A 55,376-nucleotide genomic window follows, 5' to 3' on the forward strand; every position below is an offset into this window, starting at 1 on the left:
AATCTGTGTGCCGTCCATAAAACTCACTTTAACCTTTCAACTACTTTATTGTCGCTCTTGCGGACTGTCTCATTGGTTTTCTTAGGACGACGCTTTGGCCAAACCCTTGCATCATACCCCCACCTCCCGTATCAGCCCCCGGTGGCGTCGGGGTGACTCGGCCCGCATAAGCACAAACCAAGAAATGCCGTGCGCTGCCCTCGGATCGCTTCGGGGCAGATATCCGGCAAAGGAGAAGCGATATGAAACTGCATGAACTCCGGGACAATCCCGGTGCAGCGAAGAAACGTATGCGTGTAGGCCGTGGTCCCGGTTCGGGCAAAGGCAAAACCGCAGGGCGTGGTATCAAAGGTCAAAAGTCGCGTTCGGGTGTGGCCATCAATGGCTACGAAGGCGGGCAAATGCCGCTCTACCAACGTCTGCCAAAGCGTGGCTTCAGCAAGCCTAACCGCAAGAAATTCGCAGTCGTTAACCTGGGCCTGATCCAGAAATTCATCGACGAAGGCAAGCTGACCGGTGACATCACCGAAGACAGCATGGTTGCCTCGGGTCTCGTCCGCCGCAAGCTGGATGGTGTGCGTGTTCTGGCCAAAGGCGAACTGACCGCCAAGGCGAACATCACAGTGACCGGTGCGTCGGCTGCCGCCAAGCAAGCTGTTGAAGCAGCTGGTGGGTCGCTCACGACAACGGCAGCGGCTGCGACCGAATAAGAGGTTGTGAGCGGGGTGCGCCCCGCCTACATCTACACCCAAGTTCCAAGCGCCGCCGTCGGGACACCGAAGGGCGGCGTTTTTCGTGACAAGCTGTGGGAGGCAACATGGCGTCGCAAATCGAACAAATGGCTGCAAATACATCCTGGGCCGCCCTCGGGCAGGCCAAGGAGTTGCGCCAGCGTATCTTTTTCACCATCGGCCTGTTGGTCGTCTACCGGTTGGGAACGTATATCCCGGTCCCCGGTATCGACGCCGCAGCGTTGCAGCAGTTCATGGACGAGGCTGCCAGCGGCATCGCGGGCGTGCTGGGCATGTTCACCGGTGGCGCTCTGAGCCGGATGGGGCTCTTTGCTCTGGGCATCATGCCCTACATCTCGGCTTCGATCATCGTGCAGCTTTTGGGCGCGATGTGGGAACCCTTGAAACAGCTCAAGAAAGAGGGCGAACAGGGGCGCAAGAAGCTGAACCAATATACGCGCTACGGCACGGTTTTGCTGGCGACGTTCCAGGCCTATGGCTTGGCTGTGAGCCTTGAGAGTGGTGGTCTTGCCTCTGACCCCGGTCTGTTTTTCCGCGCGGCCTGTGTTGTTAGCCTTGTGGGCGGCACGATGTTCCTGATGTGGCTGGGTGAGCAGATCACCAGCCGTGGCATCGGCAACGGTATCTCGCTGATCATCTTTGTCGGCATCATCGCTGAAATCCCATCGCAGCTGGCAGGATTCTTTGCCCAAGGTCGTACGGGTGCGATTAGCCCAGCCGTGATAATCGGTGTGTTGCTGATGGTGGTCGTCGTGCTGGCGTTTGTCGTGTTCATGGAACGCGCGCTGAGGAAGATTCACATCCAGTACCCGCGTCGTCAGCAGGGTATGAAGGTCTATGAGGGCGGCTCCAGCCACCTGCCGATCAAGGTGAACCCAGCGGGCGTGATCCCTGCGATCTTTGCCTCGGCTCTGCTCTTGCTGCCGACTACTCTGTCGACCTTCAGCGGCGGCGATGCAGGTCCGGTGATGTCGACCATTCTGGCGTATTTTGGCCCCGGTCAGCCTCTATACCTGCTGTTCTTTGGCGGCATGATCGTCTTCTTCACGTACTTCTACACCAAGGAAGTGTCGTTCAAGGTGGATGAGGTTGCCGACAACCTGAAGAACCAGAACGGCTTTATTCCAGGCATCCGTCCGGGCGCGCGGACGGCGGAGTATCTGGATTACGTGGTCACCCGCATTCTGGTCTTGGGTTCCGGGTATCTGGCGCTGGTGGCGCTGTTGCCCGAGATCATTCGGACCCAGTTGGCCATCCCGTTCTACTTTGGTGGGACTGCCGTTCTGATCGTCGTGTCTGTAGGCATGGACACGATCCAACAAATTCAGTCTCATCTTCTGGCGCACCAGTATGAGGGGCTGCTTGAAAAATCACAGCTGCGCAAGAAACGCAGCGGGAAACGGGGACCGTCGCGTCGATGAATATTATTCTGCTTGGGCCTCCGGGCGCGGGGAAGGGCACACAGGCTGGTAAGCTTGTTGACGCCCGCAACATGGTGCAGCTGTCGACCGGTGACATGCTGCGCGCAGCCAAAACCTCTGGCACCGACATGGGCAAGAAGGTTGCGGCCATCATGGACGCAGGCGAACTGGTTACCGATGAGATCGTGATCGGCCTGATCGAGGAAAAGCTGGACGGTGAGGCCGGTGGTGGCTTTATCTTTGACGGTTTCCCAAGGACGCTGGCGCAGGCAGATGCGTTGGGTGAGTTGCTGGAGCGTAAAGGCGCGACGTTGGACGCGGTGATTGAACTGCAAGTAAACGACGATGTGCTGGTTGAGCGGATCGTCGGGCGCGCGCGGGATGCGGTCGCCGCTGGTGGCACCGCCCGTGCAGACGACAATGAGGAAAGCCTCAAGGTCCGTCTGATGGAATACTACAAGAAGACCTCGCCGCTGATTGGCTATTACTACGCCAAGGGTGATCTGAAAGCTGTGGATGGCCTGGCGTCAATGGATGACGTGGCCAGCAGCATTGCGGCGGTGTTGGACGCTTAGTGCCTCCGAGCCATTCGAATCTTAAAAGACGATCGGTTGCACCGGGCGCCTTTTTGCCTTTCGCTATGTACCAAAGCGCGGGACACGGCCGAAGGCCCCCGCGCTATCGGCGGGCCGCACCGTTTTGCCAAAGGCAAACGCAAGCGTTTGACGGCCCGGCGATTGGTTGGCCAAGGTTTGCAACATGGATGCTGAGCTACCATGGCGGGCATAAATCAAGTTGAACACCCGTTGGATCGCCGAACCGCGGCCCGCCGATGGCGTGGCTGCGTCGAGGTGACTTAAACCTCCGGTGTGACGCGCCACAGCACGTGGAAAACTGCCACCACGACACAGGCGTTGACACACCCCGTGAATCACCCTATCTGCGCTCATCTCTGAGATTTGGACGCCCTATTTGCGTCCTCTGACCACCTTCATCGAGGCCCGCGCCAATGCCGGGCCTTATTCTGTGAAAAAAGAGCCTGGTGTTACGGGCTCGCAGCCGAAAGGACATCGCCCTTGGCACGTATTGCCGGCGTTAACCTGCCTACCGCGAAACGCGTGCCGATCGCCCTGACATATGTCACTGGGATCGGCCCGGCCTCTGCAAAAGCAATTTGCGAAGCCGTCAACATCGACGAAACCCGCCGTATCAACGAGCTGTCGGACGCCGAAGTCCTCGCCATCCGCGAGCACATCGACGCGAACTACACCGTTGAAGGTGACCTGCGCCGTGAAGTGCAGATGAACATCAAACGCCTGATGGATCTGGGCTGCTACCGTGGCCTGCGCCACCGCCGCAACCTGCCCGTCCGCGGTCAGCGCACGCACACCAACGCGCGCACCCGCAAAGGCCCAGCGAAACCCATCGCTGGCAAGAAGAAGTAAGGGAGGCCCTGTATCATGGCACGTGATAAGCGCGCTCCTAAGCGCAAAGTATCCAAGAACATCGCATCGGGCGTCGCCCATGTGAATTCGTCGTTCAACAACACCAAAATCCTGATCTCTGACGTGCAGGGCAACGCGATCTCGTGGTCGTCTGCCGGTACGATGGGCTTCAAAGGCTCGCGTAAATCGACGCCTTATGCCGCTCAGATGGCTGCAGAAGACGCAGGCAAGAAAGCACAGGATCACGGTGTGAAGACGCTGGAAGTCGAAGTGCAGGGCCCAGGCTCTGGCCGTGAAAGCGCACTGCGTGCGTTTGCCGCCATCGGTTTCACCATTACGTCCATCCGTGACGTGACGCCGATCGCACATAACGGCTGCCGCCCACCAAAGCGCCGCCGCGTCTAATAGAATTCCCGGGCTTTGTGATTGCAAGGTCCGGGTCGTTTCCGCCGGTTCGTCGGCGGGGACCCTCGGGACGTCCCGCACCATGGATCCGGTCGGGACAAGAATGGAGGCACCATGATCCATAAGAACTGGGCCGAGCTGATCAAACCAACACAGTTGGAGATCAAGCCGGGTACTGACCCAATGCGCAAAGCCACCGTCGTGGCAGAACCTCTTGAGCGTGGCTTTGGCCTGACGCTGGGCAACGCCCTGCGCCGTGTGCTGATGTCGTCGCTGCAAGGTGCTGCGATCACGTCCGTGCAAATCGACAACGTTCTGCACGAGTTCAGCAGCGTTGACGGTGTGCGCGAAGACGTCACCGACATCATCCTGAACCTCAAGGGCGTTGCGATCCGCAGCGAAGCCGAAGGCGCAAAGCGTCTGTCGATCCAGGCCAAAGGTCCGGGTGCTGTGACTGCCGCCGACATCAGCGAAAGCGCTGGCATCGAGGTTTTGAACAAAGATCACGTCATCTGCCAACTTGACGAAGGCGCTGACGTCTACATGGAACTGACCGTCAACACGGGCAAAGGGTACGTCGCAGCCGACAAAAACCGCCCAGAAGACGCGCCAATCGGTCTGATACCGATCGACGCGATCTATTCGCCGGTCAAGAAAGTCAGCTATGACGTTCAGCCGACCCGCGAAGGTCAGGTGCTGGACTATGACAAGCTGACCATGAAAATCGAAACAGACGGCTCGGTCACGCCGGACGACGCGGTCGCATTCGCGGCGCGTATTCTGCAGGACCAACTGTCGATCTTCGTGAACTTCGACGAGCCTGAATCGGCATCCGCCGCACAGGAAGACGATGGTCTCGAGTTCAACCCACTTCTGCTGAAGAAAGTGGACGAACTGGAACTGTCCGTGCGTTCGGCCAACTGCCTGAAGAACGACAACATCGTTTACATCGGCGATCTGATTCAAAAGACCGAAGCAGAGATGCTGCGCACGCCGAACTTTGGCCGCAAGTCGCTGAACGAGATCAAAGAAGTGCTGTCAGGCATGGGTCTGCACCTTGGCATGGATGTCGAGGATTGGCCGCCAGACAACATCGAAGATCTGGCCAAGAAGTTCGAAGATAACTTCTAAACGTGGCGGTGCGTGGGAACACGCGCCCTACGGATCGAAAAACGGTAGGGTGCGTGATGTCACGCACCTCACCACCCCCGGGCATTCTGCCCCACTAACGCGAGAGGGGTCCTACGCAGGCCGCTCCGAGACAAAGCAAAACGAAGAAGGATTTACACCATGCGTCACGCTCGCGGATACCGCCGCCTGAACCGCACACACGAACACCGTAAGGCCCTGTTTGCGAACATGGCTGGCTCGCTGATCGAACACGAACAAATCAAAACCACCCTGCCGAAAGCAAAAGAGCTGAAGCGCATTGCCGACAAGCTGGTCACTCTGGCCAAGCGTGGCGATGACCACGCCAAGCGTCAGGCGGCGTCGCGTCTGAAGCAACGCATGCACGTTGAAAAGCTGTTCGACGTGTTGGGCCCACGCTACGCCGAACGTAACGGTGGGTATGTCCGCGTCATGAAGGCGGGCTTCCGCTATGGCGACATGGCCCCTATGGCGATCATCGAATTCGTCGACCGCGACGTCGATGCCAAAGGTGCGGCAGATAAAGCACGTTTGGCAGACGAGGACACTGACGCTTAAGTCAGTTGTTCAAAATTGTTGAGAGAAAGCGCCCGCATGGTCTATCTGTGCAGGGCGCTTTTTATTTCCGGTTTGTCGCTGTCACGAGTGCGAAAGCATACAATCTAGAGTTGACTAACGGTCGGGAGCCACCAAAGTAGTTGTATGTCTGCAAAGTCGTATCTTGATGATGTTCTGGGGGAAATATCGCATCTTGCGCCAGCGGGGTACTACGTTGGGTTGCATATCCGATTTACGTCACCCTTGTTGACGCTGCAGACTTATCCATCGGATTGGATCAAGCATTACACAGAGAATGGGTATGCTCTGCGTGATCCCATCGTTGCCTGGGGTTTTGGCAACGAAGGCATCAGCCGATGGAGTGATATAACTCTTCCCGACACGTTTGGTATTCTCGCAGAGGCCGCGTCTTACGGCCTGCGATACGGTGTGGTGGTTCCGGTGGGCGAATTGAAATCGCGTACAATCGGTGCGGCAGCACGCTCGGATCGGGAGTTCACGGATGTCGAGATCGAATTGATCTCGCACCATATCCGGCGGCTTCATGATCTGACCGAGCCGCCAGAACGCCTGACGGATCCGCAAATCGCAGCTCTGCGGTTCATCGCGGAAGGCGAACGCTACGCTGCGGCTGCTGCTAAACTGGAGATCTCGGAAAGTGCGTTGAAGGCGCGTCTCACGGCTGCGCGTGAGAAGCTGTCAGCGCGCACGACAGCCGAGGCCATTCAAAGGGCAAAGGACTACGGGCTCTTATAGAAAGCAGACGTTGCTTGCACCGGTCAGGTCACCACTGAAAGCTGGGGGCTTCCATGCAAACGACCACTCTATCCTTCGCGAACATACACAACCACGGCGAGTTGTTTGCGAATCTACTCCGTGCGCGGAAACAATCGTTCATCGTGCAAAACAAATGGGATCTGCCCGAAGCGCTGGGCATGGAGTATGATCAATATGATAATCCGGCCAGCCGCTGGGTTGCGGTCCATGAATTTGGTGATGTGTTGGCGGGCATCCGTCTGACGCCGACAACGGCGCGGTGCGGCATCTATTCCTACATGATCCGGGATGCGCAGAAAGGGTTGCTGGACACCATTCCGCAAGACCTTCTTTTTGACGAGGCGCCCGTGGCCGAAAACATCTGGGAATCGAGCCGGGTGTTCGTGTCACACCACACGCCGCAACGTATCCGTCGTCGGGTCCATGCCGCGTTGATCATGGAGATGACACGCGCGGCTCGCGACTTGGGCGCTGTGCAGGTTCTGGGCTTGATCCCGGCCAACTGGCCGCGCTGGACCCGCCGGTGCGGGCTGGACGGTGTCGCTGCCGGGCCTGTGATGAATCTGGACGGTACAGACAATCAATGTGTCTTGCTGAACCTCAGCGAGAAGTTGCACTAAGAGAACCGCGCGTCCCGGGCTTGCCCCGGGAACTCGCCCCGCTGGCTGCGCATCTTAATATCGAGGCCCCGGGTTGAACCCGGGGCGTTGGTTCTTTTCGATCTGGCCGTGGGGGCGTAAACCACCCCCATGGCCGATCTCTTTGACTCAGACCAACCAACGCATGCGCCAACGGCGCCCTTAGCCGAACGGTTGCGGCCCAAGACGCTGGACGAGGTTATCGGCCAACAACAGGTTCTTGGCTCGGAGGCACCGCTTGGCGTGATGCTGGCGGCGGGGTCGTTGGGATCGCTGATCCTGTGGGGGCCGCCGGGGGTGGGCAAGACGACCATCGCGCGGCTTTTGGCGGACGCAACTGACCGCCATTTCGTCCAGATCAGCGCGATTTTTAGCGGCGTTCCGGAACTTCGCAAGGTCTTTGACACGGCCAAGATGCATTGGAAAGCGGGTCGCGGGACGCTGTTATTTGTTGATGAAATCCATCGCTTCAACAAAGCCCAACAGGACAGCTTCCTGCCGCATATGGAGGATGGGACGATCCTTCTGGTCGGGGCCACGACTGAAAACCCATCCTTTGAATTGAACGCGGCTGTGTTGAGCCGCGCGCAGGTTCTGGTGTTGGAGCGGTTGTCGCTCACTGACCTTGAGCTTTTGGCGCAAAGGGCGGAACAAGCGCTCGGCGCGGCGCTGCCCCTGAAGGGTCCGGCGCGCGAAGCGCTCTTGGAAATGGCAGACGGCGACGGCCGGGCGCTTTTGAACCTGATCGAACAAGTCGTGGCGTGGGACATTGATCGTCCGCTGGATACCGAGGGGCTGTCGACACGGCTGATGCGGCGCGCGGCGGTGTACGACAAGTCGGGAGACGAGCATTACAACCTGATCTCGGCTCTGCATAAATCCGTGCGCGGGTCTGACCCAGATGCGGCGCTCTACTGGTTCGCACGGATGCTGAACGGAGGGGAGGATCCTCGGTATCTGGCACGGCGGATGGTGCGGATGGCGGTCGAGGATATCGGTCTGGCCGATCCGCAGGCGCAGGCGGTGTGTTTGCAAGCCTGGGAAACCTATGAGCGGCTTGGTAGTCCGGAAGGTGAACTCGCGCTGTCGCAGGCGGTGATCTATCTTGCGCTCGCGCCGAAATCGAATGCGAATTACGTGGCCTACAAGGCCGCTGTCCGCGCCGCCAAAACCAGCGGGTCCGCGCCGCCGCCAAAACATATCCTGAATGCACCCACCGGCCTGATGAAAGATCAGGGATATGGGGCAGGCTATGCCTATGACCATGATGCGGAGGACGGGTTCTCTGGTCAGAACTATTTCCCCGAGGACATGGAACGACCGACTTTTTACGACCCGCCTGAACGGGGCTTTGAACGTGAATTGCGCAAACGCGTCGATTATTTCGAGAAGCTGCGCGCCAAGAGGTCACAGGATCGGAGCGGTTGACTTTGCGTCGTCGCTTGTCGATGGGGTGTAGATGTTTGGCGCATTCATTCAGGTCGCCCTTGGCGGGGCTTTAGGCGCGGTTTTGCGCTATGGCTGTGGTCTGTTGATGATCAGGTCAGGCGGAGGAACCCTCGCCGGGCTTCCGCTGCCAATCGTCACTGTGAATGTCTTGGGCTCGTTCCTGATGGGGGCTTTTGTGGTCTGGTCCGCGCATCGCGGGCTGTCGCATCTGTCGCCTTTGGTGATGACCGGGGTACTTGGCGGCTTTACGACGTTCTCGGCGTTCTCTCTGGAAACGGTGACGTTGATTGAACGCGGTCAGTTGGCGACCGCGGCTGTGTATGTGCTTTTGTCCGTTGGGCTTTCGATTGCGGCGCTGATGATGGGCGTGGCGGTGACACGTGGGGTGTTGGCATGAGCCGGGTACAGACGATTGAGGTCGCGTCAGGCGACGGCGGGCAACGGCTTGACCGGTTTTTGCGCCGGCTCTTTCCGCATTTGCGTCAGGGGCGCATCGAAAAGATGTGCCGCAAGGGCGAGTTGCGTGTGGATGGCGGTCGGGTGAAGGCATCGACCCGCGTTGAAGCGGGGCAGATGATCCGGGTGCCGCCGATCCCTGATCCGGCGCTTGAGGGAAAGCCAGACGCGCCAGAAATCACTGACGCCGACGCCAAGATGATCCGGAGCTGCGTGATCTACCGCGACGATCACATCATCGCGTTGAACAAACCGCCGGGCCTGCCGGTGCAAGGCGGTAGCAAGCTTACGCGGCATGTCGATGGTCTGGGACCTGCGCTGCGGTTTGGTCTGGATGAGGACCCTCGGCTGGTGCATCGGCTCGACAAGGACACTTCTGGTGTTCTGATCATGGCGCGCACGCGCGCTGTGGCCGCAGCGCTGACAGATGCGTTTCGCCATCGCGCGACGCGCAAAATATACTGGGCCGCTGTCGCTGGCGTGCCCAGCCCACGCATGGGCACGATCAAGTTCGGTCTCGTGAAGGCCCCCGGCCATGGCCGCAAGGGCGAAGGCGAAAAGATGCACGCTGTGCATCCCGATGACGTGGCCAGCACGCCGGATGCCAAGCGCGCCACCACCGATTTTGCAGTGATCGAGGCGCTGGGCCGACGGGCCTCTTGGGCGGCGCTTGTGCCGGTGACAGGCCGAACGCACCAATTGCGCGCGCACATGGCTGAGATCGGTCACCCGATAGTGGGCGATGGTAAATATGGCGGGTCCGGTCAGGAAAACCTCGGCGACGGTTGGGGCGCGCAATTGGGCGGTGACATCAGCAAGAAGCTGCACCTTCATGCGCGGTCTCTGACGCTGGAACACCCGGTATCCAAGGCGACGCTGCACCTTACGGCGCCGTTGCCTGAACACATGGCGCGTACCTGGGCGTCGTTTGGGTGGGACGCCGCCGAAGCGCCCGTTGATCCGTTCGAGATCGAGTGATGCTGAAGCTGGCCCTGTTTGATGTCGACGGCACACTTGTCGACAGTCAGGCTCATATCGTTGAGTCCATGGCCCAAGCGTTTGTGTCAGTGGGATTGCCCGCGCCGACACGGTCCGAAACGCTTGGTATAGTGGGGTTGTCGCTGCCGCAGGCGATGGCCGTTCTGGCCCCAGAAGGTCCCGTTGAGCATCTGGTTGACGCCTACAAGGCGGCCTACCAAAGCCTGCGCGGCAGCCACGGAGAGGCTGCTGCCTCGCCCCTGTATGATGGGATCAAGGGGGCATTGGACGCGATTTACGAGATGGATAACACATTGCTGGGACTTGCCACAGGCAAGAGCCGTCGCGGTTTGGATCATCTGGTCGAGACGCATGACCTAGCGTGGTATTTCGTGACACGGCAGGATGCCGATGGGCATCCGTCAAAGCCCCACCCGTCTATGGCAATGACGGCGATGGCCGAATCCGGCGCGGAGCAAGGTGTGATGATTGGTGACACCACGTATGACCTTGAAATGGGCCGTGCGGCAGGCTTGAAGACCATCGGTGTGACGTGGGGCTATCACCCGTCGGACTTGCTAGCGCCGTTGGCGGATGTGGTCGTCGGAGCGCCACAAGAACTACCTGCCGCGGTTGCGGCAATCTGGGATTATGTCTGATGAGCGAATGGAAACAGAAACGATTCTGGAAGGCTGCTGCCGCTGCCGAAGTTGAGGGGGGCTGGTCCGTGTCTTTGGATGGGCGCGCGATCAAGACACCCGCCAAAGCGCCTTTGGTCATGCCGACACAAGCGCTTGCTGACGCGGTGGCCGCGGAATGGGACGCGCAGGACGAAATCATTGATCCCGGCAGCATGCCGTTCACGCGCAGCGCGAACTCAGCGATCGATAAGGTCGTGCCACAGCGCAGCGATGTGATCGCGATGTTGGCGGATTACGGGGATTCGGATCTGTTGTGCTATCGCGCCGAAGCGCCGGCTGAACTGGTCAATCGGCAGGCCGAGGCTTGGGACCCGCTGCTCGACTGGGCGCGCGACACCTATGGTGCGCCGCTGATCATGGCTCAGGGCGTGATGCATGTGGCGCAGCCGCCTGCGTCACTTGCGGCGTTGCGGGCCCCTTTGGAAGAGGCCAACGCGTTTGAAATCGCCGCGCTGCATGATCTCATCGCGCTGTCAGGTTCGCTTGTCATTGGACTGAAAGCCACGGTTGTCGGTGATCCAGAGCCGCTTTGGCAGGCCAGTCGCGTGGATGAGCAGTTCCAGATCGACCAGTGGGGCGATGACGAGGAGGCTGCCGTAGCGTCAAGCATCAAGCAGCAATCCTTCGCGGATGCGCACCGATTCTACCATCTGGTTCAAAACTAGGCGCGACAGCCCGAAACGCGCTTTCGGACTTTGCAAAAGATGAAAAATTCGCCTTTTTTGACGCGGTTTTCCTCAACGACCTGTTGACGATTGCAGCAAGTTGTGAGCACACTTTGCTCTATTGCCAGAGGGGAGACTGGCTGGCGAGGGTCGATGCACTAAGTCATCGGACACAAAACCCGTCATCACGGCGGGGAAATCAGGAAGAGGTTAATATGAAAAAATCGGTCATTCTTGGCGCACTGACGGTCGCCGGTCTGGCGGCTGGCGCAGCGGGTGCTGCGACGCTGGATGATGTGAAAGCACGCGGAACTCTGAACTGCGGTGTGACCACCGGCGTTCCAGGTTTTGCTGAGCCTGACGCGAATGGCGTATGGCAGGGCTTTGACGTGGCGGTCTGCCGCGCAGTTGCTGCTGCTGTTCTGGGCGACGGCAACGCCGTTGAATTCGTTCCAACCACCGGTAAGACACGCTTTACCGCGCTGGCATCGGGCGAAATCGACATGCTGGCCCGTAACACCACATGGACATTCTCGCGCGACGTTGACCTGAAGTTCGAATTCACCGGCGTGAACTACTACGACGGTCAAGGCTTCATGGTTCCAAAGGACCTGGGCGTGACTTCGGCGAAGGAACTGGACGGCGCGACTGTCTGTATCCAAACCGGCACCACCACCGAACTGAACCTGGCGGACTTCTTCCGCTCGAACGGCATCTCGTATGAGCCAGTGCCAATCGAAACCGGTTCGGAAGCTGTTCAGCTGTTCACCGCTGGTTCGTGCGACGTTTACACCACTGACCGTTCGGCTCTGGCCGCACAGCGTGCAAACTTTGCCAACCCAGACGACTATGTGGTTCTGCCAGAAGTCGTTTCGAAAGAGCCACTGGGCCCACTGGTTCGCCACGGCGACCACGAGTGGGGCGACATCGTTCGCTGGACTCTGAACGCTCTGATCACTGCTGAAGAGCTGGGCGTGACTTCGGACAACATCTCCGAGATGTCGATGGAAGCGGGCAACAACCCTGAAATCAACCGTCTGCTGGGTACCGAAGGCACCCTGGGCGAGATGCTGGGTCTGGACGCCGAGTGGGCGAAGCGCGCGATCATGGTTGGCGGCAACTATGGTGAAGTGTTCGCAAACAACATCGGCGAGTCGACCAACATTGGTCTGGCACGCGGCCTGAACGCACAGTGGACCGATGGCGGCCTGATCTACTCGCCACCATTCCGCTAAGTACCTGATTGGGAAGGGCGCGGTCATCCCGCGCCCTTTTCATATCCAATAACTGCCGGGTCATTGAGGTTAGGGTGAAACCCGAAACCTGAGAGTACGAAAAGTACCGGAAGGGGACCCGACGCCAACAGAGGACGACCCATGTCGACCATCTCTGATCCAGGGGCGGGGAACGACGGCTTCCGCATCGGAATGCTGATCAATGATACCCGCTACCGATCCTATACATTTCAATTTCTTGCCCTGCTCGCGCTGATCTTTGGCATCGGCTATCTGATCTCAAACCTTTTGGCGAACCTTGCCGCCAATGGTTTGAACATCAGTTGGGCGTTTCTGGGCGAACCCGCTGGCTACGATATTAACCAGCGACCAATCGAATATACATCGCAGTCGACCCATGCTCGGGCCTCTATCGTAGGGGCGATCAATACACTGATCGTGGCGTTCCTCGCCTGTATTTCAGCGACAGTCCTAGGCATCATCGCCGGTGTTTTGCGCTTGTCGAACAACTGGATCGTCAGCAAGCTGATGAGCATTTATGTGGAAGCATTCCGCAACGTGCCTGTGCTGATCTGGATCCTGATCATCTTTCTGGCGATGTCGAATGCCTTTCCGCAGCCACGTGATTTCCGCGGCGATGATCCTGTCGCGAGCATGTGGTTCGACGCTGTGGCCTTTACAAACCGGGGCGTTTACATCCCGTCATTCGTGAATGGCGAAGGATCGGGCATCTTCTGGCTTGTTGTTCTGGCGTCGATCGTGGGCGTTTTCGCCTATCGCCGCTATGCGCGGTCGCTGCTTTACAGCACCGGTAGACTGCTTCCGACGGGCTGGCCGTCTCTGGCGATCCTGATCGCCCCGGGCTTGCTGGCTTTCTTTGCATTGGGCCAGCCGGTGTCGTTGCAATACCCGGAACTGCGTGGGTTTAACTTCCGAGATGGTATTCACCTGCGGTTGTCGCTGATCGCGCTTTGGTTCGCCTTGGCGATCTATACCGGTGCCTTCATCGCGGAGAATGTGCGGGCCGGTATTCAGGCGATCAGCAAAGGTCAAACCGAGGCCGCTGCTGCGTTGGGTATGCGTCCGGGTCGGATCATGAACCTTGTGATCCTGCCACAGGCGCTGCGGGTCATCATCCCGCCGCTGATTTCGCAGTATCTGAACATCACCAAGAACAGCTCACTCGCAATCGCGGTGGGATATATGGACATCACTGGTACACTGGGTGGCATCACGCTGAACCAGACGGGCCGGGCGATTGAGTCCATCCTGCTTCTGATGCTGTTCTATCTGATCGTGTCGTTGAGCATTTCCGCGATCATGAACGTCTACAACAACTCAGTGAAACTGAAGGAGCGGTGATATGAGCGACACACATGCACAAACCGTCGCCTTCGTTCGCGAAACACAAATCCCGCCAGCGCCGCCACCGGCGACAGAAACTGGTGTGATCAAATGGGTGCGCGAGAACCTGTTCTCGAGCTGGGTCAACTCGATCCTGACCATCCTGTCGATCTACTTCATCGTGCGCGGCGTCATCGCGGTGTATCCGTGGTTCGCAAACGGGGTCTGGGGCACGTCCGATCTGGCGACGTGTCGGCAAATTCTGGATGGCGCGACCGGGGCCTGTTTCTCGGTTCTGCAGGACCGCTGGCGTCAGATGATCTTTGGCATTGCATATCCGGATGATCAGTACTGGCGGCCTTTGCTGGCCTTTGCTCTGCTTCTGGTTTGCGTTGCGCCGGTGCTGTTCTCGAAACTGCCGCGCAAGCTCTTGATCCTCTCGGCGCTTTATCCATTCCTCGCCTACTGGCTGATCTGGGGCGGGACCATCATGATCCCGATCATGGTCATGGTCGGTTTTGTGGCAGGCTACTATGCCTTCACATGGGCCGAACGCGCCTCGGGGTTTGCGGCAGGGCTTGCATCCTTTGTGGTGACCGCCTCCGTCGTGTGGTTCATCGGCGGGTTGATTTCGGGCGCGATGCCCGGGTTCATCGCACTGCAAGAGGTTCCAAGCCGTGACATGGGGGGCTTCATGCTCAACATGATCCTCGGCACGATCTGCGTTTCCCTGTCACTGCCGCTCGGTATTGTACTCGCGCTGGGGCGTCAGTCGTCTATGCCGATCATCAAGGGCATCTGCGTGGTGTTCATTGAGTTCATTCGGGGCGTGCCGCTGATCACTCTGCTCTTCGTGGCGAACGTGGTTCTGGCCTACTTCTTCCCTCCGGGGACAAACCTCGACCTGATCCTGCGGGTGATCATCATGATCACGATGTTCTCGGCAGCCTATATTGCCGAGGTGATCCGGGGTGGCCTCGCCGCCTTGCCGAAGGGTCAGTATGAGGCGGGCGACAGCCTGGGCCTAAACTACTCGCAGTCGATGCGTCTGATCATCCTGCCGCAAGCGCTCAAGATTTCGATCCCTGGGATCGTGAACGTGGCGGTGGGTCTGTTCAAGGATACGACGCTGGTGTCGGTGATTTCGATGTTCGATCTGGTTGGCGTGTTGCGCGGCCCGATCCTGTCATCGACGGCCTGGACCGGCATTTACTGGGAGGCGTTTGGCTTTGCGGCCTTGCTCTTCTTCGTCGTCTGCTACGGCATTTCGCAATATTCGCAGTGGCTCGAACGCCAGCTGCGCACAGATCATAGGTGATCAACATGGCTGAACTTCAGACCAACATGGACGTGGATACCTCGCAGATGAAAGTCTCGGACGAGGTCGCCATCGACATCCAGAGCATGAACAAATGGTACGGAGCGTTCCACGTTCTGCGAGACATCGACCTGACCGTATATCGCGGCGAACGGATCGTGATCTGTGGTCCGTCAGGGTCCGGTAAATCGACGCTGATCCGCTGCATCAACGCGCTTGAAGAACATCAGGCAGGGTCGATCACGGTGGACGGCACGCTCTTGTCGTCGGACCTCAAGAACATCGACACGATCCGGTCAGAGGTTGGCATGTGCTTCCAGCACTTCAACCTGTTCCCGCATCTGACAATCCTTGAGAACTGTACGCTGGCTCCGATCTGGGTGCGCAAGACGCCCAAGAAAGAGGCCGAAGAAGTGGCGATGCATTTCCTTGAAAAGGTGAAGATCCCCGATCAGGCGAACAAGTATCCCGGTCAGTTGTCAGGTGGTCAGCAGCAGCGTGTGGCGATTGCCCGGTCGCTGTGCATGAAGCCGCGCATCATGCTGTTCGACGAACCTACCTCGGCGCTCGACCCCGAGATGATCAAAGAGGTGCTCGACACCATGATCGAGCTCGCGGAAGAGGGCATGACCATGCTCTGCGTGACGCACGAGATGGGCTTTGCCCGTCAGGTCGCCAACCGCGTGATCTTTATGGATGCGGGTCAGATCGTCGAGCAGAACGAGCCGGAAGAGTTCTTTATGAACCCGAAATCGGACCGGACAAAGCTGTTCCTGAGCCAGATTCTGGGTCACTGATTCCGGGACAGAATAAATTGGAGGGTCGCCTTTGGGTGGCCCTTTTTCTTTGTACACACCCTTCGCTTGACCCATCATCGGTGCTGACGGTAGCCTTCCTTCAACCATAGGGGGTGTGACATGTTTGAGGCTGCTGACCGGATTAAGCTACCGCTTCAGTTTGATGCACAGCGCATGCTGGACGAGTTGAGCCGCGATCTGGCAAAGCCGTTCATGTATTACTCTGTCGTGATGCTGACCGTACCCGGCGATCTCAGCCAGCACTCCGGGGCGTCCCGCGCCCCATCCGTAGACAACGGCGATCTCAGCGACATTCCCTATATCAAGTCGGTGATTGATGGGTTCCGGGACGTGACCACCCTGACGCTGGCCCGTCTTCTGCGGCTAGAAGGCGGGGCAGAGGTGCAGGAACACACTGACCCAACGCTTGGGTTGGATGTGCCGGACAGCGTGGTGCGCCTGACGATCCCGATCACGCCCACAGACGACGTCGATTTTCTACTGAACGGTGAAGCGGTTCCTATGCAGCCAGGCGAATGCTGGTACATGAAGCTTAACGATCGCCATCAGGTGCTGCACCACGGCACGGAAGAGCGGGTGAACCTGACGATTGACGTGGTGCCAAACGAATGGGTGCTGGATCAGTTGGGGTTGGTCGCGGCCTAGCCCAATACACACGCTTCGACCCACCAGACCGGGTTTCGCGCGCTGATCAGGGTTGCCGCCGCGCGGGCCGTGTCCGTGTCAGGAAAGAGGCCAAAGCAGGTTGCACCAGATCCTGACATGCGTGCCAAAAGGCATTCAGGAGCCAGATTAAGTTCATCAATGACGGTATCGATTTCCGGAGCCAGCTCGCGCGCCGGAGGTTCGAGGTCATTGCGTTGGGTGCCAATCCACGCGGCGCAGTCGATGACAGTGTCGAAGGCGGGAAGCGCCTCTGGCATCGGGGCGTTGGTTTTGCTGGGCAGGGCTTGAAAGACGGGCCCGGTCGGCACCTCTACACCCGGGTTGATCAGTACAGCGGGCAAGGCAGGAAGCGTGACAGGTGTCAGCACCTCGCCAATGCCGGACATGCGTGTCGTTTGTGTGGCCATGCAAACGGGGACATCCGCACCGAGTTGGGCGGTATCCGTGGGCAGTGGGCGGTCCAGCAACCGAGCGAGGGCGCGGAGTGTCGCCGCGGCATCAGAGCTGCCGCCGCCGATGCCTGCGGCGGCTGGTAGATGCTTTTCCAAAAGGATGGCGACCTCGTTGTCTGCCTCCATCATCCGGGCTGCTTTCCAGACCAGATTGCTGGCATCTGTTGGGACCCCATCGGTCATGGGGCCTGCCACGTTCAGCCGCGCGTCAGAGGTGCGGGTGAGCGAAATTCGGTCACCGATATCGGCAAACACAACCAAACTGTCGAGCAGATGATACCCATCTTCCCGCTGTCCTGTGACATGCAGGGTCAGGTTGACCTTGGCAGGGGCAAAGGCCTTAGCCGTCTTGGGCAACGGCAATGGCCGCTTCCTTTTCTTCTGCGAGAACGGCATCAAGGCCGATATCGAGCTTGCGACGGATGCGGTTGGCATCCTCCTCCTCTGGCCCGAATGACATCGCCCGGTTCCATTGGAAACGCGCCTCTGTATAGCGTCCAACGGACCAATAGACGTCTCCAAGATGGTCGTTGATGATCGGGTCCGTGGCCATCAGTTCGACGGCGGCTTCCATAGGGGCGACGGCTTCGTCCGCGCGGCCAAGCCGATAGAGGACCCAGCCGAGGCTATCCATAATGTGCCCGCTGTCAGGACGCGCGATGGCCGCCGTTTCGATCATCGCCAGCGCCTCGTCCAGTTTGAGGTTCTTTTCGACCAGCGAATAGCCAAGATAGTTCAAGACCTGTGGCTGCTCAGGCTGCAGTGTCAGAGCATGCCTGAAATCAGCCTCTGCGGCGTCCCAATTTCCTGAACGTTCATGGGTGATCCCGCGCGCGAAATAGGTGAACCACTGGCGCGGAGAGCTTTCCGTATAAAGCGCGATCCCGGCATCATAGGCGTCTGCGGCGTCACGGTAGGACTCCATCCGGCGCAGCGTGTCGCCCAAACGGATGTGGATGTTTGGATCGTCAGGAAAGGCTTCGGCCAGTTGGCTAAGGACTTCGACAGCTGCGTCGGGTCGATCGTCAGAGCTCAGCGCGCTTGCGCGGCCCAGTTCCGCCGAGACGAATTCCGGTGCGTTGCGTGGCACGCGATCATATGCGGCGGTTGCCAGATCGTGGCGGCCCAGCTTTTCCAGATACTCAGCCGACAGCAGGATCGCATCAATATGAGCAGGATCAAGCGCTTCGGCCAGACGAGTGTAAAGAAGGGAATAGCTGTCGCGAGCCTCTCCGTTCAACGCCGCACCTATTGTGTAAAACACCTCGGCTGCGCCGTCAGAGGCGGATTTCACTTGAGTAAACGGGATGGGTTCGCCCGCCCGCAACCGGCGCAGGAGGGATGACAGTGTTGCGTCAGGGGAGGTGCCGAAGACCTCTGTAATCAGCGTGATGGCATCCGCATTGCGGTCAAGTTGGCTGAGCATCTGCGCGCGGGCAATGATGCCGCGCCGCGTGTGGGTAATCGGACCTTCGGCTTCGCCAGACAAGATCGCTTCGGCCCCGCCGTATTCGCCTACCATCCCAAGTGCCAGGGCTTTGTGATACAGCGCGAACTCACGCAGACCATTGTCGTCTGCGATGGCGTCAAACGCACTGAGGCCGTCATCGGTGTATCCGTCGCCAATCAGGCTCCATGCGTGGACAAGGCTATCGACCAGAGGGCCGATGCGCGTTGCCTCAGACAAGCTGTCAGTCACGGTTGTGAAACTGCCAGCCATCAGGTCATTGGTGACGCTGACCATATGCGCGATCTGGCTGTTGGAGCCGCTTTGCAGCATGCGCTGTGCCAAATCCGATGCGGCGGGCATGTCGCCCAACGCGAGATACGCCGCCATCGCGTTTTCCATATGCGCGTGGTTGCCCGGATGCCGGTTCAGCGCCTCGGTGTAGAACCGGGCGGCGGATTTGAAGTCTCGGTCGGCTGCGGCTTGTCGCGCGGCCAGATAGGATCCGGATGTCCCGAAAAAGATCGTGTCGGCCGATGCGGATACAGACATACCCATGGCGATCACGAGGCCCAGAATAGTCTTGGTCGTCATCAAAATCTCCCCTCGCGCCTGTTTCTGCGCGTTGGCTCCCTTGGGCCGAGACTATCAGTCAAAGACACGGGCGCAATGTCACCAGTTAAAAAGGCGGCTCGCAGAACGCCCTGCAGCCGCCTTTTTCGATCACAATTTTAGCAACCTTGCGTCGTTCTGACCCAAATTGCCCGACTGACGCCAAGGTCACCCGAGCAGATGGGGAATCATCACATGTTCGGATAGTTCGGTCCGTCGCCACCCTGTGGCGTGACCCAAGTGATGTTCTGGCTTGGGTCTTTGATATCGCAGGTCTTGCAGTGGACACAGTTCTGGAAGTTGATCTGGAACCGGGTGGGTTTGCCTTCTTCCTCGACGAATTCGTAGACGCCTGCCGGGCAATACCGGGCCGAAGGGCCAGCATATTCGGCGAGGTTCTTGTTCACCGGAATATCGGGATCGGTCAGGCGCAGGTGCGCGGGTTGCGATTCCTCGTGGTTCGTCATCGAGAAGCTGACATTTGTCAGACGGTCAAACGACAGTTTTCCATCGGGTTTTGGATAGTCGATGGGTTCGTGATGATACTTGGTCTCGGTCGCCTGCGCGTCGGTTTTGCCGTGCTTGAGCGTGCCGAAGAGCGAGGTCTTGAAGATCGTCTGGAACCACATGTCAAAGCCACCAGCGATCAATCCGCCCAGCGGCCCCAGCTTGGCGTTGAGAGGCGCGACGTTGCGGACAGGCTTGAGGTCCTGACCCACCGGCCCGGTCTTCAATGCCGTGTCATAGTCGGTCAGCCGGTCGCCAGAACGGCCCGCCTCGATCGCGGCAGCGGCGGCTTCTGCCGCTTCGATGCCCGAATGCATGGCGTTGTGGTTGCCCTTGATCCGCGGCAGGTTCACCAGCCCCGCCGAGCAGCCGAGCAATGCACCACCGGGGAACGATACCTCTGGGATCGACTGGAAGCCGCCCTTGGTCACTGCGCGAGCGCCATAGGCGACGCGGCGGCCACCTTCGAGCACCTTGGCGATGCGCGAGTGATGCTTCCACCGCTGAAATTCCATGTAGGGGAACAGGTACGGGTTCTTGTAGTCCAGATTGACGATGTAGCCGACATAAACCTGGTTGTTGTCCAGGTGGTACATGAACGACCCGCCACCGTTTTTCCAACCCAGCGGCCAACCCATGGAGTGGGTGACTTCGCCTTCGTTGTGGTTCTCTGGTTTGACTTCCCAGATTTCCTTCATGCCAATGCCGAATTTCGGCACATCGCAATTGGCGTCGAGGTTGTATTTGGCGATGATTTCCTTGGACAGCGACCCGCGCACACCTTCCGACAGGAAGACGTATTTGCCGTGCAGTTCCATGCCCGGCTCGGTGTCGGGGCCGTAAGATCCGTCAGCCTCAAGCCCGAAGACGCCCGCGACGACGCCTTTGAGTTCGCCGTTATCGCCATAGACCAGCTCAGAGCAGGCCATGCCAGGGAAGATCTCGACGCCCATTGCCTCGGCTTGCTCTGCCAGCCAGCGGCACACATTGCCCATCGAGACGATGTAGTTGCCGTGGTTGTTCATCAGCGGCGGCATCAGCGCATTTGGCAGGCGGATTTGGCCGTCTTCGCCGAGGATGTAGAAATTGTCTTCCTTTACCTCGACGGTGACAGGCGCACCTTTGTCCTTCCAGTCTGGGATCAGGCGATCAAGGCCCGCAGGATCAAGCACCGCGCCCGACAGGATATGCGCACCAACCTCGGACCCCTTTTCGAGGACGACGACCTCAAGGTCTGCGTTGATCTGTTTCAGACGGATGGCGGCGGACAGGCCTGCTGGACCTGCACCGACGATCACCACGTCATATTCCATCGCTTCGCGTTCGATTTCCGACATATTCGTACCCATGATCCTGTTTGACGCAGATATCGGCGGTGTTGCCAAAAGGGTCAATCAGGACGGCGCGTTAAAAGGTCTGTTCGCGACTTTGGGTCACTCTTTTTCGATTTCCGAGAGAATTTCGGCTGATGAGTTGCCCAAAAGATACCTAGGCCCGGCCCCTTTTTGGGCGGCGCGGTCGGTGGGGTTGTAGAGTTTGCAGGCCTCAAGGCTCAGACAGCCGCAACCGATGCAGCCATCTAGCGTGCTGCGCAGTTTTTGCAGGCGCTCGATTCGCTGGTCCAATTGGGCGCGGAAGCCTTCGCTTAGACGGGTCCAATCGGATTTGGTGGGTGTGCGCCCCTCTGGCAATGAGGACAAGGCCGCGCGGATTTCGGCAATCGAGAACCCCATCTGCTGCGCGATCATCACAAAGCTCAGGCGGCGAATGTCGGCGCGTTCATAGCGGCGCTGGCCGCCTGCATTGCGGCCGGGATGCACGAGGCCTTCGTCCTCGTAATATCGGATTGCAGATACGGCGAGCCCCGTGCGCGCGGCGATGGTGCCGATGGAAAGATTTTGCATGTACTGATTTTGCGCAAGAAAGGGCTTGAGCTCAAGTTAACTTGAGGAATTACAGAGGTGGCGATCAATTCGAAAAGGAGATCGTTATGGTCGAGTTGGAACATGCGAACGTGACCGTGTCTGACGCCCACAAGACAGCCGCTTGGATGGCAGATGTCTTTGGCTGGCACATCCGTTGGGAAGGTGAGGGGATGGGCGGCGTCGGTCTGACCGTGCATTGCGGAACAGAGAACAGCTATATCGCGCTTTATCAGCCGAAAAAGGAGCCGGGAGCGGCTGTTCCGCGCTATGTGAACCGCGGCGGGCTAAACCATCTGGCTGTGACGGTCGACGATTTACAGGCCGTCCATGACCGCGTGGTCGCTGCCGGTTTCACGCCGGGTGAACACTATGATTACGAACCGGGTGAGCGTTTCTACTTTCATGATGCGGATGGCATCGAATTCGAAGTGGTCTGCTATTCTTGATCGCCGCTCCGGCGAAGAAGCGCCTTATCCGCTTGCATTCGGTCCCCTGCTTGGGTCACATCGGCTGACCTCTGAAAGGGGACCGACATGGACAAGATACCACTGACGCCGGGCGGCCATGAGCGTCTGGAAGCAGAACTGAAGAACCTGAAATCTGTCGAACGCCCTGCGATCATCGCGGCGATTGCAGAAGCGCGCGAACTGGGCGACCTCAAGGAAAACGCCGAGTATCATTCCGCACGTGAAAAGCAGGGATTCATCGAGGGTCGGATCAAAGAGCTTGAGGCCATCATGGGCCTTGCTGATGTGATCGATCCAGCGCAATTTTCGGGCACGATCAAGTTTGGTGCCACTGTCGAGATCGTCGATGAAGATACCGACGAAGAAAAGACCTATCAGATTGTGGGTGAGCCTGAAGCCGACATCGAAAACGGCCGCCTGAACATCAAATCCCCATTGGCGCGCGCGCTGATCGGCAAAGATGAAGGCGATAGTGTCGAGGTTCGCACGCCAGGTGGTGTGCGCAGTTACGAGATCCTGAGTATTTCCTTCGTCTGACGCCCAAGGCGCGATCCGGAACCGCGAAATGGCCAAGAAGCCCGATAACCAGACCAATCTAGGCGTCTATGACACGCCAAAGAATCAGGGCATGTCCGCAATCGAAGTGATCGCGATTGCGCTCTCTGCGCTGTGGTTGCTTGGGTCTGCCGTATTCTTCCTTGGGATGGGCGGGACATCGGTATTCGAGGCAGAAAACCGCGACACGCTCCAATTTGTCATGACTTTGCTGGCCGTGTTCCTTCCGGTGGCTGTCATCTGGGTTGCGGCTTCGGCGGCACGGTCGGCGCGGATCGTGCGCGAAGAAAGCCGTCGTTTGCAGGCAGCGATTGATGCGATGCGCCAGACCTATGTTGCCGACCGGCAGGCCCACGGGATCGCAAAGCAGCCCGAAGTCGAAAAGAAACTCGATGAAATCGCACAGGCCGCCAAGCAGACCGAGACCGCCGTTGCCACCTTTGCGTCGTCTCGCGAAAAGGCTGGGGCGGCCCCGGCGCGGGCTGCGGAGAGCAAGCCATCGGTCGATATGGATCAACCCGCTTTGCAGTTGGGGACCCCGCCAGAGGATCTCGAGCCGCCCGTTGACCGCGCAGATTTCATTCGGGCGTTGAATTTCCCCGAAACGGCAGAAGATCAGGAAGGGTTCACCGCGCTGCGGCGCGCGCTGAAGGATCGCAAGGCCGCAGGCCTGATCCAAGCCAGCCAAGATGTTCTGACGCTTCTGAGCCAAGACGGCATTTACATGGACGACCTGCGCCCTGATCGCGCGAAACCGGACATCTGGCGCCGTTTTGCACAAGGCGAGCGTGGGGCGGCAGTGGCTGTTCTCGGCGGTATCCGGGATCGCTCAGCGCTTGCCCTCGCAGCGGGACGGATGCGGTCGGACGCGATTTTTCGTGATGCGGTGCACCACTTCCTGCGGAAGTTTGACACGATGCTAAGCGAGTTCGAGCAGGATGCGACTGATGAGGATATCTCGGAACTCAGCAACACCCGCACCGCGCGGGCGTTCATGCTGATGGGGCGTGTCACCGGGATGTTCAGCTAACGCGCTGATCACCTGCAGGCGTCACAGGTCGCAACATGGTCGTGGCTGTCTTGAACCCCATGAGAGGTGCGAGGAAACCGGTTGAAACGGTGCCTGCGGGCGCAAAGCCACGCCTTTCGTAAAGCGCCCGAGCCCTCGGATTGGTGTCGATCACATCAAGGCGGACATCTTGATAGCCGTTCATTTCTGCCGTCCAGATGATCGCCTTGAGCAATTCGGTGCCGACACCTTGGCCGCGTGCGCTGTGTTTGACGAAAATCCCGTCCATCAAGAGCGTACCCGGCGCGACAGGACGTTCAAATTGTTCGAGAAGTATTCCGCGCCAAAGCCCGCCGATCCGCCCGTAGATTGCGTTCAGATCCTTCAGATCGCCGGTCAGGAACCCGCCTTTTTCGGTCTTGATTCCCGCCACACCCAGCAGGCTGCCATCCGGCGCGCAGGCGCTGAAGGCAAAGTTCCGGCTCAGGTTGGGGGCGATGAACCTGAGGGCCTTTTCTCGGGGACCCAGCGGCGTCATCAGTTTACCCTCGAAGGCCTGCCAGAAAAGCTCTGAGGCTTCGGCGCGGTGGGCCTCTGCAAAACCGGGTATCACTTTGATGGTCATAGGCCAAAGCCCGCGAAGGGCATGTAGGTCACGGGCGTGCCCGGTTCGATCACGGCAGCACCGTCTGGCAATTCAACGAGGCCATCGGCCCACGAGAGACCGGAGACGCGGCCTGATCCCTCGGACCCGAACACTTCTGAGCAGCCGTTTGTCAGGCGCGCGCGCAGATATTCGCGGCGACCGGGTTTCTTGTTCTTTGAAAAAGCCGCCGGGACGGTGAGCTTGATCGGCTCTGACCAGCCTGCTCCGGCGAGTGCCGACAGCGCTGGGCGCGCGAAGATGAGCGTGCAGACGAAGGCGGCGACAGGATTTCCGGGCAGGCCAAAAACGGGCGCGCCGTTCCACACAGCCAAGGCCAATGGGCGCCCCGGTTTCACGGCAATCCGCCAAAGCGCCATGGAACCAGTGCCGCGCAGCAGGGCCGACACGTGGTCCTCGTCACCAGCCGACGCGCCGCCGGATGTCAGGATGACGTCGGCCTGTGAGGCACCTTGGTTGAGTTTGTTTTCGACGTCGCCTCGGTCGTCGCGGGCGATGCCCAGATCGACGACCTCATAGCCCCATTTGCGGATCACCTCGGCAAGCATGGGGCGGTTTGCGTCTGCAATCTGGCCCGGGGCAAGCGGCGCTCCAGGGGGCTGAACCTCGTCACCAGTGGACAGGATGCCAACGCGGAGCGGGCGGTGGACAGTGACGTCTTTGATCGCCGTGCTGGACAGCAGCGCGAGGTCAGGCGCCGTCAGGCGGCGACCGGCGGGCAGGGTGATGTCGCCTGCCACCACATCCTCGCCCGCCTTGCGGGTGTTCGCGCCCGGTTTGAGCGGACCTTCGACGGTGATCTCTGTCTCCGTAGCGCGCACGTCTTCCTCAAGCACAACGGTGTCGACGCCATCTGGGAGCGGAGCACCGGTCAGGATGCGGAGGGCTTGTCCCTGTGGCAGTGTGCCGGTCCATGGGACGCCAGCGGCGGCGCGGCCAGCGGCGAGCGGGATGTGATGCAGGCCGGGTGTCAGGCCACCTGCAAAGCCGTAGCCGTCAACAGCGGAGTTGGCGTGAGGCGGGTGGGAGCCTGCGGCAATCGCATCTTTTGCGAGGATGCGTCCCCCGGCAGCGTGGGCTGGAATGGTTTCGGTTCCGGTGACTGGGGTCAGGCGGTCGCGGAGCATATCCATCGCCTCATCGACCGGCGTCCAGTGAGTGCCGGGAGGAAGAGCGAAACAGTCGTTACGCAGGCGACCTTGTCGTGCTGCCGCGGCGAGCTTTTGCTCGTGGCCAAGGCCGAAAATCCAGCCTTCTTTCGGGGCGTGGACGTCCAGCATTTGCTCCAATTCGGTCGGAGAAAGGCGAGAGACCGCGGCAGCAAGGGTGCGGACTTGGGCCGCATCCTTGATTTCGTCTGGCTGCTGGTTCGCGGCAACTTCGGCTGCGATGAGCGAGGGCCAGATTTCGATGAAAGCGATGGGCCGGTCGAGAGGTTCGAACGGCCAGACTGCAATCTGGTCCGGGAACATCGCACGCAAGGATTGAAGAATCGGCAAACCCATCAGGACCTGAGACCCAACTGCACCTGCACCGCCCATCTGCCAGCAGGTGAAAGCGCCCTTGGCGAGGGTTTCAGCCTTGCGCAGCTCGGTGACAGGCAGCGTCGGAGGTTTCTTGCGCGATAACCCGTCAATTTCGCGCTTGATCCCGTTGAACCAGAATGGGCCATCACCGGGCAAAAGCGCGTTCATCTGCGCGGCAAGGTCAAAACGGTTTTTGCCATCCTTCAGGTCACCCGCACGGTCGGTGATCCATTGCCAAAGCGCAAAGGGATCGTCAGACCCGGTGATGTGGCGCGCGAACCCCTGCGGGTAGCCGAAGGGAAAATCGAAGCCAATCATCAGACGTTCACCGGCGTCGAGCGTCTTCTGGATTTCCTCGGCCAATCTGTCGCGCGCGATCAGGCGGTTGCGGACGTATTCGGGGGCGTCCGCATGGCCGCCTGCGGCACGAGCCATCCAGATGGCATCCTTCTTTGGCGTCGGCCCCGTGTCGCCGCCACCAGTCCAGTCGACCATGAGGACGGCGTCGAAGGTCAAAGGCCCACCTCGGCCAAAATGAAATCCGCAATCGACGACGTGTCATTCAGGTTGAATTTCTGACGGTCGGTCTCAATGTCCGTGTCGCTGGCCACCGCCTTGATCGTATCATCGCCGGGGGCGATCAGCGGGTTCTTTGTCTCGGCGCGCCATGCCTCGACCTTGGGATGGCGGTCGCGTTTCCACCCTTCGATCAAAACAAGGTCCACAGGCGCGAGCTTGGCGAGCAAGTCCGACAGTGGTGGCTCCTCTTCCTCGCGCAACTCGGTCATCAGCGCCCAGCGTTTGGACGAGGCCAAGAGAACCTGATGCGCGCCTGCGTCGCGGTGGCGGAAGCTGTCCTTGCCGGGCTGGTCGACATCGAATTGATGGTGTGCGTGTTTGAGGGTTGAGACGGTGAACCCGCGACCCGTGATCTCGGCCACCAGCCGCTCCATCAATCCGGTTTTGCCTGCGTTTTTCCAGCCAGTGATACCGTAGACCTTCATCGCAAAAGCTCCTGCGCGCGGATCAGGTCGTCCGGCGTGTTGACGTTGAAAAAGGGATCGAAAGGGGAGGCCGGGAATTCGGCCATGGCGGTGCCATGGCGGTCGGTCCATGCGACAACCTTGCGGGTACCATCGGCGAGCGCCTGTCGCAGATCGTCGGCGAGGTTGGTGGGCCAGAGGCCAAATGTGGGATGCCGGGCCATGCCGCGCTCGGGATCGGGAGTGGCTGCAAGAGCGATGGCGCTGTCTGGCGTTAGAGATGCCTTCAGCCGCGCGACCAGATCGGTCGGAAAGAATGGAGTGTCTGCGGCGACGGTCACGATGTGATCAGCCCCCTGCGCCGCGCCCCAGACCATGCCAGCCAGAACGCCTGCCAAGGGTCCAGCAAAGTCGGTTGTTTCGTCAGCGATGACAGGCAGCCCGTAATTTGCGAAACGGTTTGCATCGCCATTGGCGTTCAGAGCCATGGTTCTGACCTGTGGTCCCAAGCGATCAATGACGTGCTGCAAAAGCGGTTTATCCCCAAGATCAAGCAGCCCTTTGTCACCGCCGCCCATGCGCCGTGACAGGCCACCAGCAAGTATAACGCCGACAGGTGCAGTCATGAGGCCACCGTTGCGGGTTTGCTGAGCGCGATGGCTGACAACAGACACAGCGTTGCGATCATGGCCGTGAGCCAGCCAAATGCCGCTGCGAGGATCAAAATCATCAAGGCGGCCTGCAAGGCGCAGAGGCTGCGGAAACGCAAAACCGCGGCCCGCAAATGAGGTGTGCCGCCTTCGACACCGCGCGCCATGATCCGCCAAGACAAAGCTTGGTCGCCTGCATCCAGATTGCCGATCTCGCTCACGCGTTGCCACGCGACAATCGCGGCAATGAACAGCGCAAGCAGCCCAAGGAAGGCGAGCACCAGCAACAGCACAATGGCGTGGATCGAGGTCATGTGTCCGCGTCCCAGATCAACCGCTCTGCGCCAGACAGGCATTCAAACCGTTTTCCCCGTAACCGGCCAATGACCGTGAGGCCAACATCGCGGGCAATCTCGACACCCCAAGCGGTGAAGCCGGAGCGTGACACCAAAACCGGGATGCCCATGATTGCGCATTTGATGACCATTTCCGAAGTCAGTCGGCCGGTCGTATAGAGGATCTTGTCTGCGCCGTTTACGCCTTCGGCGCGCATCCATCCGGCGACCTTATCGACGGCGTTGTGGCGTCCGACATCCTCCATGTACACCAAGGGCTGGTCGCGGCCACAGAGGACCGTACCGTGGATCGCCCCTGCCGACAGATAAAGGCTCGGCGTGCGGTTGATGCGTTCGGCTAAGGTGTAGAGCCATGAAGTGTGGACCACAGCCTGCGGTAGCGTCAGCCCTTCTAGCCCCGCCATCATGTCTCCGAACACCGTACCAACCGCGCAGCCAGAAGTGCGGGTTTTCCGCTTGAGCTTGTCTTCGTGGTTCGTCTCGACCTCGGTGCGGACGACCACGGTTGCGACTTCTTCGTCATAGTCGACGGCAGTGACCTGATCGTCTGGCGACAGCATGCCCTGATTGCGCAGGAAGCCAAGCGCCAGATACTGCGGATAGTCCCCTATCGTCATGGCGGTCACGATTTCCTGCCGGTTCAGGTATATTGTCAGGGGGCGTTCTTCGACGACTGAAACTTCGCTCGTTTCCCCAAGATGATTGGTAGAGGACACGGTGCGTGCCAGACCCGTTTTGTCAGGGTCCGGTGCGATCACGTAGCCGTCGATGTCGGACCGTGTGGCCATGGTCAGTCATCCTCCCTCCGCCAAGCACTCTGCGGAATTGTACCGATGGCGTTGCCAAGACGCAGGGCCAAAGATACCGCGTTGGCAGGAACTTAGGGATAAGCCATGGCACGTGCCAGCGAGAAAAAGCTGATGAAGCGCGGGATTTTGGACAGCCTGCCATTTCTGGTGGTGCTGATTCCGTTTGCGATGCTGTTTGGCGTGGTCGGGACCGAAGCCGGGCTGAACATCGCGCAGGTGATGGGGTTTTCGGTGGTGGTGATCGCCGGGGCGGCACAGTTCACGGCGCTTCAATTGCTGCAGGAAGGTGCACCCGTTGCCATCGTTTTGCTCACGGCTTTGGCGGTCAACCTGCGTATGGCGATGTATTCGGCGGCTTTGACGCCCCATTTGGGGCAGGCCCCGTTCTGGCAGCGCGGGCTGGTGGCGTATCTGATCGTCGATCAGAATTTTGCCATCGCGGCCACCGCCTATGAGCGGGAAACGCAGTGGTCGCTGGCCGACCGGATGGCCTATTTCATCGGTGTGTCTATACCAGTGGTGCCTGCATGGTACGCATTCACGTTGCTTGGTGTGTTGGTCGGAGCGACCTTGCCAGAATGGCTGGCGTTGGACTTCGCGCTTCCAGTTGCGTTCCTGTCGATTGTCGCGCCCGCGCTGAGGACTCTCGCGCATGTGGCGGCAGCGGCAGTGTCAGTCGTATTGGCGCTGTGCTTTGCGTTTCTTCCCTATTCCATCGGGCTCTTGATTGCCGGTCTGGGCGCGATGATGGCGGGCGCGCAGGTCGAAAAGATAATGGAGCGCGGCAATGGATAACGCGACGATCTGGATCGTGATCCTAGGGCTGGGCCTTGGCAGCTACCTGATCCGGCTGTCTTTTATTGGGCTGATCGGAGATCGACCGATGCCCGAATGGCTGCTGAGGCATCTGCGCTATGCGGCGGTCGGCATTCTGCCGGGGATCGCGGCCCCGCTTGTGGTTTTTCCGGCAGAAACTGGCGGCGCGATCGATCCGGTGCGGCTATGCGCCGGGATCGCGACGATCACGGTCGGCTACCTGAGCAAGAGCACGCTGTGGGCCATCGTTGCCGGTGCCGGGACGTTTGCAACACTGGCGATTGCGGGCCTCTAGAGCGCGAGACCCTTGATGCAGGTGTGTTTGTCTGGATCGTCGTCTTCACGCAGTTCCTGCTCGATTACACCGGGAACCCGAGCCATTTGTTTATGCAAGGCGCCTGGGAACCAGGTCGGGCGGACAAAGCCGCGGAATTCCGGCAGGTCGGCCAGCACAGACGAGATTGAGCGCGTGCAATACGCGTCGGGCTGAGGGCCCATGCCTTGGACACGACGCAGAGCGGTTTCGGCAGATTGAGGCGAGACCTCGACATATTGCAGCGCGGCCCAGAAGGTTGCACGCGCGTGGCAATCAAAGAAGCCCTTGAGCACACGTGGGTTTGCCCCGAAGAGCACGTCATGCCTCTCGGGGATTTTCGAATGCGAAAAGTCGCCTGCGGGGTCGAAGATAACTCGGTGAGATGCGTTGATCACCAGTGCCGAATGCGCGCCGTTGTTTGAGCCTGTGTTGAACATGCTCATGAGCTGTACGTATTTCGGGCCGGGATGTTGATAGAGGACCGCTTGGATCGCGGAACTTGGCGCGTATTTCACCGGCTGAGAGCTGCAAGCCGCGAGGGCCGCAGCAGGCGCGCCAAACAGGACGGCGCGCCGCGAGATCGATTTTAGCCGTTGATCAGGTACAAAAGAACCAGAGCTACCAAACAAATTCCTGTCCCCCACGAGACGGCGCGGATGAATGCGTCGAAGGTCTTTTCCTGAACTTCAATGTTCATTTTGCCGTGTTCATGCTTTTCTTCAGCCATGTCTTTCCCCTGATCTTGAATTGGGTTCTGTTTGGCCTGTTCCTAGAATATCCGCGCGCCCCTGTCATTGGGTCAGTGGGCCGCAGTACGTCACGCCTCTTTACCCAGATCCTCGGCCAGACGAAACCCGATGCGGCGGGCTTCGGCCTGTTCGGTCACCTTTGGCAGCGCGCGCAACATCACATTCAGTTGAGTGACGTGCTGCACAAGCTGGGTTTTCGCCCCGGTCGGGTCGCTGCCGTAAAACGTCACGACGTCAGGGTCGAAATACCCCATGCCTTCGATTCGCATCACACCCATGTCCCCGCCAGCAAACCCCATGGCGACCTCATGGTTGCTATCCAGCTGCTTTTCAAAGTTCTGGATGTAGAGGATCAGCCGCTCATAGGCCCATTCCGCCGGGCTTTTCTGGGCAACCGGCTTTGCGCGTGCCTTTTCCGGAAGGTTCTGGGGATCGACCTTGGGCGCCGAAGGATCAGTGTGCGCCTCTTTCAGGCGCGGCAGGGCTGCGGCTTCGAGGGCTTCTGCGGATGTGTCGATCAACTTGCTCATGGACAAACATTGGCGCGTCCGGTGTGAAAGGAAAAGTCACAACTTGACGAAGCTAGGGGGGAATGTTGTGCCTATCTTGTCATGACCGGCGAATCCGATCTTGGACGCTTGATTGCGTCGATGCAGCCTGTTCTTCGGGACGGCGTTTACGTCTTTGCGCATGTCGAGACGCTCGCAGAGGCGGTCCAATTAGACCCAATGATGACCTTTCGCGAGGATGAGGCTTTGACCGTCATCGCACGGCGCGAGACCGTGGAAGGCGCTGGTTTGCGCTACGAGTTCCCGTCGCGCAGCATCACCCTGAATGTGCATTCCTCGCTGGAGGCTGTTGGATTTCTTGCTGCCATCACCGCACGGCTGGCACAGTTGAAGATGGGCGTGAACCCAGTGTCAGCCTTTTACCACGACCATCTCTTTGTGCCTGAACATCGCGCCGAGGACGCCTTGGCGGCCCTTATCGAAATGTCCGGAAGTCAGGTCTGATAGAGGAACGCGCCACTATCGGTCAGGCTTCGCTGAGCCTCGCCGGTGTGGAACAGGTGCTGGCAATGGGCAAAGGACTCAACAAGCGCGAGGCCATATTCACCTGCGCTGATCTCGCGCTTGAAAATCGGCTGAAAACACTCACCCGCCGTGGCCGGGGTCTTCAGGTGTTTGCGTAATCTGTTCAGAACGCCATGGTGATTGTCGATAAGCTGCCGCATCCGGGTCGGAAGGCCCACAAACGGGAGCTTGTGACCGCCCAAAACCAGCTGGTCTTCCTGGGCCATCGGCAAGAAACGGTTGCAGGCCTCTAGCCATTCACCCACGGGGTCCGCTTCTGGCTCGGTCGGGTAAACGCCAATATTGGGACTGATCGACGGCAGAATCTGATCACCCGCAAGGACGAGGTTGTCATCCATCGACCAGAAGGTCGCGTGTTCCGGGGCGTGGCCGTTGCCGACATGGACGGCCCAACGGCGTCCCCCAAAGCTCAGCGTGTCGCCTTGGCGAATGCGGTGATAGCCCAATGGCATCGGATCGCAGATATCGGCAAAGTTGAAGGGCCTTTCTTGAAGGCGGCCTTCAAGCACATCGGCGGCCATGCCGGCGCGTTTGTAGAAGGTGACGCTTTCGTCCGTGTAGGTGTCCTGCACATCAAGCGTGAGCATCCGCGCGGTCAAGTAAGCGGTGCGCGTTGCCCAAAGCTCGGCCCCGTCGCGCATCAGGCGACCGGCCATGCCGACATGGTCCGGATGGTGGTGGGTCAGGATCACGCGGGTGATGCGCTTGCCACCAAGTGGCCCCTCCATTACCGATTTCAGCGCTGCGATCCCGGCCTTGGTGCGCATGCCGGTGTCGATCAGCGTCCATCCGTCGCCGTCGTCCAGCGCATAGATATTCACATGATCCAGCTTCATCGGAAGCGGGAGGCGAAACCAGAGAACGCCCGGAGCGACCTCAATCGCGTCGCCCTCGGCAGGGGCATCTGGGAATGGGTAGCGTAGTTTGGCGGCTTGAGCGTGGCGATCTTCGGTCATGCGCCCTGCCTAGAGGAACCAAAGAGGGGCTGCACCACCAATTCGCATGGTAGGTTTGTGAAACGATAGTATCCGCCATCTCCCGCCAAGATGACGGAGCGGTTGATCTGTTCCTCTGTGATCCCGGCGCATTTCAACCGAACGAATTCCTTCGCAAAGTCGAAGTCTTCCGTCGGCAGCGGTCGGGCGCTGATATAGGACATGACCTCGACGTCGTGGCGGTCTGGTTTGCCGTCGTCCTGCGAGACCCAGTGGACCGCAACAAGCGCGGTGTATGTGTCTATGTTGGCTCTGACCTGCAGATAGGGCGGTGAGCCATTCCGCCAGAGGCTATCTGGTGGCAGGCTCTTGGACGCACATCCCATCAAGGAGGCGGCAAGCACAAGGCCTGCCGCGCCCCGGTGTCGCCCGATCACGCGGCGAGTTCGTCGGCGCTGAGTTCGTAGATGCCAGCGGCACCCACGCGGGCGTGCGCACACAGGCCCACATGCTCTGGCAGCAGACGCTCGATGTAGAAGCGGGCCAGTTTGGCGCGCGTGGCGTCGCCCGTCATCGCGGCCTTGAGGTGGTAATGCGCGCCCAGAACTCGGGCAAATGCCCGGAGATAAGGGACCGCACCGGCAAAGCGATCATTCAGATCGCCTTGTGCGACCAACCATTCGGTTGTTTCACAAACCGTTTCGCAGGCTGACCATACGGCTTCGGCCAGATCAGGGAATTGACCCTTGGCCTTTTCAGCGTGGTTTTCGATCTCTTCAAAGATCGCGTTTGCGGCCTCGCCGCCATCCATCATCTTACGCGCGACAAGGTCCATGGCCTGAATGCCGTTGGTGCCTTCATAGATCGAAGTGATGCGCACGTCGCGGCTGAATTGGGCGGCGCCGGTTTCTTCGACAAAGCCCATGCCGCCGTGGATTTGCAAGCCTTCGGCGGAGACCGCGATGCCGACATCCGAACCAAAGGCCTTAGCAATCGGGGTCAGCAGAGCGGCGCGCGCCCGATGGGTTGCGTCGCCCGTGGCGGTTGTCAGGTCGATGGCCGATGCACAGGCGGCAGCGATGGCGCGTGCGGCAAAGATATCGGCCTTCATCGACGTCAGCATACGGCGAACATCGGCATGGTCGATGATGGTGCCTTTGCCGCCCTCAAGCTTGGTCGCTCCCTGTTTGCGGTCCATCGCATAAGCAACGGCGTGTTGATACGCGGCCTCGGCGATGCCCACACCCTGAATGCCGACGCCCAGACGCGCGTTGTTCATCATGGTGAACATGGCAGCCATGCCGTTATGTTCTTCGCCCACGAGCCACCCGGTCGCGCCGGAATACTCCATGACGCAGGTTGGCGAGGCGTGGATGCCCAGTTTGTGTTCCAGGCTGACGACGCGCAGATCATTGGCGACGCCAGGATTGCCGTTTTCATCCGGGATGTATTTCGGCACCATGAACAGGCTGATGCCTTTGGGTCCCGGCACCCCATCGGGCAGACGCGCAAGGACAAGGTGGCAGACATTGCCGCCGAAATCGTGATCTCCATAGGTGATGTAGATTTTCTGACCGCTGATGCTGTAGGTGCCGTCGCCATTTGGCTCCGCCTTGGTGCGCAAAGCACCAACATCGGTACCGGCCTGAGGCTCGGTCAGGTTCATGGTGCCAGTCCATTCGCCGGAAGTCAGTTTTGGCAGGTACAGGTCCTTGATCGCGTCAGAGGCGTGATGTTCCAGCGCCTCAATCTGGCCTTGGCTCAGCAGCGGGCAGAGTTGCAGCGAGATGCACGCGCCGGTCATCATGTCGTTGACTGCAGTACACAGCGCCATCGGAAGCCCCATGCCGCCATATTCGGGATCGGCAGAGATGCCGACCCAGCCGCCTTCCGCCAAGGCGCGGAAGCCTTCGGCAAAGCCGGGCGCGGTGCGGACCACACCGTTTTCGAGCCGTGCGGGGTTCAGGTCGCCAACGCGTTGCAGCGGCGCGAGGATGTCGTCGGACAGTTTCCCCGCTTCGGCCAGGATCGCATCGCTGACGTCCTTTTGGGCATCGGCGAACCGTTCCGTCGCGGCGATGTCTGCCATCGGGACGATGTGATCAAAGATGAATTCGTAATCGGACACAGGTGACCGGTAAGGCATTGGATCCTCGCAAAGCACGGGGTTGTATCAGGGATTTCACTTGGTTGGCTTGCACGCTATAGCGAGCCTTTGACCGCACCAACTGAAACGCCACGTCATGACCGACGCGACATCCCAGCGCTACAACACGGCCCGACTGGAGGCAGATGCAGACGGTATATCGCGCGCGGCAGAGATCCTGCTTGCGGGTGAAACGGTCGCTTTTCCAACCGAAACTGTCTATGGGTTGGGGGCGGACGCGACGCAGCCACAGGCCGTCGCGCGAATTTTTGAGGCCAAGAATCGGCCCAGCTTTAATCCCCTGATCGTGCATGTCCCTGATCTGGAGGCTGCAAGCCGATGGGTTGATTTGCCGGATTGGGCGGAGGCGCTGGCAACGGCTTTCTGGCCCGGTGCGTTGACGCTGGCTCTGCCCAAGAAGACGGCGTTGCCTGATATTGTCACCGCCGGTCACGATACGCTGGCTATCCGCATCCCCGCGACACAGGTGGCGCAACAGCTCTTGCGAGCGGTTGGACGGCCAGTTGCTGCGCCGTCCGCAAACCCCTCTGGTCGCGTAAGCCCGACCACAGCCGATCATGTGCTGGACGGGCTGGAGGGTCGCATTGCCGCCGTCCTTGACGATGGCCGCTGCGCGGTTGGCGTGGAAAGCACGATCATCGGTGGACCTGAGCCAACATTGCTTCGGCCCGGTGGAGTTGCCGTGGAAGCCATTGAGCAAGTGCTTGGCAGGTCGATTGCGCGGCAGGCCCGCACGGATGATGCCGCGCCATTGGTGCCGGGGCAGCTGACGTCGCACTATGCGCCGGATGCACCGGTCAGGTTGAACGCGACCAAGGCGCGCCCCGGCGAGATCCTTTTGGGCTTCGGGGCGATTGCGGGAGAAAGAACGCTTTCGGCTTCGGGCGATTTGGTAGAGGCCGCCGCTACGCTTTTTGCTCTGCTGCGTGAGTTAGACGGGGTTGGAAAACCCATCGCCGTCGCGCCGATCCCGTTGGACGGTTTGGGCGCTGCGATTAATGATCGGCTTCAACGGGCGGCTGCACCGCGCGGTTAGGTCCAATACTGCTTAGGCAGTGCCGCCCAAGGCCGACAGCATTAGCGGATCAATCCCAAGTGATTTGATGGCCGCAATCCATTTTCCTTCGGTCGCGTCTTCGCCAAAAATCAGCCCGTCCGAGGCATCACAGGTCAGCCATCCGTTCTGGACGATCTCTGATTCAAGCTGACCGGGCCCCCAGCCTGCATATCCCAGAGCCAAGACAGATGTGCTCGGGCCGCGTCCGTGGGCGATGTCTTCGAGAATATCCAGCGTTGCCGTCATCCCGATGGTGCCTGTCACGTTCAGTGTGGATTCGTTTGAGACGTAATCGTTCGAATGCAGGACAAAGCCGCGCCCATTTTCGACGGGTCCGCCGAACAGGACTCTGATCTCTTTGTTTTGGGGCGGGGCTTGGATATCGAGTTGGGACAACAAATCTTTAAACGCGATATCCTGCGCTGGTTTGTTGACGATCAAACCCATCGCGCCGTCGGAATTATGGGCGCACATATAGACAACTGACCGTTCAAAGCGTGGATCACCCATGCCCGGCATCGCTATGAGCATCTGCCCTGTCAGATTTGTCTGGGTTCCGTCCGCCATAGCTATACCATGGCGTGCTGCTGGTGCGCGCACAACAGCCTTAATGTCACGCGCGGGCAGGAATTCGCCTTTTGATTGTGTGTCAGTTCTTCGCTGGATTGTGACTTTGCATTCGCAGCGCAGTGGTTAAGTAGCTGAGCAAGATGATGCACAAGCTTTGGACCTTTTTGCGCCGTTCGGCGGCCGTGGCATCCACCTGTCTGGTGGCAAGCACTGGTGCTGCCATGTCGCTGGATGAGGTCATAGACGCCAAGGTTTTGACCGGCTGGCGGGCGGATAATGGTGATCACATCGCGGCGCTTCATGTGACGCTTGCACCGGGTTGGAAGACCTATTGGCGCGCGCCGGGTGACGCGGGCATCCCGACGCAGTTCGACTTTTCGGGGTCGCAAAACATGACCGGTCACAGCACCCATTGGCCCGTGCCAAAGGTGTTTTGGCAAAACGGGATGCGCTCTATCGGGTATGAAGGGCAGGTCGTGTTGCCTTTGCGCATAGCGACGGTGGACCCCGCCGCCCCGGTTCAAATAGATGCCAAAGTGTCGATGGGCGTGTGCGAAGAAATTTGCATCCCGGCGCATCTGCAAATCCGGGCGACGTTGCCGGCCACTGACAATACCGATCCGATGATCCGGTCCGCTCTGGCAGATCGCCCGATGACAGAAACCGAAGCCAGCGTAGGCCCGGTCGTGTGCCACATCGAACCGTTGCATGATGGGCTGCGCCTGCATGTTCAAGTGACGATGCCGAAGGTGGGACCCAGTGAGGTTGCCGCAATTGAAACAGCGGATAAGTCGGTCTGGGTCGCAGAGCCGAAAGTGGAACGGGACGGCGCGACGTTGGTTGCTGTTACGGAACTTGTGCCGCCGCAATCGGCCCCGTTTGCACTGGATCGCTCAGGCATCCGCGTGACCGTCTTTGGCCGAAATCAGGCCGTCGACATTCGGGGCTGCACCGCGAATTGACGCTTAGCTCGCGTCTGCATTCCACATGGTTTTTGCCGCCCGTGCCGACCAGTTGGCGTCATAGCTTTTGCCATCCACAGCGCCCGAGGTCTGCGCCCTGAGGATGTCGCCCATACTGGGCAGAGCAAGGTCGCTGTCGTCCCTCGACCACAGACCCGAGCGGATCAAGGCACGTGCGCATTGGCTGTAGATTTCGCCAACAGAGATGCGGATCACCAGCCGGGGCTGTCGGCCTTTGACCTCAAACCGCTGCATCAGGTCGGGATCCTGTGTCAGCGCTGCTGTGCCGTTGACGCGGATAACGTTGGTTTTGCCCGGCACCATGAACATCAAAGACACGCGTGGATCGCGGATGATGTTGCGCAGGGAATCGGCGCGATTGTTGCCACGCCAGTCTGGCATCAAGAGCGTCGTCTCGTCTGCGATTTGCACAACAGGGTGGTCGTCGCCGCGCGGGCTGCCATCGGTGCCTTCGGGGCCGACAGTCGACAGCACGCAAAACCGAGAGGCAGAAATCCAAGCACCGTATTCGGCGGTGACTGTCGATGCCACCTTGTGGAGGGAGTTCGGATCTACGGTGCCGTAAATCACTTCGAGTTGATCAAGTGTGGTGATGTCATGCGTCAAAACCGATTTCCTTCATCAATTCGTTGGATTTGGCTTCGATGCGAGTCTCGATCTCTTGCATGAAGGTTTCCATCGGTTGGCCCGGTTCAATCGGATCCATGAACTCGACAATGGCCAGACCGGGAGTGCGCGGGATTCCTTTGCGTGGCCACAGAACCCCGACATTGGTTGCAACCGGAACGCAAGGTTGACCAAGTTCCTGATAAAGAACGCCAGTTCCGATCTTGTAGGGGGCTTTGACGCCCGGCGCGACGCGGGTGCCCTGGGGATAGATCACGAGCTGCCCCGGGCGCGACCGGCCGGCTTTGACATCGGCCAGCATCTTTTTGATCGCCTCGGTCCGCCGGCCCCGGTTTACTGGAACGCTGCCCAGCCGGTACGCGTATTGGCCGATGAAGGGCGTGTAGAGGAGTTGCTGTTTCATGATGAATTTGGCCTGCGGGAGGGCCTCGAAAATCATGATGATGTCGAGAAAGCTTTGATGTTTGGCGGCGACGAGGACTTCGCCCTCTGGTACCTTGCCGCGCACCTCACAACGAATGCCAATCATCAAGCGAGCCGTCCACATGGCGTAGCGCGCATAGGTACGGCAGGCAAAGGATGCGCCGTTCGGTGTGATCAGTGCATAGGGAAAGAACACGAAGGCCATAATGGCCATCATGATGTAGGACTGCGTCATGTAGAGGACGGAGATTGCGGTGCGGATCATCAGGTCAAGCTCCGAAGCATGCGGCGTGCGGCGGCGTTGGTTGCGCTGAATGCTACTCCTGCCACGAAAAATGGCAAAAGCACAGCCAGCAGCCATCCACCGCCGGTAAAACCGAAATCTGTCAGCAGGCCGTTTCCGGCTGCCCCTGACGGAAGCACGATCATGAAAATCACAGCCAGTGCGGTGCCGATGGCGGATCCTGTCAACGCGCGCAGGGTGAAGCGGCGCACAAAGGCCATGGCGATATAGGCGTCGCGCGCGCCCACCTGTCGCAGCACAAAGATCACTTGCCGGTTCGCCGCGAGGGCCGCATTTGCGGCCAACGTGATGATCGCGGCGGTCGTCAGCGCGATCAACAGAATGGCCATCCACCCGACTAGCCGCAGGCGATTGGCAGAGGCGACAAGCGGGCCTCGCCAACGGGCATGATCGTCGACTTGTGCGCCGGGGGCTTCGGCCTGCAACCGCAGTCTGAGACCATTGATGTCGAGCGACCCGTCGTCTTCAATCACCTCGATCAGTCGCGGGATCGGCAAGGCGTCGATTTGCACGTTGGCGCCGAACCAAGGGGCGAGCAGCGCTTGCTGTTCTTCATCCGTAAAAGCACGCGCCGAGGCGATCCCGGGCGTGGTGTTCAGCACGTTCAGCGCTGCGCTTGTTTGCGCATCCATTTGCTCCGCAGGGGCAGAAATGCGAACGGTGAGCGACTGGGCCAATTCGTCAGACCAGCGGTCTGCAAGACGGCCCATTGACGATGACAAAGCGAGGGAAAAGATGGCCAGAAAGGCCATAACAGCCGCCGCAAAAATCGTCAGTTCGGCTGTATACCCCGTTGGTGGCACGATGCGATCGGCCTGAGCGTCGCCCGCAATGAACCTGGTGATCTGTTTGGGCAACTGCTTCACAGGTCAGCCCCCGCAAGATGCAGCCTGCGTTCCGCAATCCGCAGGACGCGGGCCTGCACCTGCGCCTTGGCGGCGCGGATCAGTGTCAGGTCATGCGTGGCGATCAAAATCGTTTTGCCAAGCCGGTTCAATTCGACAAGCAGTGTCAAAAGCCGCTGCGACATTTCCCAATCCACGTTGCCGGTCGGCTCATCCGCAAGAATGACGGATGGCGACATGATCACCGCCCGGGCCAATGCGGCGCGCTGACGCTCGCCGCCCGATAGCTCTGGCGGGTAGGCATTGGCGTGGTTCGTCAGCCCCACCCATCGCAGAAGGTCATCCAGGTTGGTTTGCGCGGACCCCGTATCGCGGCCCGACACCAAGAGCGGCAGCGAAATGTTCTCAACGAGCCGTAGATGGTCCAGAAACTGCGTATCTTGTGGGACCATGCCGATGGAGCGGCGCGTCAGGGCGATTTGATCACGCGACATGCTGCGCGTGTCGATCCCGCCCAACCGGACGTGACCTGCCGTTGCAATCAGTTCGCCATAGAGCATTTTCAGAAAGGTCGTTTTGCCTGATCCGGAGGGCCCGGTCAGAAAATGGAACGAGCCCGGCTGAATGCTCAGCGAGACATTGCTCAGCAATTCGCCACCGCCGTAACTGTAGGCGACATTTTCCAACTCGATCACGTGACGTGCCCCACCGCTTTGCGGCCAGACAGTGCCGCAACCCCGCCACGGTTTCAATCGGTGCTAGCGGTAAACCGTCAAACAACTTGTTTTTCTGCCGCAAGCATAAGACAACATTAGCCAATCCTTGCCCAAACGGCACAGGAACCCGCAAAAGATCGCCGGGACACACCCGGGGCTGAACAGGACACAGGACAAGAGCGCGAAACCCATGCGGCTGATCTGCCCCAATTGCGATGCGGAATACGAAGTTCCCGACAGCGCGATCCCGCAGGAGGGACGCGATGTACAGTGCTCTAATTGCGGGCATACGTGGTTCTTTGATCCATCTCAGCCCGTTGAACCTGAGCCTCCGGTTGAAGAGGATGATCCTGCGCCCGTCGATGCGCCCGAAGTGTCGGGAGACTACGATGCTGTTGCGCAAGAGGATGAGCCAGCGCCCGTTGCGCCCCGTCGCCCACCGCCGCGCCCAAAACGCACGCCCAACCCTACATTCACACCTCCGTCAGAGGCGCCACCGGACTATCCGGTCGAAGACGCCGAGGCGCGCCCAAAGTCGGACCCAGCGCCGAGCGCCGCCGAGCCGGAGCATAAACCCGCCGCCAAGCGCCGCGAGTTGCAGCCGGAAGTCGCAGAGGTCTTGCGTCAGGAAGCCGAGTTCGAGGCCACCGCGCGTGCGCGAGAGGCAGGGCTTGAGGTTCAGGGTGATCTGGGGCTCGACGCCCCCATCGCGCCACCGCCGCCGGTGGTAGAGGACGTGGCCACAACCGGTGACAAGGCTGCCCGCCGGGACCTGTTGCCCGACATTGATGAGATCAACTCTACACTGCGCGCCGCAGGAGACCGCGATGCGCCCGTGGCAAGCAGCGCAGAGACCGAAGCCGATGCCCAGACGCAACGCAAAGGTTTTCGCTTTGGGTTCGGCCTGACCCTCTTGGTTATGGTCGGTTTGGCCGCGCTTTACGCTTATGCCCCTCAGGTGGCGAACTATCTGCCCGGTATTGAACCGCAGCTTGAGCAATACACACAGGTCGTGAACGATCTGCGCGTGTGGCTTGCTCAGACGGTTGAACGTGGTGTCGCCGCCATTCAGGACCTTACGGAAGGATCGGTTTAGAACCGATCCAGCAGCCGTTCCAGATAGTCGCGTTCCTGCTGGGGGCGGTCCGCTTCGGCAGACCGACGGCGGATTTCATCAAGAAGTTCTTCGGCGCGGCGGCGCACATCTTCACCTTGCAACAGGTCTTCATCGCTGCCAATGCTGCCGTCCGAGGACGGATCGCGACCAAGCGGGTCCCGCTGCTGCGGTGACTGGTTGCCAGCCTGCTGGTTTTGCTGACCTTGGCCTTGCTGTTCCTGTTGCATCGCGTCAGCAAGGTTTTGCATGCCTTCCCGCAGCGCATCCATGGCCTCGGCCTGATCGTCGATCGCTTCTGCGAGTTGGTCATTGCGCAGCGCGTCCTCGGCGTTGTCCATGGCCTCGCCCGCACGATCAAGCGCGTCGCGAGCGGCGTCACCCTCTGGAGTGCCTGCGCCGGGCAAGCCGTCGCGCTGACGCTGCAATTCATTGCGCAGTTGCTGCTGCCGGTCCGCCAATTGCTGAGCTGGGTCGCCTTGTTGGTCGCCGCCTTGCTGCTGGTTCTGGCCCTGTTGCTGGCTGCGGTTGCTGCCTTGGCCGTTGCCTTGGTTTTCGCCTTGCTGTTGACCTTCGCTGTGTTGGTCACCTTGGCCCTGATTTCCGCTGCGGCCTTGGTTTTGCTGGCTCTCACCGGCTTGGGCGTTCGGGTTGAATTGCTCCTGCAGATCGCGGAAGGCTTCGTCGCTTAGCCCTTGCTGCTCGCGCAGCGTTTCAGCGAGGCCTTCCATGGCCTGCTGACCTTCGCTTTGCTGACCTTCGCCGCCTTGCTGGCCCTCGGTGACCTGCATGTTCTCCATCATCTGCTGAAGCTGATCCAAAAGCTCCTGCGCCTCGGCCATGCGTCCCTGTTCCATCAGTTCTTGCAACTGATCGAGCATGTCCTGAAGATCCTGCTGAGACATTTCCTGCATGTTTTCGGGGTTAATCGGTTGCTGCTGATTGTTGGGGTCTTGGCTCTCGGCCAGCTGCTGCATGTAGTCCTGCATCGCCTCGCGCAGTTCCTGCATCAATTCGGCGATTTCCTCTTCGGTCGCGCCGTTTTCGATGGCCTCTTGCAGGCGTTCCTGCGCGCGTTGCAGGCGCTGGGCGGCATCGGCAAGATCGCCTTCTTCCAACTGGATGGCGAGGTCCCAGAGGGCTTTGGAGATTTCAGCCTGCTGTGCGTCGCTGATGCCATAGGGCGCGAGGGTCTCCAGGCGTCGGCGGATTGATTCAAGCTGCAGGCGCGTGGTTTCCGTCCGAAACAGCCCGTCAGCGTTGTAGTTGATCGCGCGCAGGATCATCGCGATGCGGTCTGCATTCTCGCGGTTCCAGAGCAGATCGCGGCGTTGTTCGATCACCGCCTTGGCGACAGGGTCAAAGAACCGTCGACCGGGCAAGAGCATCGGCTTGGCGTTCGAGGAACCTGTCTGGCCAATCGCGTCCTCGACTTCCAGAGTCAGCGACACGGGCAGGTTGGCCCATGGATGCTCGGAGAGGTCCTCTGTCAAAATCTCCGTGAAATCGGACCGGTCGCCGGAGATTGTCATCGGCAATTGCAACTCAAGTGGGCCGCGTGGTTCAGGGTCGATGGACATGCCGTGGCGGCGATCAACATCTTGGATCAAGAGTTCAAAAACACCGGATCCTGCGATAACCGCATAATCATCGGTTGCTGTGAACGTCTCCTCCAGCATGCTGGCCGGGGTAAAAGCGTCTTCGCCGCTGTCCAGAATCGTGGAGAACGCCACGCTCGGGGGCAGGTCAGGAGTGATTGCTATTTGCCATGTCCGACCGCCGGGGCCGTCGACGGCGATTTCACCAGTTCTTGTCACCTCGAAGCTTTGCGTCGATGCGCTCGCGACAGCGACTTCGTCTGACGGGGGACTCACGGTTTCGAACACGGTCAGCGCGCCGACCTCTCCGTAGAGGCGCAGAGTGATCAGAGTTCCGCGCGGGACAGTCAGTGTCGGGTCGGTGATATCAGGCAGGTAAATTGTTGGCAGACCGGTATAGCGCGGTGGCTCTGCCCAGCCTTCCCATGATGGGCCAATCGCCGCCTCGGCGGTGCCTTGGGTTAGGTCGCCCACCTGTCCGACGCGCAAGATCGAGCCAAAAAGCAGACCCACGGCCAGAAGCAGCACAGCGACATAGCGCAGGGCAAAGGGATCAAAGCGTGCCACGCGCAGGCCCGGAGCAACGGGCCGCGCCTGTGCGGCGCGGTGGCGCATGCGTTTGCGGTGCGCTTCCCAAACGGCGTTGGCCGCGTCGTCGTCACCACCAATGGCAAGCGTATCATTCAATGTGCTGATCGGGCGACCGGGCAAGGTTGCGTCCAGACGGTCGCGTGCCTCTTCGCTGCTGGGCCAGGCAAAGCCACGGACGCCACGCCACAACGACCAGACGGCCAATCCGGCGGAGCCGACGATGCCGGCCCACAAACCTTCGACCGGGAGGTTTTCCGGAATGCCGATCAGGATCGCACCAAGGACGGCAAAGACAACACTCCACAGCGGCCAGAAGGCCAATGTCAGCCGTTCAGCCACCATACCCGCCCGCGTCCAGAACAGGGCGCGGCGGGTCTTACCGGGAATGTCATGCATCATGCAGGATCGCTCTCATGACCTCTATGGCGTCATAGCCATTCAGGTATGGTATCGCGATTGATGATGTCGTCAAAGGTTGGGCGTGGGCGGATAACCGCGAATTGATCGCCCTGAACCAGAACTTCGGGGATCAGCGGGCGGGTATTGTATTCGCTGGACATGACCGCGCCATAGGCCCCCGCACTGCGGAAGGCGACCAGATCGCCTGCATTCACGGCTGGCATGTCGCGGTGTTTGGCAAAGGTATCACCGCTTTCGCAGACGGGACCGACGATGTCATATTTGGCGGGCTCGGCGCCCGGTGTAGGTTCGACGACGGGAATGATATCGTGATGCGCGCCATACATCGCAGGGCGGATCAAATCGTTCATTGCGGCGTCGAGAATCAGGAATTGGCGATCCTCGCCTTCTTTCACGTAGATGGTCGAGGCCACGAGGATACCTGCATTGCCCGAAATCAGGCGGCCCGGCTCAATCTCGATTTCGCAGCCCAAATCCCCGACGGTTTCGCGGATCAGTTCGCCATAATCCGTCGGCAGAGGCGGAGCGAGGTTCGAGCGTTCATAAGGAATGCCCAGTCCGCCGCCGAGGTCCAGGCGGGTAATCTCATGACCTTCGGCGCGCAATTGACGTGTCAGGTCGGCAACCTTGGTATAGGCCATCCGGAAAGGTTCCAGATCGGTCAACTGAGACCCGATATGGACGTCGATGCCGATCACTTTGAGGCCGGGCAGGCTGGCGGCCAGCGCATAGACCTCGGACGCGCGCGAAATCGGAATCCCGAATTTGTCGCCTTTGCGCCCTGTGGCAATCTTTTCGTTGGTCTTGGCGTCGACATCGGGGTTCACGCGGATCGTGATCGGGGCAGTCACGCCCATCGCAGTTGCGACCGCCGAGAGCGCACGCATTTCCGGTTCGCTTTCGATATTGAACTGACGAATGCCGCCAGACAGGGCCATGCGCATTTCGTCGACCGTTTTGCCGACGCCGGAAAAGACGATGCGATCCCCGGGAACGCCAGCTGCGCGGGCACGGGCATATTCACCGCCAGACACCACATCCATACCGGCACCTGCATCCCCTAGAAGTTTCAGGATGGCCTGATTGGACGCGGATTTCATCGCAAAGCACACGAGGTGGTCACCCCACGAGAGCGCGTCGTCGAACAGCGTAAAGTGACGCAGCAGAGTGGCGCTTGAATAGACGTAGAAAGGCGTGCCAACCGCCGCAGCAATTTCCGCTACGGGTACGTCTTCGGCGTGCAGAGCACCGTCGCGATATAGAAAATGATCCATGGCGTCCCGATACGAAAGGCGCGGGTGTGCTGCAACCCTTGTGAGGCGGCTAGGTGCATCCCAAAGCATGCGCGACCTGCCATGCGCGCTGCGCATGCGTATTTGACAGGCAGACAGGCGGGTTGATGGCAAATTGCACACGCCGATGGGCAGGGTGCCTGCGAGATCGGCAAAAACGTTCAAGAAGTAGGCGATTGCGATCCGGCATTTGCTCGTGGATCGGCCGCAGCGCAGACAGATTCGCGCTGATCCAGCCCGCGTAAGTGCCGTTCAGCAGCCGATGTATCCGCCGCATCCGCGCGCGCGCACCCTGATTGCTGCCAATCGCGTTGGCGGCGTGTTGTCGGTAGAGGACAACCGGTGTCGGGTCCCAGATAAGGGGGGCGTCCATCGCGCTCAGACAGAGGTAGGCCCACCAGTCATGGGCGGGCACAGCCCAAGCCGCTTTGCTGGCTGGTTTAAGGGCGGCCACTGCCGCAGGGTTTAGCACGATGGTGTTTCCGGGTGCCTGATTCTGGACAAGCGCGTTTTCAAAACACAGCCTTGGCGCATCGCGATACGCAGGAGGGCCGATCGGCAGCAACGCCGTATCACAGGGTTGGGTCGCCGCGCACACCATCGCCGGTCCTTGGTTTCCGCGCAGTTGGGTCAATGCGCGGCCCAGTTTGTCCCTGTGCCAGATATCGTCTTGATCGCAAAACGCGACGTAGTGGCCGGCAGGCACCTGACGCAGCAAGTGCAGGAAATTCTGAGCAAACCCCGCACCCGGCCCACGGATCACACGCGCCAGCTTGCGACCGGCGGTGCGGCGAATGATGCCCAGCGTGTCATCAACCGACCCATCGTCAGATACCCAGAGCCGCCAATGCGTGTGGGTTTGAGACACAAGCGATCTGATCTGGGCGTCTACAAAGGCCGCACCATTCAGGGTGGCCATCAAAATCGCCACGCGCTCATGCGGCATGGGCGATCTCTGCATTGCCAGAGAGGTCATTCACATCGAAACCGAAGGTCTCAATCAAGGCGTGGCGTTGCGGGTCAAAGATGGCGCGAAGCCATGCGCGCATGCGTTCATCTGCAAAGGGCGGCGGATTTTTGGTGATCGAAGCCTTTGAACCGCCCGCAGGGCTCAGCGCAGCGGCGAGCGCGTCTTCGCATGCGATCCGCGACAAGGATGGGTTGGCGCGCCATGCGGGTAGGGTCCAGTCCATGGCGGACGTGGCGGGGATCAATTGGGTCAGCGTCGCGCGGATGTCGCGATGGTGGGCCAAATGCAGGCGTGCTGACGGCAGGGCGGTTTGCCACGCCGCAAGAAAATCTGCCGGTTGGATATCCTTCTGCCGCGCCCAGGCAAATTGCCGAAAGCTGCGCCCGTGAAACGCGCGCCCGGTTTCGATAAATGCTGGTAGATTCTGGCGCAGGGTCTGCGAATAATCGCCAAGAATGATTTCATCGAAAGGCCGCAGAAAGGCGGTGATATCGACCTGCACATCCATGCGCTCGACCAGATGCCGCAGACGGGTGGCCCGCGCGGCCTGCGCGAACAACAATTCGTGCGACAACATCAGTATCGGCGCGCGTTCGAATTGGCGGGTCAGCCACGGTTCGGGGACCTCATAGATGACCTCGCCATTGCCGGGATGACCGGGGCCAAGATGCGGGTAATTCAATCCAAGGTCACACAGCTTGCCCCGGTTCTTGAGCATCACACGCTGGAGAAAGGTCGAGCCGCATTTCGGAGCGCCGACATGCAGGATCAGGCGGCGCATCTTTGTGACCCTTCGCTCAGACGGGCATCAATGGCGCACGCCACATGATCAAGCGAGTGTCCCAGCGCGGTGAGAGAGATGCCGCGTTGCGCTATTGTCGGCTCAGGCATGTGCCAGGCGCGGCTGAGCGCGGCAGATAAGGCTGGCACAGTCATATCCGACGACAGGATATGCGGGGCCAATGTGCCAAGATCCTTGGGGCCAAAGCGGTTTGTGACGACCCGCATGCCAGCGGCGGCCATCTCAATCGGCGGATGACTGGGATGAGGGGACATCATGAGCGAGAGGCCAACATCGCTATTGGCCAGAAAGCCGGGATAATCTGACCAAGGCAGTTTGCCGCGCGACTGCACCTCAATCCCGCCGGGCAAGAGCACGTTGCGGTGCTTGAGGCCAAGGCTGACGATTTCAATTTCGGATTTGGTCAGGCCCTCAGATTCCACGAAGCGACCAAGGCTTTCAATCGCGAGAGGGAAAAGATTGCGCGGCACCTCTGGGCGTCCGTAGAGGACCAGCCGTGGTTTTCTGCGCGAACGGCGATCTGGGCGGGGCAAATCGGCGTATTGGGCGACGTTGATGGATGGCGCAAAGACCAGCGGTTCGGCGGCGAAACGGTGCCCTTGCATCCGCGTGTAATCGGCCAAAAGGCGGGTATTAAAGACCGGGCGCGCACCCAGATCGTAGGACGCCAAAGCCCCTGCATGTTCTGTCCCCCACGGATAGAACAGAGGTTCGTAGTCCTGAATGAGATAGTAAAAATCTCGCGCACGGAGACGCGGGTCCTGCGTCAGCGTCTGTGCAAGGTGGGCCGTCCACCACGCGGTTGCGACGTACAGATCCCCTGGATGCGTCGGCAAGGTGCCGCCCTTGACCCCGCAGGTCAGGGTGACGTGGTCGCGGACCGCGGGCTGTGAGGCGCGAGACAGAACAAAGGCACGTGAGGCGGCAGGTGCAGCAACCGGCAGGTCCGTGGCAATGAAACGCACCGCATGGCCCCTCTTGGCCAGCAAGAGTCCAAGGTCGATGGCCGTCGCGATGCCTGCAAATATTTCGGACGGGTTCAAACTTGGGACAAGGACATTGATGGCAGGGCGCGGCGCGGTAAATGCGGGCGTCCACCGCAACCGGGTGCGAGGATCAAAATGCACCCACCACGGCTCTGCCGATTGCGTCGCACTTTGCTCTGTGCCTTCGGATTCAGGGGCATGCGGCTGTTGTCCGGGTGACATTGCATAAAGCCGTTCATCAAGACGTGTAAGTTCCCCGCGCAGGGCCTTGGGCCCCAATCCTGACGCCGCGCGCCCCACGGCCCATGCCGGACGTGCGGCGCTGATCGCTGCAAAGATTATTGCCTGACGGGCGGGCCCGAAGCGACCTGTTGCGGCATGTCGGGCCGCGTCACCGATAAAGCGGACCGCATGGGTCGGTTTCCAGAACGGCCGCAAATTACGCGTTTCGCCAACGCGTTGCCGCAGGGAAATGGCAAGGAAGCGCGCGAGGGCATAGCTCGCGGCAGCCTCGCGCAAGGATGCTGGGCCTTGACCCCTTGATGCGCCCAGCGTGTTCGTCTCGTGTTGGCGATAGGCGACCAGCGGTTTGGAAAGGCGTGTGATGCCGCGACCCGCGGCGGCGATCAGGGCAAGCCAAAGGTCGTGGTAGAAATGCACCCCGTCCTGCGGAGGAAAGGGCAAAGCGCGTTCCACGACACTGCGCCGGAACAAGGCGGTCATGCCGGTGACCGTGTTGCCGCATAAAAGCGACCGCGCATCATCGCGCTGCGGGCGCTTGTCATAGTGAAAAAGGAACTGGCCGATTTGCCGACCCTGGTGGTCGATCAGCGTCGCGTCCGAATGCACCAGATCGGTGTCCGCACGTTTTAACGCCGCCAACCCGTCACCAAGCCGCGATGGCAACCAGATATCGTCCTGATCCGCCAACGCGAAAAACTGCGTGTCGGGAAAAGCCTCCAGAGCCCGGGTTAAACCGAATTCAAACGCCCGCACGGCATCAAGCGGAGTGTCGGGACGCAGCAAGAGCACATCCAACCCGGCCTCACGGGCGGTTTTCACGACGAGGTCATCCGACGTCCTGTCGGCGATGACGCAAAGCAGATCGTGCTGTGTATGAGTCTGGGCCGCGATGGATGCGAGTTGTTGAAGCAGAAATTCTGCATTTGGCTGATACACAGCCATTACAACGCAAATGCGCGTCATCACGATCCTCCACCGGGGCTACCTGTTTGGGACCGACCGTGACGGCATGGGTTTAAGAAGCCATTAAGCGTGATGCGGATTGGGACGATTTCTGATCAGAGACAGGTGATGATCAATGGCAGCCTCCACATCAAGGTAGTGTGTGATGCGCCCTTGTGAGAGGACAACCGCCTCGTCGCAAATCTCACGCAAGAGCGGCAAGGTATGCGATACGACAATGGCTCCCGCCCGCTGCATGCGATCCAGAAACAGTGTCTTTGACCTTTCCTTGAACCCGGCGTCACCGACGGATGTCACCTCGTCGACCAAATACGTGTCGAAGGGAATGGCCATCGCACAGCCAAACGCCAGCCGCGCCTTCATGCCCGCGGAATAGGTTTTGACTGGCTGGCGCAGATGACGCCCAATCTGCGCAAAGGATTCGACAGCATCGACCATCGATGCGGCATCAACCCCATAGACCCGCGCCAAGAAGCGGATGTTTTGCCTGCCGCTCAAGTCACCGTGGAACGAGCCCGTGATCCCGATGGGCCAAGACACCCGCCCAGAGGTCTCGACGCGGCCCTGATCGGGGTCCATCGTCCCGGCGATAATGCGCAGCAGGCTGGATTTTCCGGCCCCGTTGCATCCCAAAAGCGCAATGGATCGACCGCCGCGAAATCGGGCCGAGATGTTGTCGGCCACGACCGTGGCACCGGCCCCGCGGCCATAGCGTTTCGAAACCCCTGAGAGCGTAATCATCGGCGATCCCGAATAGCGGCGAACAGGATTGAGCCGATGGCCCAGAGCAGGAAAAAACCTCCTGCGATGAGGCTCAAAAGCACATAGCGGCGCGGAAAGCTGGCGCTTTCGGCGCGGGTAGGTGGCACATGGGCCGCGAGGTATCGTGTGGTGCGCCGGGCTTCGGCCTCTGCGCCGTTCAGCGCAGCGCGAGCGGCGACATAGGCGTCCTGAGCAAATCCAAGATCGACGGTCAAACGTTCGAATTCTGCGACCACACCCGCATAGCTTGTTCCTGTTGCCGTGGTTTGCGTTGTCAGCGCGGCCCGTTCCTCTGCGATGAGGTTTCGAATGATGGCGATGCGATTGTCCGCCTCTTGGCGGGCGAATGCGCGGTTGGGACGGTCTGCAGCGACCAGCGCGTCATATTCGATCATGGCCTGTGCCAATTGCTCTTGCAGGGATGAAACGACGCCCATGCGACCTTGAATGTCCGCGGCCGGGTCGACCATTTGAGTGCGGGCGCGAAAAGCTGTCATCGCCAGTCGCGCTTCGCGCAAATCGTCTTGCGCACGTTCGAAATCCGCACGGGCATATGCGGTGGCGTCACGTCGTGCGCTGTCGGACAGCGCATTAATCATCCGCGCGCTTTCATCATAGACGGCCTGCGTGATGGCCTGCGCGTCGCTTGGGGAAAAGGCCAAGGCGCGGATTTTGATGAGGTGAGAATTCGGGTCGTAGTCTACTTTTACCATCCGTCGCCAATGCCTGTGCAAAGCCTCAATCGACGGACTGTCGCCCAAGCCAAACACAGGGTCCGAGGGCACGCGCCATACGCGTTCCAAATCGGTCGTGCCGGAGACGGCCAAAACCAACGCCTGAGACCGTGTGTAATCAAAAAGGATGTCTGCGTCGGTGCTTGACGCGGCAGACAGCTCACCGAGCCCGCTGAGGAAGTCGACGGGTGAGGCGATTTCCTCGGAGCGGACCGAAAACCCGACATAAGAGGCATATTGCGGCGCTGCGACAGCAAAGAGGTAATACACCGCCAGCGCAGCAGGAAGCGCAACGCAGAGCAAGAACGACGTCCACAAGCGCCGATTGCGAGCCCCCTGCCGCAAGGAGGTATTGGTCTGAGGCCTGCGCTGGCGCGGGAGCGGTTCGGCGGGCGGCAAAGGCGAGAACCCGCTGGGTAGCCCTGTGCCGGGACGGGTGCGACGCAGCAAAGCCTGAACCTTGGGCGACGGAGAATGCCCAGGGATGCGCAAGGCGTCGGGCGCAGGTTTTGGAACAGTTTTCTGCACTTCATTCACCCTTTCTTAATCGCGGGGCAGCGACACCGGAGGCTGAGGAGCGATTTCCCGATGCCGAATTCAAACCCGGAGACACTACCCGACCTTGCGCGTGCCACGCGTGCACGTCCGGCGACGGGGCCGATCATCATGGCTTTGATCCTGCGGGAAATGGCGACCACCTATGGTCGCTCGCCCGGCGGCTATATCTGGGCGGTGCTTGAACCGGTCGCGGGGATTGCGCTTTTGACCTTCGTTTTCACGCTGGCCTTTTCGGCACCGCCGCTGGGCCAGAGCTTTCCGTTGTTTTATGCAACGGGGTTCCTGATCTATGCGGCTTACCTGAACCTCTCGAACAAGCTGACCGTGGCGATCCGGTTTTCCAAGCCGCTGCTGTTTTACCCGGCCGTGCGTTTCACCGACCCGCTCATGGCGCGCTTTGTTTTGAACGGGCTGACCGAGTGTGTGGTTGCCGCCATTGTCCTGACAGGGATTGTTGTTATTTTCGCGGTGGAGCCCGCCTTCGATTATCTGACGCTGACGATTGCCTTTGGCTTGACCCTTTTGCTGGGTCTCGGTGTCGGAACGCTGAATTGCGCATTGGTTTCGCTGTTTCCCGTGTGGGAACGCGTTTGGGCCATTGCGAACAGGCCGCTCTTCATCGTTTCGACGATCTTTTTTGTGTTTGAAAGCGTACCCCAACCCTATCGCGACCTTCTTTGGTTCAATCCGCTCGTTCACGTGGTTGGGTTGGCACGGCGCGCCGTTTATCCCGCCTATGACGCAAGCTATGTGTCGATCCCCTTTGTGGCCGGGGTGGCCGGGACGACCTGCCTGATTGGCTTGATCCTCTTGTCGCGGTGGTATCGCGAGATCATCAACAACTGACTAACCAAAGACGGACCGGGGCGGCCTGCTTCAGCCGAGAAAGATAAAATCAGACACATCCAGATCGTCGGCCATGACGTCCTGAAGCAGGATGTCATGCCCGCGATAGGTGATCTGGGCGTAGTGATTTCCGCCAATCGTCACGTCGGAGATGTCTAGCCCGTCAAAGCGGCCGACGACGTATTTCATGCGCAAGGCATCCTCACCCAAGGTGAAATCGCGGATGATGTCGCGCTCTCCTTGGGTGAAGCTATTGAAGACGAAAATGTCACCTTCGGCTCCACCATAAAGCGTGTCGTTTCCGTCACCGCCATTCAACGTGTCCTGCCCGGTGCCGCCATACATCCGGTCATTACCTGCGCCGCCGCCCAAAAAGTCGTTGCCCGTTCCGCCATAGAGACGGTCATCGTCGTCACCCGCGCCGAGCAGGTCGTCGCCTGCATCTCCGTACAATTCATCCGTGCCTGTGCCGCCGCCAAGGCTGTCATTGCCAGCACCGCCGCGAACGATGTCGTTGCCATAGCTGCCGGCCAAGGTGTCGTCGCCAGCACCCCCTTCGACCTGATCGGTGCCCCAGCCCCCACTGGCGACATCATCGCCGTTCCCTGCAAAGATGAAGTCATCATCGGGACCTGAGCCGATGATGTCATTTCCATTGCCGCCATACATGGTGTCGTTGCCAAAGCTGCCGCCAAGCAGGTCGTTGCCGTCCCCGCCATAGACCTGATCATCGCCGTCATGGGCTGCGATATTGTCATCGCCCGCCTCACCATAAAGCCGGTCATTGCCATCGCGCCCCAGTACGGCGTCGTTGCCGTCTCCGCCGCGGATGACATCATGGCCGTCCCCGCCATCCAGCCAGTCATCTCCGTCGCGCCCATAGAGGGTATCGGCCCCAGTCAGACCGCGCAGCACGTCATCACCGTCGCCGCCATCCAGAGTGTTCGCCGCATTGTCCCCGATCAACTCATCGCCAAAGGCTGACCCGATCAGACCCTCGATCGACACAAAGCTGTCGCCCTCGGCCTGTCCGGTATTTGTTTCGGGGTTCAATAGACTGACGAAGACGGCTGATCCGGCAGGTGCGTAGCTTGCCTCATCGTGGCCGGCACCACCGTCCAACCTGTCGGCTCCTTCTCCGCCGATGAGGACATCGTTGCCGTCGCGGCCCCGGATGGTTTGCCGGTCATCGCCGCCCGCGAGTGTTTCTGAGGCGTCGGTGCCTGTGATCTCGTCGCCGGTAAACGCGTAGGTCGCGCCAACATAGCTCAAGTCCACATGGGTGGCGTTCAGAACATGTGCGGTGGTCCATGCGTCAGGGTCGAGCGATTGCCCATCTGCTGAAAACAGGCGTAGAGAATGTGCCCCGAACGCGATGACCGCGCCGTCATTGCGCGATGTGATCGTCAGTTGCGAGATGTCCCTGAGATACCCCCATGCCGAGAGGTCCAGCCGATCCTCTGCCAGATCAAAGTCCGTGATGATGTCCCGGTGCCCATCAGCCCCGATCACGAACAAGTCCGCTCCACCGCCACCCGTCAACGTATCGAGCCCTGCGCCATCTACCAGAATGTCGTCGCCCCACCCGCCATCCAGAGTGGCGCCACTGTCATCGGCCACGAGAATGTCGTGCCCTGCGCCCGCTGTGAGTGTCCCGACATGCTCTGCAATCACGCCGGGTGGACCCAAGTCCAACTCAAGCTGAGTGATGCCGTTTTCCTGTGTCGATGTGACGAACACTTGAAAGGTATCTTCTGTCTGCACCACCTCGATATTGTTGATGTTGCTCAGCCCCGCATCGGTCGTATCGGCGATGCTTTCGACATGTATCAGGCGGCCATCCGGCATCAGGGTAAAAAGGCTTAGCCCGTCATCCTGTCCTGCGACCAGCACATAAACTCGCTCGCCATGGGAAAAGCTCTCCATGACGGCGGTGCCTTCCATGCAGGTCGTGCGGTCATCCATGATTTGGTCAACCGGGGTCAGCGTCCCGTCATGAGACAGGCGCAGGACCGTCAGGCTTGAGGTGTCAGAGGCTGTGACCAACACAAAGGTTTCAGTTCCGCTTTGCACCACGTCAACGGATGTGACCGTGTAGACCGGTAGGAATTGGTCATAGCCGATGGCGGATATCGGCGTGATGTCACCATTGCTGCTGAGGTGCAGCACCGCGATGCCGTTGTCGTTGGCCCCGGCAGCAATCACATAGGTCTGATTGCCCATGCGCGCCGTGCTGAGCGCCGATATGCCGGACATATAGGAGTCTGGCTTGTCCCATTGCGCGTTTTCCCGCGTCAGGTGGGTGCCATCGTACGAATAACACGCCAACCCGCCGCCAGTCGGTTGCGCCATCACGATGAAGTCGCGGTTCCCGACGCTGATGGCCAGCGCTTCGATGGCATCCGAAAACTCACCACTTTGCTCGGCATAGATCGTGAGGCTTTGCGAGGTCTCAACGGCCGAGACGACGTCAAGATCGGAGCGTGCGACACTCAACGAGGTTCCGGAGAACCAACGCGCATCTGTCATCTGGGTTGCGGTGGTCTCAACCTGAGTCACGACACGCGCGGCGGCGTCTGACGTCACCGAAAGCGTGGTTGTCCCACCGCCCAACAGGTTCTGCACCACCAACGCGCTACCGTCATACCACATCTCTGCCGTCGTGTGATGCTGTCCAAGCAACCCAGACGTCATCGTGCCCACAATGCTGAATTGCACCACAACCACACCTTCCCAAACCCCTGCGATGGGTTTGGGCGGTGTCTCTTAATCGGTTGTTAATTCGGCGCGATGATCCACCGGGCCTTTGTGTCAAATCCTACGCAAGCGAGGGGAGCCACAGCACGATCGCCGGGAAGGCCACCAAAAGCGCGATGGTGATCGCGTCGGCGATGAAAAATGGAGTCACGCCCTTGAACACGTCCTGAACGGTCAGATCCTCGCGCACACCCGCGACCACGAAACAGTTCAGGCCAATCGGTGGGGTGATCAAACAGAACTCTGCCATCTTGACCACGAGTATCCCGAACCAGATCGCGCACATCGGGCCTGACATGCCAAACGCGGCCTCTTCGGCGCTGACGAATTCGCCTCCGTTCAGTGCCATGACAGCCGGGAACACCACCGGCAGGGTCAGTAGCAGCATCCCGATCGCGTCC

General features: G+C 59.8%; 60 protein-coding genes (2 of these 60 running past the window's edge). 29 read left to right on the forward strand and 31 right to left on the reverse strand.

The window, feature by feature from the left end; all coding sequences use genetic code 11:
- Positions 1-18, reverse strand: partial view of a HEPN domain-containing protein gene (locus FE702_RS13765; RefSeq protein WP_147126908.1) — the 5' portion only. 639 nt of this gene lie to the left of the window's left edge; the window shows 18 of its 657 coding nt (coding positions 1-18); its start codon is at positions 16-18; its stop codon lies beyond the left edge, outside the window.
- 224 nt (positions 19-242) lie between these two features.
- Here FE702_RS13765 and rplO point away from each other — a divergent pair, with 224 nt between their 5' ends.
- The 19 genes from rplO to FE702_RS13860 all read left to right on the forward strand — a co-directional run bounded on the left by rplO (position 243) and on the right by FE702_RS13860 (position 16,754).
- Positions 243-710 (forward strand): 50S ribosomal protein L15, encoded by a 468-nt coding sequence (gene rplO / locus FE702_RS13770; protein ID WP_147126909.1) that lies wholly within the window; start codon positions 243-245, stop codon positions 708-710.
- A gap of 107 nt (positions 711-817) precedes the next feature.
- Positions 818-2,173: a preprotein translocase subunit SecY gene (gene secY / locus FE702_RS13775; RefSeq protein ID WP_147126910.1), complete on the forward strand. Its 1,356-nt coding sequence runs from the start codon at positions 818-820 to the stop codon at positions 2,171-2,173.
- Entirely contained in the window at positions 2,170-2,748 is a 579-nt protein-coding gene (locus tag FE702_RS13780) for an adenylate kinase (RefSeq protein ID WP_147126911.1), read from the forward strand. Before secY ends, FE702_RS13780 begins: the two co-directional genes overlap by 4 nt.
- Before the next feature lie 501 nt (positions 2,749-3,249).
- Complete coding sequence (gene rpsM, locus FE702_RS13785) at positions 3,250-3,618, forward strand: 30S ribosomal protein S13 (protein WP_147126912.1); 369 nt, start codon at positions 3,250-3,252, stop codon at positions 3,616-3,618.
- A gap of 15 nt (positions 3,619-3,633) precedes the next feature.
- Positions 3,634-4,023, forward strand: a complete 390-nt coding sequence (rpsK, locus tag FE702_RS13790; RefSeq protein ID WP_147126913.1) for a 30S ribosomal protein S11 — start codon at positions 3,634-3,636, stop codon at positions 4,021-4,023.
- A gap of 114 nt (positions 4,024-4,137) precedes the next feature.
- Entirely contained in the window at positions 4,138-5,154 is a 1,017-nt protein-coding gene (locus tag FE702_RS13795) for a DNA-directed RNA polymerase subunit alpha (RefSeq protein ID WP_147126914.1), read from the forward strand.
- Positions 5,155-5,313: 159 nt separating this feature from the next.
- Complete coding sequence (rplQ, locus tag FE702_RS13800; protein WP_147126915.1) at positions 5,314-5,730, forward strand: 50S ribosomal protein L17; 417 nt, start codon at positions 5,314-5,316, stop codon at positions 5,728-5,730.
- Positions 5,731-5,874: 144 nt separating this feature from the next.
- Positions 5,875-6,486, forward strand: coding sequence for an autoinducer binding domain-containing protein (locus tag FE702_RS13805; RefSeq protein WP_147126916.1), 612 nt, complete (start codon positions 5,875-5,877; stop codon positions 6,484-6,486).
- A gap of 53 nt (positions 6,487-6,539) precedes the next feature.
- A complete protein-coding gene (locus FE702_RS13810) occupies positions 6,540-7,127 on the forward strand; it encodes an acyl-homoserine-lactone synthase (protein WP_147126917.1) in 588 nt (195 codons plus the stop codon).
- A 129-nt stretch (positions 7,128-7,256) separates the two neighbouring features.
- Positions 7,257-8,573: a replication-associated recombination protein A gene (locus FE702_RS13815; RefSeq protein WP_147126918.1), complete on the forward strand. Its 1,317-nt coding sequence runs from the start codon at positions 7,257-7,259 to the stop codon at positions 8,571-8,573.
- A gap of 31 nt (positions 8,574-8,604) precedes the next feature.
- Positions 8,605-8,991: a fluoride efflux transporter CrcB gene (gene crcB / locus FE702_RS13820; protein WP_147126919.1), complete on the forward strand. Its 387-nt coding sequence runs from the start codon at positions 8,605-8,607 to the stop codon at positions 8,989-8,991.
- Positions 8,988-10,028 carry an RluA family pseudouridine synthase gene (locus FE702_RS13825; protein ID WP_147126920.1) on the forward strand — a complete coding sequence of 347 codons (1,041 nt, stop codon included), beginning with the start codon at positions 8,988-8,990 and terminating at the stop codon, positions 10,026-10,028. Before crcB ends, FE702_RS13825 begins: the two co-directional genes overlap by 4 nt.
- On the forward strand, positions 10,028-10,687 hold the full coding sequence (locus FE702_RS13830) for an HAD-IA family hydrolase (RefSeq protein ID WP_147126921.1): 660 nt from the start codon (positions 10,028-10,030) through the stop codon (positions 10,685-10,687). Before FE702_RS13825 ends, FE702_RS13830 begins: the two co-directional genes overlap by 1 nt.
- Positions 10,687-11,394: an ATP12 family chaperone protein gene (locus FE702_RS13835; RefSeq protein WP_147126922.1), complete on the forward strand. Its 708-nt coding sequence runs from the start codon at positions 10,687-10,689 to the stop codon at positions 11,392-11,394. The genes FE702_RS13830 and FE702_RS13835 overlap by 1 nt, the downstream gene beginning before the upstream one ends.
- 215 nt (positions 11,395-11,609) lie before the next feature.
- A complete protein-coding gene (locus FE702_RS13840) occupies positions 11,610-12,629 on the forward strand; it encodes an amino acid ABC transporter substrate-binding protein (protein ID WP_147126923.1) in 1,020 nt (339 codons plus the stop codon).
- A 141-nt stretch (positions 12,630-12,770) separates the two neighbouring features.
- On the forward strand, positions 12,771-13,991 hold the full coding sequence (locus FE702_RS13845) for an amino acid ABC transporter permease (protein WP_147126924.1): 1,221 nt from the start codon (positions 12,771-12,773) through the stop codon (positions 13,989-13,991).
- 1 nt (position 13,992) lies between these two features.
- Positions 13,993-15,291 carry an amino acid ABC transporter permease gene (locus FE702_RS13850; RefSeq protein WP_147126925.1) on the forward strand — a complete coding sequence of 433 codons (1,299 nt, stop codon included), beginning with the start codon at positions 13,993-13,995 and terminating at the stop codon, positions 15,289-15,291.
- Positions 15,292-15,296: 5 nt separating this feature from the next.
- On the forward strand, positions 15,297-16,088 hold the full coding sequence (locus FE702_RS13855; RefSeq protein WP_147126926.1) for an amino acid ABC transporter ATP-binding protein: 792 nt from the start codon (positions 15,297-15,299) through the stop codon (positions 16,086-16,088).
- 120 nt (positions 16,089-16,208) lie between these two features.
- Positions 16,209-16,754, forward strand: coding sequence for an aspartyl/asparaginyl beta-hydroxylase domain-containing protein (locus tag FE702_RS13860; RefSeq protein ID WP_147126927.1), 546 nt, complete (start codon positions 16,209-16,211; stop codon positions 16,752-16,754).
- On the opposite strand, the gene FE702_RS13865 is transcribed toward FE702_RS13860, so the two are convergent.
- The 4 genes from FE702_RS13865 to soxR form a co-directional block, all read right to left on the reverse strand.
- Complete coding sequence (locus tag FE702_RS13865; RefSeq protein WP_255449692.1) at positions 16,751-17,590, reverse strand: 4-(cytidine 5'-diphospho)-2-C-methyl-D-erythritol kinase; 840 nt, start codon at positions 17,588-17,590, stop codon at positions 16,751-16,753. The two genes, FE702_RS13860 and FE702_RS13865, sit on opposite strands and share 4 nt — an antisense overlap.
- The gene (locus tag FE702_RS13870; RefSeq protein ID WP_255449693.1) at positions 17,568-19,268 is read right to left on the reverse strand and encodes a tetratricopeptide repeat protein; all 1,701 of its coding nucleotides are present in this window, start codon (positions 19,266-19,268) and stop codon (positions 17,568-17,570) included. The genes FE702_RS13865 and FE702_RS13870 overlap by 23 nt, the downstream gene beginning before the upstream one ends.
- A 209-nt stretch (positions 19,269-19,477) precedes the next feature.
- On the reverse strand, positions 19,478-21,130 hold the full coding sequence (locus tag FE702_RS13875; RefSeq protein WP_147127445.1) for an electron transfer flavoprotein-ubiquinone oxidoreductase: 1,653 nt from the start codon (positions 21,128-21,130) through the stop codon (positions 19,478-19,480).
- A gap of 96 nt (positions 21,131-21,226) precedes the next feature.
- Positions 21,227-21,697, reverse strand: a complete 471-nt coding sequence (gene soxR, locus FE702_RS13880; RefSeq protein ID WP_147126928.1) for a redox-sensitive transcriptional activator SoxR — start codon at positions 21,695-21,697, stop codon at positions 21,227-21,229.
- Between the two features lie 86 nt (positions 21,698-21,783).
- On the opposite strand from soxR, the gene FE702_RS13885 reads away from it, so the two are divergent.
- The 3 genes from FE702_RS13885 (at position 21,784) to FE702_RS13895 (ending at position 23,770) form a co-directional block, all read left to right on the forward strand.
- Entirely contained in the window at positions 21,784-22,164 is a 381-nt protein-coding gene (locus FE702_RS13885; RefSeq protein WP_147126929.1) for a VOC family protein, read from the forward strand.
- 87 nt (positions 22,165-22,251) lie between these two features.
- The gene (gene greA, locus FE702_RS13890; RefSeq protein ID WP_147126930.1) at positions 22,252-22,722 is read left to right on the forward strand and encodes a transcription elongation factor GreA; all 471 of its coding nucleotides are present in this window, start codon (positions 22,252-22,254) and stop codon (positions 22,720-22,722) included.
- A 28-nt stretch (positions 22,723-22,750) separates the two neighbouring features.
- Complete coding sequence (locus tag FE702_RS13895; protein WP_147126931.1) at positions 22,751-23,770, forward strand: hypothetical protein; 1,020 nt, start codon at positions 22,751-22,753, stop codon at positions 23,768-23,770.
- On the opposite strand, the gene FE702_RS13900 is transcribed toward FE702_RS13895, so the two are convergent.
- From FE702_RS13900 to FE702_RS13925, 6 genes are read right to left on the reverse strand one after another with little or no spacing between them, the layout of a single operon-like run.
- Positions 23,763-24,374: a GNAT family N-acetyltransferase gene (locus FE702_RS13900; RefSeq protein WP_147126932.1), complete on the reverse strand. Its 612-nt coding sequence runs from the start codon at positions 24,372-24,374 to the stop codon at positions 23,763-23,765. The two genes, FE702_RS13895 and FE702_RS13900, sit on opposite strands and share 8 nt — an antisense overlap.
- The gene (locus FE702_RS13905) at positions 24,371-26,434 is read right to left on the reverse strand and encodes a molybdopterin-binding protein (protein ID WP_186827095.1); all 2,064 of its coding nucleotides are present in this window, start codon (positions 26,432-26,434) and stop codon (positions 24,371-24,373) included. Before FE702_RS13905 ends, FE702_RS13900 begins: the two co-directional genes overlap by 4 nt.
- Positions 26,435-26,451: 17 nt before the next feature.
- On the reverse strand, positions 26,452-26,943 hold the full coding sequence (gene mobB, locus FE702_RS13910) for a molybdopterin-guanine dinucleotide biosynthesis protein B (protein WP_147126934.1): 492 nt from the start codon (positions 26,941-26,943) through the stop codon (positions 26,452-26,454).
- The gene (gene mobA / locus FE702_RS13915) at positions 26,940-27,548 is read right to left on the reverse strand and encodes a molybdenum cofactor guanylyltransferase MobA (RefSeq protein ID WP_147126935.1); all 609 of its coding nucleotides are present in this window, start codon (positions 27,546-27,548) and stop codon (positions 26,940-26,942) included. The genes mobB and mobA overlap by 4 nt, the downstream gene beginning before the upstream one ends.
- Positions 27,545-27,886, reverse strand: a complete 342-nt coding sequence (locus tag FE702_RS13920; protein ID WP_147126936.1) for a hypothetical protein — start codon at positions 27,884-27,886, stop codon at positions 27,545-27,547. The genes mobA and FE702_RS13920 overlap by 4 nt, the downstream gene beginning before the upstream one ends.
- Positions 27,883-28,716, reverse strand: a complete 834-nt coding sequence (locus FE702_RS13925) for a formate dehydrogenase accessory sulfurtransferase FdhD (protein ID WP_147126937.1) — start codon at positions 28,714-28,716, stop codon at positions 27,883-27,885. The genes FE702_RS13920 and FE702_RS13925 overlap by 4 nt, the downstream gene beginning before the upstream one ends.
- A 105-nt stretch (positions 28,717-28,821) precedes the next feature.
- On the opposite strand from FE702_RS13925, the gene FE702_RS13930 reads away from it, so the two are divergent.
- On the forward strand, positions 28,822-29,532 hold the full coding sequence (locus FE702_RS13930) for an AzlC family ABC transporter permease (RefSeq protein WP_147126938.1): 711 nt from the start codon (positions 28,822-28,824) through the stop codon (positions 29,530-29,532).
- Positions 29,525-29,848 (forward strand): AzlD domain-containing protein, encoded by a 324-nt coding sequence (locus FE702_RS13935; protein WP_147126939.1) that lies wholly within the window; start codon positions 29,525-29,527, stop codon positions 29,846-29,848. Before FE702_RS13930 ends, FE702_RS13935 begins: the two co-directional genes overlap by 8 nt.
- Here FE702_RS13935 and FE702_RS13940 read toward each other — a convergent pair.
- From FE702_RS13940 to FE702_RS13950, 3 genes are all read right to left on the reverse strand, one after another.
- Positions 29,845-30,384: a hypothetical protein gene (locus FE702_RS13940; protein WP_255449694.1), complete on the reverse strand. Its 540-nt coding sequence runs from the start codon at positions 30,382-30,384 to the stop codon at positions 29,845-29,847. The genes FE702_RS13935 and FE702_RS13940 overlap by 4 nt on opposite strands.
- A gap of 71 nt (positions 30,385-30,455) precedes the next feature.
- Complete coding sequence (locus FE702_RS13945) at positions 30,456-30,596, reverse strand: aa3-type cytochrome c oxidase subunit IV (protein ID WP_147126940.1); 141 nt, start codon at positions 30,594-30,596, stop codon at positions 30,456-30,458.
- A gap of 90 nt (positions 30,597-30,686) precedes the next feature.
- Positions 30,687-31,148, reverse strand: a complete 462-nt coding sequence (locus FE702_RS13950) for a DUF6173 family protein (RefSeq protein ID WP_147126941.1) — start codon at positions 31,146-31,148, stop codon at positions 30,687-30,689.
- Positions 31,149-31,229: 81 nt separating this feature from the next.
- Here FE702_RS13950 and FE702_RS13955 point away from each other — a divergent pair, with 81 nt between their 5' ends.
- On the forward strand, positions 31,230-31,631 hold the full coding sequence (locus FE702_RS13955) for an ACT domain-containing protein (protein WP_147126942.1): 402 nt from the start codon (positions 31,230-31,232) through the stop codon (positions 31,629-31,631).
- Here FE702_RS13955 and FE702_RS13960 read toward each other — a convergent pair.
- The 3 genes from FE702_RS13960 to FE702_RS13970 are packed head-to-tail and all read right to left on the reverse strand — an operon-like array spanning position 31,622 to position 34,793.
- Positions 31,622-32,668 (reverse strand): MBL fold metallo-hydrolase, encoded by a 1,047-nt coding sequence (locus FE702_RS13960; RefSeq protein WP_147126943.1) that lies wholly within the window; start codon positions 32,666-32,668, stop codon positions 31,622-31,624. The genes FE702_RS13955 and FE702_RS13960 overlap by 10 nt on opposite strands.
- Positions 32,665-33,084, reverse strand: a complete 420-nt coding sequence (locus FE702_RS13965; RefSeq protein WP_147126944.1) for a hypothetical protein — start codon at positions 33,082-33,084, stop codon at positions 32,665-32,667. Before FE702_RS13965 ends, FE702_RS13960 begins: the two co-directional genes overlap by 4 nt.
- Entirely contained in the window at positions 33,081-34,793 is a 1,713-nt protein-coding gene (locus FE702_RS13970; protein ID WP_147126945.1) for an acyl-CoA dehydrogenase family protein, read from the reverse strand. The genes FE702_RS13965 and FE702_RS13970 overlap by 4 nt, the downstream gene beginning before the upstream one ends.
- Positions 34,794-34,890: 97 nt before the next feature.
- On the opposite strand from FE702_RS13970, the gene FE702_RS13975 reads away from it, so the two are divergent.
- Positions 34,891-35,850, forward strand: coding sequence for an L-threonylcarbamoyladenylate synthase (locus FE702_RS13975; protein WP_147126946.1), 960 nt, complete (start codon positions 34,891-34,893; stop codon positions 35,848-35,850).
- 12 nt (positions 35,851-35,862) lie between these two features.
- Here the strand turns inward: FE702_RS13975 and FE702_RS13980 are convergent, their stop codons facing one another.
- Positions 35,863-36,438 carry a YqgE/AlgH family protein gene (locus FE702_RS13980; RefSeq protein ID WP_147126947.1) on the reverse strand — a complete coding sequence of 192 codons (576 nt, stop codon included), beginning with the start codon at positions 36,436-36,438 and terminating at the stop codon, positions 35,863-35,865.
- Positions 36,439-36,584: 146 nt separating this feature from the next.
- On the opposite strand from FE702_RS13980, the gene FE702_RS13985 reads away from it, so the two are divergent.
- On the forward strand, positions 36,585-37,403 hold the full coding sequence (locus tag FE702_RS13985; protein ID WP_147127447.1) for a protein-disulfide reductase DsbD domain-containing protein: 819 nt from the start codon (positions 36,585-36,587) through the stop codon (positions 37,401-37,403).
- A 3-nt stretch (positions 37,404-37,406) separates the two neighbouring features.
- Here the strand turns inward: FE702_RS13985 and FE702_RS13990 are convergent, their stop codons facing one another.
- From FE702_RS13990 to FE702_RS14005, 4 genes are read right to left on the reverse strand one after another with little or no spacing between them, the layout of a single operon-like run.
- Complete coding sequence (locus FE702_RS13990) at positions 37,407-38,030, reverse strand: pyridoxamine 5'-phosphate oxidase family protein (protein ID WP_186827096.1); 624 nt, start codon at positions 38,028-38,030, stop codon at positions 37,407-37,409.
- Positions 38,020-38,739, reverse strand: coding sequence for a lysophospholipid acyltransferase family protein (locus FE702_RS13995; RefSeq protein ID WP_147126948.1), 720 nt, complete (start codon positions 38,737-38,739; stop codon positions 38,020-38,022). Before FE702_RS13995 ends, FE702_RS13990 begins: the two co-directional genes overlap by 11 nt.
- Positions 38,739-39,644 carry a cell division protein FtsX gene (locus FE702_RS14000; protein WP_147126949.1) on the reverse strand — a complete coding sequence of 302 codons (906 nt, stop codon included), beginning with the start codon at positions 39,642-39,644 and terminating at the stop codon, positions 38,739-38,741. Before FE702_RS14000 ends, FE702_RS13995 begins: the two co-directional genes overlap by 1 nt.
- On the reverse strand, positions 39,641-40,318 hold the full coding sequence (locus FE702_RS14005) for a cell division ATP-binding protein FtsE (protein WP_147126950.1): 678 nt from the start codon (positions 40,316-40,318) through the stop codon (positions 39,641-39,643). The genes FE702_RS14000 and FE702_RS14005 overlap by 4 nt, the downstream gene beginning before the upstream one ends.
- Before the next feature lie 211 nt (positions 40,319-40,529).
- On the opposite strand from FE702_RS14005, the gene FE702_RS14010 reads away from it, so the two are divergent.
- A complete protein-coding gene (locus FE702_RS14010; RefSeq protein WP_147126951.1) occupies positions 40,530-41,435 on the forward strand; it encodes a zinc-ribbon domain-containing protein in 906 nt (301 codons plus the stop codon).
- Here FE702_RS14010 and FE702_RS14015 read toward each other — a convergent pair.
- The 7 genes from FE702_RS14015 to FE702_RS14045 all read right to left on the reverse strand — a co-directional run bounded on the left by FE702_RS14015 (position 41,432) and on the right by FE702_RS14045 (position 51,342).
- Positions 41,432-44,041, reverse strand: a complete 2,610-nt coding sequence (locus FE702_RS14015) for a TIGR02302 family protein (RefSeq protein ID WP_147126952.1) — start codon at positions 44,039-44,041, stop codon at positions 41,432-41,434. The genes FE702_RS14010 and FE702_RS14015 overlap by 4 nt on opposite strands.
- Before the next feature lie 29 nt (positions 44,042-44,070).
- Positions 44,071-45,336 (reverse strand): diaminopimelate decarboxylase, encoded by a 1,266-nt coding sequence (gene lysA / locus FE702_RS14020; protein WP_147126953.1) that lies wholly within the window; start codon positions 45,334-45,336, stop codon positions 44,071-44,073.
- Positions 45,337-45,385: 49 nt separating this feature from the next.
- Positions 45,386-46,300, reverse strand: a complete 915-nt coding sequence (locus tag FE702_RS14025; protein ID WP_222611817.1) for a glycosyltransferase — start codon at positions 46,298-46,300, stop codon at positions 45,386-45,388.
- Positions 46,290-47,105, reverse strand: a complete 816-nt coding sequence (locus FE702_RS14030; RefSeq protein WP_147126955.1) for a hypothetical protein — start codon at positions 47,103-47,105, stop codon at positions 46,290-46,292. Before FE702_RS14030 ends, FE702_RS14025 begins: the two co-directional genes overlap by 11 nt.
- The gene (locus FE702_RS14035) at positions 47,093-49,318 is read right to left on the reverse strand and encodes a rhamnosyltransferase WsaF family glycosyltransferase (protein ID WP_147126956.1); all 2,226 of its coding nucleotides are present in this window, start codon (positions 49,316-49,318) and stop codon (positions 47,093-47,095) included. Before FE702_RS14035 ends, FE702_RS14030 begins: the two co-directional genes overlap by 13 nt.
- Positions 49,319-49,381: 63 nt before the next feature.
- Positions 49,382-50,059: an ABC transporter ATP-binding protein gene (locus tag FE702_RS14040; RefSeq protein ID WP_147126957.1), complete on the reverse strand. Its 678-nt coding sequence runs from the start codon at positions 50,057-50,059 to the stop codon at positions 49,382-49,384.
- The gene (locus FE702_RS14045; RefSeq protein WP_147126958.1) at positions 50,056-51,342 is read right to left on the reverse strand and encodes a KpsE/RkpR family capsule polysaccharide export protein; all 1,287 of its coding nucleotides are present in this window, start codon (positions 51,340-51,342) and stop codon (positions 50,056-50,058) included. The genes FE702_RS14040 and FE702_RS14045 overlap by 4 nt, the downstream gene beginning before the upstream one ends.
- Before the next feature lie 60 nt (positions 51,343-51,402).
- On the opposite strand from FE702_RS14045, the gene FE702_RS14050 reads away from it, so the two are divergent.
- The gene (locus tag FE702_RS14050) at positions 51,403-52,218 is read left to right on the forward strand and encodes an ABC transporter permease (protein ID WP_255449695.1); all 816 of its coding nucleotides are present in this window, start codon (positions 51,403-51,405) and stop codon (positions 52,216-52,218) included.
- A 30-nt stretch (positions 52,219-52,248) separates the two neighbouring features.
- Here FE702_RS14050 and FE702_RS14055 read toward each other — a convergent pair whose 3' ends face one another.
- The gene (locus FE702_RS14055; protein ID WP_147126959.1) at positions 52,249-54,936 is read right to left on the reverse strand and encodes a calcium-binding protein; all 2,688 of its coding nucleotides are present in this window, start codon (positions 54,934-54,936) and stop codon (positions 52,249-52,251) included.
- Between the two features lie 100 nt (positions 54,937-55,036).
- Positions 55,037-55,376 carry the end of a TRAP transporter large permease gene (locus FE702_RS14060; RefSeq protein ID WP_147126960.1) on the reverse strand. Its footprint extends 1,058 nt past the window's final position, so 340 of the gene's 1,398 nt are visible here — the last part of the coding sequence; the start codon falls outside the window, past its right edge — the gene reads right to left on this strand; the stop codon is at positions 55,037-55,039.

It is taken from the genome of Shimia ponticola, from assembly GCF_007995215.1.
Taxonomy (GTDB): Bacteria; Pseudomonadota; Alphaproteobacteria; order Rhodobacterales; family Rhodobacteraceae; genus Shimia_B; species Shimia_B ponticola.

What these genes read in the sequence shown, in the direction of transcription:
- rplO (WP_147126909.1), top strand. Translation starts at nt 243, where the DNA reads ATGAAACTGCATGAACTCCGGGACAATCCCGGTGCAGCGAAGAAACGT.
- secY (WP_147126910.1), top strand. Translation starts at nt 818, where the DNA reads ATGGCGTCGCAAATCGAACAAATGGCTGCAAATACATCCTGGGCCGCC.
- FE702_RS13780 (WP_147126911.1), top strand. Translation starts at nt 2,170, where the DNA reads ATGAATATTATTCTGCTTGGGCCTCCGGGCGCGGGGAAGGGCACACAG.
- rpsK (WP_147126913.1), top strand. Translation starts at nt 3,634, where the DNA reads ATGGCACGTGATAAGCGCGCTCCTAAGCGCAAAGTATCCAAGAACATC.
- FE702_RS13795 (WP_147126914.1), top strand. Translation starts at nt 4,138, where the DNA reads ATGATCCATAAGAACTGGGCCGAGCTGATCAAACCAACACAGTTGGAG.
- rplQ (WP_147126915.1), top strand. Translation starts at nt 5,314, where the DNA reads ATGCGTCACGCTCGCGGATACCGCCGCCTGAACCGCACACACGAACAC.
- FE702_RS13805 (WP_147126916.1), top strand. Translation starts at nt 5,875, where the DNA reads ATGTCTGCAAAGTCGTATCTTGATGATGTTCTGGGGGAAATATCGCAT.
- FE702_RS13810 (WP_147126917.1), top strand. Translation starts at nt 6,540, where the DNA reads ATGCAAACGACCACTCTATCCTTCGCGAACATACACAACCACGGCGAG.
- FE702_RS13815 (WP_147126918.1), top strand. Translation starts at nt 7,257, where the DNA reads ATGGCCGATCTCTTTGACTCAGACCAACCAACGCATGCGCCAACGGCG.
- crcB (WP_147126919.1), top strand. Translation starts at nt 8,605, where the DNA reads ATGTTTGGCGCATTCATTCAGGTCGCCCTTGGCGGGGCTTTAGGCGCG.
- FE702_RS13825 (WP_147126920.1), top strand. Translation starts at nt 8,988, where the DNA reads ATGAGCCGGGTACAGACGATTGAGGTCGCGTCAGGCGACGGCGGGCAA.
- FE702_RS13830 (WP_147126921.1), top strand. Translation starts at nt 10,028, where the DNA reads ATGCTGAAGCTGGCCCTGTTTGATGTCGACGGCACACTTGTCGACAGT.
- FE702_RS13835 (WP_147126922.1), top strand. Translation starts at nt 10,687, where the DNA reads ATGAGCGAATGGAAACAGAAACGATTCTGGAAGGCTGCTGCCGCTGCC.
- FE702_RS13840 (WP_147126923.1), top strand. Translation starts at nt 11,610, where the DNA reads ATGAAAAAATCGGTCATTCTTGGCGCACTGACGGTCGCCGGTCTGGCG.
- FE702_RS13845 (WP_147126924.1), top strand. Translation starts at nt 12,771, where the DNA reads ATGTCGACCATCTCTGATCCAGGGGCGGGGAACGACGGCTTCCGCATC.
- FE702_RS13850 (WP_147126925.1), top strand. Translation starts at nt 13,993, where the DNA reads ATGAGCGACACACATGCACAAACCGTCGCCTTCGTTCGCGAAACACAA.
- FE702_RS13855 (WP_147126926.1), top strand. Translation starts at nt 15,297, where the DNA reads ATGGCTGAACTTCAGACCAACATGGACGTGGATACCTCGCAGATGAAA.
- FE702_RS13860 (WP_147126927.1), top strand. Translation starts at nt 16,209, where the DNA reads ATGTTTGAGGCTGCTGACCGGATTAAGCTACCGCTTCAGTTTGATGCA.
- FE702_RS13870 (WP_255449693.1), bottom strand. Translation starts at nt 19,268, where the DNA reads ATGACGACCAAGACTATTCTGGGCCTCGTGATCGCCATGGGTATGTCT.
- FE702_RS13875 (WP_147127445.1), bottom strand. Translation starts at nt 21,130, where the DNA reads ATGTCGGAAATCGAACGCGAAGCGATGGAATATGACGTGGTGATCGTC.
- soxR (WP_147126928.1), bottom strand. Translation starts at nt 21,697, where the DNA reads ATGCAAAATCTTTCCATCGGCACCATCGCCGCGCGCACGGGGCTCGCC.
- FE702_RS13885 (WP_147126929.1), top strand. Translation starts at nt 21,784, where the DNA reads ATGGTCGAGTTGGAACATGCGAACGTGACCGTGTCTGACGCCCACAAG.
- greA (WP_147126930.1), top strand. Translation starts at nt 22,252, where the DNA reads ATGGACAAGATACCACTGACGCCGGGCGGCCATGAGCGTCTGGAAGCA.
- FE702_RS13895 (WP_147126931.1), top strand. Translation starts at nt 22,751, where the DNA reads ATGGCCAAGAAGCCCGATAACCAGACCAATCTAGGCGTCTATGACACG.
- FE702_RS13900 (WP_147126932.1), bottom strand. Translation starts at nt 24,374, where the DNA reads ATGACCATCAAAGTGATACCCGGTTTTGCAGAGGCCCACCGCGCCGAA.
- FE702_RS13905 (WP_186827095.1), bottom strand. Translation starts at nt 26,434, where the DNA reads ATGGTCGACTGGACTGGTGGCGGCGACACGGGGCCGACGCCAAAGAAG.
- mobB (WP_147126934.1), bottom strand. Translation starts at nt 26,943, where the DNA reads ATGAAGGTCTACGGTATCACTGGCTGGAAAAACGCAGGCAAAACCGGA.
- mobA (WP_147126935.1), bottom strand. Translation starts at nt 27,548, where the DNA reads ATGACTGCACCTGTCGGCGTTATACTTGCTGGTGGCCTGTCACGGCGC.
- FE702_RS13920 (WP_147126936.1), bottom strand. Translation starts at nt 27,886, where the DNA reads ATGACCTCGATCCACGCCATTGTGCTGTTGCTGGTGCTCGCCTTCCTT.
- FE702_RS13925 (WP_147126937.1), bottom strand. Translation starts at nt 28,716, where the DNA reads ATGGCCACACGGTCCGACATCGACGGCTACGTGATCGCACCGGACCCT.
- FE702_RS13930 (WP_147126938.1), top strand. Translation starts at nt 28,822, where the DNA reads ATGGCACGTGCCAGCGAGAAAAAGCTGATGAAGCGCGGGATTTTGGAC.
- FE702_RS13935 (WP_147126939.1), top strand. Translation starts at nt 29,525, where the DNA reads ATGGATAACGCGACGATCTGGATCGTGATCCTAGGGCTGGGCCTTGGC.
- FE702_RS13945 (WP_147126940.1), bottom strand. Translation starts at nt 30,596, where the DNA reads ATGGCTGAAGAAAAGCATGAACACGGCAAAATGAACATTGAAGTTCAG.
- FE702_RS13950 (WP_147126941.1), bottom strand. Translation starts at nt 31,148, where the DNA reads ATGAGCAAGTTGATCGACACATCCGCAGAAGCCCTCGAAGCCGCAGCC.
- FE702_RS13955 (WP_147126942.1), top strand. Translation starts at nt 31,230, where the DNA reads ATGACCGGCGAATCCGATCTTGGACGCTTGATTGCGTCGATGCAGCCT.
- FE702_RS13960 (WP_147126943.1), bottom strand. Translation starts at nt 32,668, where the DNA reads ATGACCGAAGATCGCCACGCTCAAGCCGCCAAACTACGCTACCCATTC.
- FE702_RS13970 (WP_147126945.1), bottom strand. Translation starts at nt 34,793, where the DNA reads ATGCCTTACCGGTCACCTGTGTCCGATTACGAATTCATCTTTGATCAC.
- FE702_RS13975 (WP_147126946.1), top strand. Translation starts at nt 34,891, where the DNA reads ATGACCGACGCGACATCCCAGCGCTACAACACGGCCCGACTGGAGGCA.
- FE702_RS13980 (WP_147126947.1), bottom strand. Translation starts at nt 36,438, where the DNA reads ATGGCGGACGGAACCCAGACAAATCTGACAGGGCAGATGCTCATAGCG.
- FE702_RS13985 (WP_147127447.1), top strand. Translation starts at nt 36,585, where the DNA reads ATGCACAAGCTTTGGACCTTTTTGCGCCGTTCGGCGGCCGTGGCATCC.
- FE702_RS13995 (WP_147126948.1), bottom strand. Translation starts at nt 38,739, where the DNA reads ATGATCCGCACCGCAATCTCCGTCCTCTACATGACGCAGTCCTACATC.
- FE702_RS14010 (WP_147126951.1), top strand. Translation starts at nt 40,530, where the DNA reads ATGCGGCTGATCTGCCCCAATTGCGATGCGGAATACGAAGTTCCCGAC.
- FE702_RS14015 (WP_147126952.1), bottom strand. Translation starts at nt 44,041, where the DNA reads ATGATGCATGACATTCCCGGTAAGACCCGCCGCGCCCTGTTCTGGACG.
- lysA (WP_147126953.1), bottom strand. Translation starts at nt 45,336, where the DNA reads ATGGATCATTTTCTATATCGCGACGGTGCTCTGCACGCCGAAGACGTA.
- FE702_RS14025 (WP_222611817.1), bottom strand. Translation starts at nt 46,300, where the DNA reads ATGCCGCATGAGCGCGTGGCGATTTTGATGGCCACCCTGAATGGTGCG.
- FE702_RS14030 (WP_147126955.1), bottom strand. Translation starts at nt 47,105, where the DNA reads ATGCGCCGCCTGATCCTGCATGTCGGCGCTCCGAAATGCGGCTCGACC.
- FE702_RS14035 (WP_147126956.1), bottom strand. Translation starts at nt 49,318, where the DNA reads ATGACGCGCATTTGCGTTGTAATGGCTGTGTATCAGCCAAATGCAGAA.
- FE702_RS14040 (WP_147126957.1), bottom strand. Translation starts at nt 50,059, where the DNA reads ATGATTACGCTCTCAGGGGTTTCGAAACGCTATGGCCGCGGGGCCGGT.
- FE702_RS14050 (WP_255449695.1), top strand. Translation starts at nt 51,403, where the DNA reads ATGCCGAATTCAAACCCGGAGACACTACCCGACCTTGCGCGTGCCACG.